We start from the raw sequence: 52,763 nt of genomic DNA, 5'->3' as shown, positions 1-52,763 counted from the left end.
GAAGTCATTCGAGGACTAACAGAGGTCATTCAGATGACTCAGAGTCCCTCAAGGGACCTCACAAAGTCATTCGAGGCTCCAACAAGTCTCCGATGTGCGCTGAGAGAGTCATTCAGGGTATTTTGGCCTGATCCCCCAAAGCAAAAATCGACACTGCCAATTCCCGACACATCTGCAGGTCGGTCGCCTTGCGGTTTGGTGTTGCTTCTGCTTTTGTCTACCTTTCCTTCTGAATGCCCCAATGTGCATTCGAAGACCATTTTTTTGGATTAAAGATCATTTCATGAGAAAGTTCCTCCTCCTCGCTTTCCTGCTCTCTTTTGCATCGTTATCGCTTCATGCCCAGTATCTCACCGGTCCGGCGGCGGCCAAGGTGGTGCAGGGTGCCGAGGCTGTGCGGTATTCCGAGCGAACCAAACAGCTTCAGTACATCCGATTCGGCGAAAATGGGCCTGCGAGCCTCGATCAATTGCTCGCTAAACGCAAGCCGTGGATGCCGGAATTCAGCGGCGTGACGACCTTCAAACAGGTTTCCTCCTACGAAGACAACTTGGGCATGATGCACCGTCGGATGCAAGTCGTCGTCGATGGCATTCCGGTTGAAGGGGCAATTCTCGTGCTTCACGAACAGGCAGGTCGCCTCATCGCGCTCAACGGGGACATTTATGGCGTCAAGGCCAAGTCGACTACGCCGGCTTTGACTGAAAACCAAGCACTCACAGCCGCCCTTGGGCATGTGAATGCAGAAAAATACCTCTGGGAAAGCGGCGGCATGCGGTCCCGATTCGAAGAAAACCGCCTCAGCAGTCTCCCAAAAGGCGAGTTGGTATTTGCACCGCGTAACGGCAAATACCGCACCGGCAATTTTACCCTGGCTTGGAAATTTGACGTGTATGCCACCAAGCCCCTCAGCCGCCAATGGCTGTTTGTCGATGCCACGAATGGGCAAGTGATCCATTCGCTCAACCGCATCCATACCGCCGATGTCGTGGGTTCGGCTCAAACCAAATACAGCGGAACCTTGCCTTTGACCGTGGACCAAGTTTCCGGCAACAACTTCCGCCTCCGCGAAACCGGCAGGGGAGGGGGCATCCAGACGCTGAATTGCCAAACGGGAACCGACTATAACCTCGCTGTGGACTTTACCGATGCCAACAACGTCTGGAACAATGTCAATCCCGCCCAAGACGAATGCGCGACGGATGCGCATATTGGAGCCGAGGCAACGTTTGATTATTATCATTTGTTGTATGGCTGGGACAGTTATGATGATTTGAACTCCCCGTTGTTGAGTTATATCCACTATGACGTTGCCTTTGGGAATGCATTTTGGGATGGTACACGGATGACCTACGGCGACGGTGACGGCAGCTTCTTTACGAGTGCTTTGACCACCTATGACGTTTGCGCGCATGAGATTACGCATGGTGTCACGGAGTTTTCATCCAGTTTGATTTATGCGGATGAATCGGGCGCCTTGAACGAAAGCTTCTCCGATATTTTTGGTAAAGCGGTCGAGCATTACGCCCGTCCAAGCAATACAAGTTGGCTGATCGGACCAGAATGTACCGGTGGTGCTGGCATTCGCAGTATGTCTGATCCGACCATTTTCCAGAATCCGGGTTGTTATGGGGATGCATTTTGGTTTCCCGGGGCGGATGTCCACACCAACAGCGGCGTTCAAAACCACTGGTTTTACATCCTCACTGCCGGGGACACCGCTGTCAATGCGCTGGGTGATGCCTATTCCGTCGCCGGACTTGGCTATACCAAGGCAGAGGCAATTGCTTTCCGCAACAATACCGTCTATTTGACGCCGAGTTCGGATTACAGCGACGCGCGGTTTTATGCCATACAATCCGCCACCGACCTTTACGGGGCTTGCACGCCGGAGATGATTCAAACTGCGAATGCTTGGTATGCTGTAGGGGTTGGACCTGAATTTACCAACTTGCCGGTTGCCAATTTTGGTGCGCAACCCCATAACTTCTGCAATGCTCCTGCAACGGTGAGCTTCAGCAACAGCAGCAACGGCAGCGTGAGCTACAAATGGTATTTTGGAGATGGCGGCACGAGCACATTGGCCAATCCGACCCATACCTATACCGCCTTGGGAAGCTATTCGCCAAAACTGGTTGTTACGGGTTGTACGGGCGTCAAAGACTCGATCACGATGCCCAACTACGTGAACCTGGACACCAATTTGGCCTGTTCGGTCACCTTGCCACAGACGGGTTCGACTACACTCAATTATTGCATCGGCAACGTGCTCGATCCAGGTGGATTTGGAAACTATATGGACAATGCGAATACCGAAATCGTGATCGCGCCACCCCTGGCTGACTATATTGTGCTCACGTTCAATTCCTTTGAATTGGAGGATTTTTATGACTATTTGACGATTTATGACGGTCCCAATACCTCAAGTCCGTTGATTGGTGCCTTCTCAGGACTTACTCCGCCCAACGGGGGCACAATCACAAGCACAGGCGGCAGCATTACGCTGGTATTTACTTCGGATGCGAGCGTGGTTTTGTCAGGTTTTGACGTTGACTTCGAATGTTTCCTTGCGACGACAGCCCCTACGGCCAACTTCAGCAACCCGTCGACAACTTGCGGCGGCAACGTGGCCTTTACGGATATGAGCACCAACCATCCGAGCACCTGGAGCTGGAACTTTGGCGATGGCGGCACATCCACCCAATCCAATCCCGTGCACAATTATACGACGCCCGGCACATACACCGTGACGCTGATCGCCTGTAATTCCATTGGCTGTGACACATTTGTCTGCAATAACTGTGTGACGTATGATCCGAATTCGCCGAACTGTCAGATTCAAACGGTTCCGGTGACGGGCGTAACCTTCATTTCCACTTGCGGCGGTGTGTTGATGGATGACGGCGGAACCGGCCCTTACACGGACAATGCCACGGGCTATTCAGTGCTTGCCCCTCCCGGCGCGACACAACTGTCGTTGAGCTTCACGGCCTTTGACTTGGAAACCGGATGGGACTACGTCAATGTCTATGACGGCAACAACAATTTGGCGCCATTGATGGGTACGTTTACCGGTAATGCCCTGCCCAACAACGGCTTGCCGTTTGTCGCGAGCGGCGGAGCCTTGACGATCGAATTGTTGTCAGACATGAGTGTTACATTGGCTGGCTTTGAAGCGACATGGACTTCTTCTGGTTCGATGACGGGTCCGAATGCACAATTTACCGCTCCGACTTCCGCCACAAGCGGCACGCCGGTGAGCTTCACCGACCAAAGCACCAATGCCACCGGATGGTCATGGGACTTTGGCGACGGCGGAACGTCGCTGTTGCAAAATCCGACACATACCTATGCCGCCTCGGGCGTGTACCTGGTCACGTTACGGGCGAGCAATGCGCAAGACTGCGACGATGTGTACACGCAAAACATCTACATCGATGTCGTCGGCAATACCCCTGCGACCGCAATGCTGATGCAATTGTGGCCGAATCCAGCGAGCGATCTCGTGCATCTGAGTTTGAAACTGCCTGCTGCAAGTGCCTTGAAGATGACGGTGTTGAATGCCGTCGGACAGAAGGTGTACAGCGAAAACATGGAAGCTACCGACCATTTGGAGCGTGTGCTGGACATGGCAGCATTTGCCAAGGGCATGTATTTCGTTCGCATCGAAACCGCCGGCGGTACGCTGGTGAAAAAGGTGGTGCTGGAATAGTGTTGATCTGCGTTTTTGCCACGAAAACGCAAATCGGCAAAGCTAGATTCGCCAATAGGTTATCCAAACACCAAGTGATGCTTGTCTCGCTTGGTGTTTTGGCGTTGTAAGGGCGTCTATTGGCGTCGACAGACCTGTGGAAAACAGCTTTGAAATGGCTACAGAAATCCGCATTTTTGTATCTGTAGGAGAGAGTCGTATTCAATCGGTAATGGTATGAAACACAAGATTTACCTCTTGGGATTGTTGTTGGCAATGGCCAACGGATTGGGATTTGCGCAGAAACCACAGGCGCCGCGTCCCTTCGAAATCAAATTGGAAGGCGAGGAGCCGTTTTACATGCGCGACGACATGCGCATGAGCCAATGGACCGGTAAGCCCTTGGCCCTCTACAACCTGCGCGAACGCGCCCGCAGCACCGACCCCGAGACCGCAGCACGGCTTTTCTTGAAAGACCGCCGGGAAATGCTCGGCTTCGCTGACGCCAACCTTTCCGATTTGGTACTCCGCAATTCCCGCACAAGCTTGGCTGGCACCACCTTGCGCTTCACCCAATGGTACCAAGGCGTGCAGATCTACAACACAGAAACGGTCCTCAACATTTCCCCGGACGGATACATCACGTTTGTGCTGATCGGCTACAAGCAGATTCCGCAGGGCTTCAGCGTGAGCACCGCGGTGAGCGGAGAATCCGCCAGAAACACCGTGCTTGGCCGCATTGGATTGCAGGGGAATCTGGATTTTGATCAGACACGGTTGGTGATCTATCAGTTTCACAACACCACGCGCTTGGCGTGGAACATTCGTTTGGCAGGGCAGGAGCCCTACGGCGATTGGGAATCCCTGGTCGATGCGCAGACGGGCGAAGTTTTCAAATGTCAGGATGTGAGTTGCTATCACCATGCACACCGTCGGTCGGTGAAAAATGATAGTGTGCAAGTAGCGTTGCCAAACCCAAACACCGCGTGCCGATAGGGTTGGCAACGCGGAAGATAACGACCCCTTGCCGTTGCTCGCGCCCTACCTGCCGCTTCCTGCTGTCGTCAATGGCAGTGGCAATACCTTTGACGCGGATCCGTTGAGTTCGGCGGGCGTGGCTTATGGTGGCGCTTATGTGGACGGCAGCGACGCGAATGCAGCCGTTTTGACGGCGCAATTGCAGAACAAGGTGTTGCCGGATATTACGTTCAATGCCGGCGTTCACAGCTTGGTCGGCCCTTATGCGCAGATTCTGGATTTCGAAGCACCCGCCAAGGGCCTGTTTACGCAGGCGAGTTCGGCATTTACCTTTGATCGCAACGCAGATGGATTCGAAGCCGTCAATACCTACTGGTTTCTGGATCAATCCCTGCGCTACATCAATACGACCCTTGGGATTTCGCTGATGCCTTTTCAATATGCGGGCGGCATTCGGTTTGATCCCTCCGGACTGAGCGGCGCCGACAATTCGCATTATATCGGTTCCACGGGCCGGATCGCGTTTGGTGAAGGCGGTGTCGACGATGCCGAAGACAGCGACGTGATCCTCCACGAATTGGGTCATGGTCTGCATGACTGGGCGACGTCCGGATCATTGTCGCAGGTGAATGGCCTGAGCGAAGGTTGCGGTGACTATTGGGCACAAAGCTACAGCCGCAGCAAAAATCAGTGGACGATCTTGCAACCGGCCTACCATTATGTCTTCAGCTGGGACGGACACAATCCATTCTGGGGCGGCAGAACGACCAATTATGGGGCTTTGTATCCGGGCGGATTGGTCGGACAGATCCATACCGACGGACAGATTTGGGCCACCTGTTTGATGAAGATTTACAATGCCATCGGCAGGACGAAAACCGACATGGCATTTTTGGAAGGACTGATGTTGACCAATTCGACGACCAATCAGCAGGATGCTGCGATCGCTTTCCGGCAGGCTGGCATCAATATGGGCTATACGATGGGCGAATTGACCCAAATCACCAACTTCCTCACGGGTTGCGGCTATATTTTGCCTCCGTTTCCGGTGTTGTACAACAGCTTTGCTGCCAATCGGTTGAACAGCCAATATGTGAACCTGAATTGGGAAACGGCTGCCGAATCCCAGAACACCGGCTTTGAAGTGCAGCGTCGGATCTCTTCGGAAACGGATTTTGCCACTGTCGGCTTTGTGCGCGGCAACGGTACGACCGACGAAGCCCATGCTTATGCCTTTCAGGACATCAACCCCAGCAATGAAATGAGCTTTTACCGTTTGCGCCAAGTCGACTCGGATGGTAACGGCCGCCTGTCGGAGGTGCTTGCCGTTGCGGGCAGCAACGTGCAAGGTCTTGGCTTTGGCATCAATCCCAATCCGGTTAAGGATCGACTCGAAGCAGTGATTGTGGGACTTTCAGGAAATACTTCGGCGGTCGACTTCCGAATTCTGGATTTGGCGGGCCGTTTGGTCGCTTCCGGTTCTGTGGATGCCGCGAATACCGTGGAGATTCCGCAAGTCAGCAGTCTCACTCCAGGCGTGTATATGCTCGAACTCACCGCTGGAGGACAGTCTGCAGTGCAGAAGTTCGTCAAGGAATAAGCAGTCGGGGCATTGCCCAATCCCGAAGTATTTTCACCGTTTGCCATGTCAATCCCGCAAAAAAGTGTAAATTTTTCGGGATGATTTAAACGTCGTGGCGATGAATCGGTCATTGGCGAAACGTCAATCGAATTGGGTATGAGAAATTTAGTCTGGATTTTACTGCTTTGCCTGCCATTTGCTGCAATGAGTCAGCGGCATTATTACCTTTCGGCAACCGGGAGCGACGCCGCTTTGGGTACGTCTCCGGCCACAGCCTGGAAGACGATCAGCTACCTGAACAGCCAATTGGCGAGCAATTATTTGCCGAATGACACCGTCTCCTTCAAGGCCGGCGATGTGTTTGAAGGTGGCATTCTCATCAATATCGGGGGCAGCCCTGCGGGGCGTGTGGTATTCAATGCCTACGGGAGCGGTAGCAAGCCGGTCATCACGGGCGCTTCGGATGTGCCCTTGTGGACGCAAGCAGGGGATACCTTCATTGCCACCGTCGCCGCCTCGGTCCGCAATTTTTTTGTGAACGATGCAGAGCAAATCATCGCCCGTTATCCCAATGAACATCAGTATTTGCGTTGTGATTCGGGGGAAACCCATTATTTGCTCGACAACAATCTGCCGACCGTGAATCCGAATTACCTCGATGCGGCTTCGGTCTGCGTGCATACCGCGCAATGGGCCTGGGAAAAATCCCCGATTGACTACGTCAGTGCCGATACGCTTTGGTATCAAGACACGGTCGAATTGGGTGCTTTGCGCAATTACGGTTACTTTCTTTACGGCGATTACCACCACCTCGACACGATTCGCGAATGGTATTACAACGGGGTGACGGACAAGCTGTATTATTTCCCGGGTAGCGGCATCGACCCGAATTCGGCGGAATGCGAGGTTACGGTCCGTGATTTTGGGATGCAATTCGGGAACGATGTCTGTTTTGTGACGGTGGATGGCTTAGCCTTTGACAAGCAGGGAAGCCATGGGATTTACATTCCCAATGCAAGCTGCAAGTTCAACCGGATAAACGGCTGCGATTTTACCCGTCAATACAAGCACGGCATTCAGGACCGGGGCGAATATGACGAGATCAGCAACAACTTTTTCGGGCAAATCGACGGTATCGCGGTGTTGATCGACGGGCAAGGAAGCAACGACACGATCCACCACAATACCTTTCGCAACATCGGGGAGTTCCGCAACAGCGGAATCGGTCAGGAGATCAACCTTTCTGCGATTTTGCTGGCCTTTGTCGACAGTTGCCACATCCACCACAACGACATCGACAGCACGGGTTATTGCGGCATTTCGGCGGATGGCGACCACAACGTCATCGAGCGCAATGTCGTGCGGAATGCCATGTTGCTCTGCAATGACGGCGCTGCGCTCAAGAGTTATGGGCAGGCAAGCCACCACAATATTTTCCGCAACAACATCGTGTACGCGCGCCCCGGCAACCGCGAGGGCACCGCGCAGGCTGATTTCAGGACCCCCGGCATTTACTTTGACTTCGCAGTCAACAATACGCAGGTGATCGACAATACCATCACCGGTTCGGCGGAAAGGGGCATATTCCAGAATTCTGGCAATCACCACAATACCTTGGAGGGCAACATCGTTTATGGGGCCGAGCGCTCCCTCGAGCTCAATGGAACGCGCGCCATTAATGACACCCTCAACAACATGACGATTCGCGGAAACACTTTCTTTGCCCGCGATCCGGATGCCGTTATTGTCTATCAAATCGACTGGACCAACCTCTATCAAACGGGAAATATCGATTCGAATGTCTATTTCCAGCCCTATAATGCCAACCATTACGGTTTGCGCAAGGTAAACGGCGGGGATGTTTATTATGATTTTCCGACTTGGCAATCGACCACAGGTTACGATGCCACCACGCGGAGCAGTTTTGTCAATTGGACCCTGCCGACGGATGATTCGCGACTCTTCATCAACGCGACCGATACCGTAGCCACGGTGGATTTGCTGGATTCGCTTCACTTCGATTTGGACAGCAATTTGGTCTGTGGGACGTTCACGTTGGAGCCCTTTACTTCGCGGCTATTGATCAATACGATGACTTTGTGCAATCCGACTGCGGCGCCGGATCCTGTTTCGGGGCGTTTCATTGCCTATCCCAATCCTACCTCTGGCGATGTTATCGTACGGGTTGAGTCCAACTGGCTCGGCGCGCACTACCGCTTGCTCAACATGGTCGGACAGGAGTTTGGAAGCGGGAAGATCATTGCAACGGAGCAGGTGATCAGCCTTTCGGATTTGCCAAATGGGATGTACTTGGTTGAATTGCAGGGGAAAACACGTCAAATTCTTCGGATTGTGCGGCAATAGGACTTTGGGTTAACTTTGCGGCATGGAGCTCAATTTCAAATCGTTTGGATCCGGTCCGGCATTGATCATTTTGCATGGTTTGTTTGGTTCGTTGGACAATTGGCAGGGCTTGGCCAAGTTGTATGCCGAACATTTCAGCGTGTTCATCGTCGATCAGCGCAACCACGGGAAATCGCCGCATTCGGAGGAGCCACATTCTTATGCAAACATGGCGGATGACTTGAAGGAGTTCATGGAGCAGCAAGGCATGTACACCGCCAACCTGATCGGGCATTCGATGGGAGGGAAGACGGTGATGCAATTTGCTGTAGACAACGAACACATGGTCGAGAAGATGGTGGTGGCCGACATGGGCATCGCTGCCAATGATTTCCGACATACTGAGATCATCGAGGCCTTGTGGGCCTTTCCGTTTGACGAGATCAAGGAGCGCAAAGTGGCCGACGAATGGTTGGCGGTCCGCATTCCCGATTTTGGCGTGCGGCAATTCCTGCTCAAGAACCTTGATCGCCGTGCCGATGGCGGATTCGAATGGAAATTTAACCTGAAGGTTTTGCACCGCGATTACACCAATATTTTGGAGGGGATCGTTTCCCCGCATCCGATCGATGTCCCAACCCTGTTTATCCGTGGTGGAAAGTCTGATTATGTTTTGGATGCCGATTTCCCTGCGATTCGGAAGGTTTTTCCACATGCTGAATTTGATACGATTCCCGGTGTGGGCCATTGGCTGCACGCCGAGGCACCGGATGCCTTTTTTGAGAAGACGATGCGGTTTCTGAAGTGAGATTTTGCCACGAAGACACAAAGACACGAAGGCACGAAGAAAAATAACTAACTTCTCTTCGTGCCTTTGTGTCTTCGTGGCGAGATTTAGCAATCAAATCGAGTCAAATTGCCGTTGGATTTCATCTTTGGGCGTTGGCTTGGGTTCCAATGCAACGACATTGTCCGATCCAACCGTAATTGTAGTGCGTGCAAATTCGTAATCCGTCGCATTTTTTCCTTGGGTCATGGCCATCACTTCAATTTGCTGCCCGACAGGAATGTTTTGGCTTTCCACGGCTTCCATTCCATCGTAATAGTTGAGTGACAAGATGGAATTGATATCGCTAAAGGCAATGTAAACAAGGGCGGAGGTGATGTTTTCGGGAAGTTGCACGATCACGGGAGCTACGTCGGGTGAATTGTAAAATCGATCGCAATTGATCCATCCAAAATTTTTGATGTCAACAGCGTTGTAGAGTTGCGCGAATCGTTCAGTTGTTTGACGGTCGCGTTCGTCCTCAATTCGCTCTAATTCGGCCAATGCTGCCTTTTCTTTTTCGGCTTTTTCACTTTCCGTCCGACGGTTTTTCATCGACAATACATTTTGGCGATTCCGTTCTGCAAGCGAATTGTCGGATTGTTCTTTTTTCGTTGTCCGACCCTTTTTTAGCGTTGATTTTGAAGAATTGACGGCAGGTTTTCCGCCATCCTCTGCTTCCATATAGGCCAAAATGTCATCAATATTGCTGCTGCGAATGGTGTCTTTGCCGGAAACATACCCGTAAATCGTATCGCTTTGCACCGAAAAGGTGGTTGTCGATGAATCGCTCATTGGAGTGCGATTGGGCTGAGATTTGGCATTCCTGAAATCCACATCCGCCGCATCCCAATTCATTTGACCCGTTTCGTCTTTCTGACCATAAAAAAGTTCCATGTTTTTGTCGGTGATTTTGGGGAATTCGACATTGACGGATTTGCCATCCTTGATGGCGAGTTTTTGCCCATTGGCCTCCATGTCAATGAAGTACGATCCGCCGGATTCGAGCAATTTGCCATCAGAAACCGTCTGCAATCCCGCCCCAAGGAGCTCGGATTTTTTGGTGCATTCGATAAGGTTGACTTGGATATCGCCTTGGATCGGGCTGCCATCGGGCATGGTCAGGTTGTTGGGTTCGACATGGATTTTGGTGCCTGCCTTGCCTGTGACGATGGAGGGCTTTTTGCCGGAAACCGTAAATGTTTGCGTTTTGGGCGTAAAGGGCGCCATCATCGCCGTAAGGTTGATCGGCGTGTCGGAGGATGCGGATGTTTCAGTGGAATTGGTAGGTGATTGGCAGGAGAAAGTAAGGACCGCGAGGAGGGCGAGGAGCAATGTGCTGCGTAAATTTTTGAGTGTTGTCTTTTTCATAATCTTTAGATTTTGGTGTTGATACCGCATTCACGGGAGAGGTAACCCAAGCCGAACGAAAATATTTTCCGAATTATTGCGCCTCGCATTAACTTGGGACAAAATACCTAGGTCGATGGCAGATTTTGAATTCCCACATATCCCTTACGATCCGCAGCAATATCCTGAAAATGAAATGGCTGCGCGGGCAGATTCTTTTTATGCCTTGCTGAATTCCCGACGGAGTTTACGCTTTTTTAACGATCGGGCGGTTCCAGAAGATTTGATGCAGACATTGATTCTGACGGCAGGCACTGCACCTTCAGGAGCCAACAAACAACCATGGACGTTTTGCCTTGTGGGGAATCCGGAGCTGAAACGACAGATTCGCATCGCAGCAGAAGAGGAGGAATTTGCAAGCTACAACGGGCGGATGACCGAAGAATGGCTGCGCGACTTGGCACCTTTGGGGACAGATTGGCGGAAGCCGTTTTTGGAGATCGCGCCTTGGCTGATCGTGGTTTTCAAGCGCAATTTCGAATTCGATGGGGCGCAAAAGCACAAGAACTACTACGTGCAAGAGTCGGTGGGCTTGGCTTGCGGGATGCTGCTTGCGGCGATTCACAACGCGGGATTGGTGGCGCTGACGCATACGCCGAGTCCGATGGACTTCCTGACCAAAATCCTGGGACGGCCCGACAATGAGCGGCCGTTTTTGTTGATTCCTGTCGGATATGCAGCGGAGGATGCGACCGTGCCCGACATTCAGCGGAAGGCGTTGGAGGAGATTTGTGTGACGTATCGCTGAATATTTTCGAGGAAGTCGCAACGGCCCCCGAATTTTCCCTAAATCGCAGCCATGAACAAGGGAGTGGCCTATATGGGCCTTGCAGTGGTCTTTTTTGCCGTCATGAATGTGGCGATCAAATACGTGGCCCATCTTCCGACTTTCGAATTGGTGTTTTTCAGGGCGCTGATTGCCGCCTCGATCGCATACACGACGCTGCGCGTCAAGGGCATTCCCGCTTGGGGCAACCGCAAAGGCTTGCTGATTTTGCGCGGCGTCTTCGGATTTGGTGCCCTGAGCATGTTTATCGCGACCTTGCAAAACATGCCGATGGCCACGGCCTTGGTCATTCAATACATGTCGCCCGTTTTTGTGGCGATTCTGGGGATTTTTTTGCTCAAGGAACCGATGCGTCCGCTGCAATGGGTCTGGTTGGCGATGGCCTTTGCCGGGGTCGTGATGATCAAAGGCTTTGATCCGCGGGTGTCGATTCTCTATTTGTCTATTGGCATTGCATCCTGCATTTTGTCGGCCTTCGCCTATACCACCGTGCGCTCCCTCAAGGACACCGATCATCCATTGGTGGTGGTGTTCTATTTTCCGCTCGTGACCCTGCCTGTCGCCGGATTGTTGATGTGGTATCAGTGGCGGCATATCGGCGTATCGGAGTTCATTTTTGAGCAACATACCTTGGAAGATTGGCTTTGGATCGTCGTGATGGGGGTATTTGCGCAGTTGGGGCAGATATTCATGACGCTGTCCTTGCACCTTGAAAAGGCGAATGTGGTGTCTTCCATGAGTTATTTAGGAATGATATTCGGGCTGATCTTCGGTTATTTTTTGTTCGGTGAAACCTATGGCATCTGGGCTGCGGCAGGGATTTTCTTGGTTTTGCTGGGGGTGTTATTGAATGTATTTGTCAGAGAATAGCCGAGATCAAAGCGTAAACTGAGAGATTCCGAGATTTGGCCACCAAGGCACCAAGACACCAAGCCCCGCCCCCCTGGATTTGGCCACCAAGACTCCAAGTTAGGCGCTGTATTTTAGGCCACAAAGACACAAAGGCACAAAGAAAAACACGCTGCTAATTTTTTAACTCTCCACTCTCATCTTTCAACTCTCCACTAAACAAATCCCACTTTTCACTTTTCACTTATCACTTTTCGCTTTCCTTGACCCAGGCTTTGGTTTTTCTTTGGTATGAATTGGGGTGGAATTCCTCCCAATTGCTGCCTGCAAGGTCAAAATAGCTTTGTTCCAATTCGCCATCGATGGGGAAGGGGCCGCTAAAACCGAGGGTCCAGTCCGTTTCTCCTTCGAAGGCAAACTTGTACACGTAAAGCCATTGTGCCTCTCCCAGGTAGATCACCCTGCGCTTTTCAACGAGCTCGACTTGGTCGGGATATTCTTCCAAAGCATAGTCCAATGCGACCTCGGCGATAAAATCATGCTTTCGGTATTTGGCGGGTAGTATGTCCAACCGTTCGTTTTCCAAAGCCCAAAAAACCGCCGATTCCCGGCTATAACGGGATTGCAAGACCAGTTTGCATTCCTTGCTTGTAGGCCGGATACCGTTGTCTGCCAAGATCACAAACACGGAGCCGGGAAGGTAATCGGCATCGAGTTGCAAGGCCCGATGTGCCAACGCCTCCCAACCTCCCACATCATTTGCTGCCAAAAAGCGGATCAGCGTGAGCATTTGGTATTCCACAGACCAGTTTTCTTCGTCTTTGGGGTCGAAACCGGTAATGGCGTCGCTCAAAATCTGGAGGAATTTGCCGGAATAGGCGGTATAGTCAATGTCATCTTGATCTGCCACTTCGACCATCCCAGCCGCGAGTTTCGTGGCAAATTCGGGTTGGTCGAGCAGAAATTCGACAGACTTCAACCGCACGTAATCTGAATCCTGCTCGAGGTAATCGCGCCATTGGAAGGTTTGTTGGCCGAAGGTAAGCGGATTGGGTGAATCGTGCAGGCGTGCGAGCGCCCAAGCACCTGCGCCCGGCCACGTGCGCTCGAGGAGGCTTCCGACAATTTGCATGCGATTCGGATTGTTTTCGGGAAGGAAGTAGTAAAGTTCCTGAATCGAGGAAAACAGCGTGGAATCGTCGGTTTTGAGGAGGAGCTGAATCAATTGATCGTCCAAGGAAAAGGGCAGGGTATCGATTCCGCTTCGGATGCTGTCCAAAATCAGCGGATACTCCTCGGGAAGCAGCTTGTAGTTGCCGAAGACCAAGAAACTGCCAAAATTAAACAGCGTCGTATCCTCATCGCCTTCGTCCATGAGCGCAAAAATCAAGGCCAACTTGGGCGTATGGTGCAAGTCTTTGGTTTTTCCTGTCGTTGCGAGCGGCACGCGCGGCTGAAAATGCTGGAAAAATTCCTTGGCGGAGGCTTTGCCGGCCTCATCGTTGCTCGTATGAATTCGGCCTTCAAGCAGGTAGTCACCGGCCACAATCCAGCGGCGGTGGTCGAGCATTGTGCTGTCATAGCTCATCAAAACCAGTTCCTTCGCATTCCAAAGCCCATTTTCGAAGGCTTCTTCACGTACCAATGTTCCATTTTCGATTTCCGTTGTGGTCATGGCTGCTTTCAGGAGCTGTTGGTCGGTTCCCGAATAAAATCGCCAGATTTTCGAGGCAGTCACCTGCGTATTCAAGGAGCTGACGGGATCATGGAAATGCTGCGAACTGATCGAATCCACCATTCCAATGAGTTCACTTGCAACGCCGTAACGCTCGATTTTGGTCGGCCTTCCCGGAAATTTCGCGACAAATTGGTCTGCCTGCAGAAATTCAGTTGTGAATTGCGGTTGGGGTGGCGTCAAAAAATGCAGAGAGTTAAAAACACGGTCCACCACGGCGCTGTCTGCATCCTCTTCGGGCATGGTCATTCCAAGGAGATACAGCCGATTGAGTCGCAAATAGCATCGAATGCGGTATTTCAGTCCGGATTTCCCCAAATAGGTGCCTTCGAGTCCGCGCACGCCGTCTGTGACAACCGGCAAAAAATCACCTTCCGGCTCCAATTCAGCGCCGGCATAGTACAAAATGCAATCCGGCATCCTGCTCTCCAAGGTTCCGACGGCATACCAATCCTCAAAATCTTCCGTGAGCATCACCATCCGCTGCCGGTTGGGATTGTCGATGACTTCGTAATAGTTGTAAGGCGTGTTTTCACCGCCGGTCGTGAAACTTTCGGAGTTCAAAGTCAGGTAGTCGGGTTCTCCTGGAAATTCCAATGCAAATCCATTGACCTTGTCGGTACGCAATTGCGGAGTTTGTTGCGAGAGTTTGATCGGGTCAAATATCTCCAACGAATTGAACCATTGTTCGGCAGCATCGGAAAAAATGACTTTTTCGCTGTTTCCGAGCAGGAGCATGTACATTTTCCCGTTTCCAAACAGCGTTTGGATGCGCAGGGATTCTCCGCTTTTTCTCACGACATATTCTTTGCCCTTGAGCGATTTGCGGGTGATGTCCTTGGTCGCGTCTTCGTCGATGCCGTGGCTGCCAAATCCTTTGATCATGGCTTTCCCGATCTCATCCATCTTGCTGTCGACCAAATCTCCCGGCAGGCTCATCGCATAGAAGCAGTAGACAATGCCGCCCGGGAAGTCCATTCCGAGGTACATTTTGAGCTTTCCGTCGAGGATGTCCATGCCAAAAGGCCTTGTCGGGACGGAGATTTGATAGCCGTCGCCTTCGCGTTTGAAGGTGGACCATCGGGGTTCATACGGTTGGTCCAAAAGCTTGCGGTTGAGTCCGGAATAGGTGGCCATCACGGGACGCAATTTGTAGCCTGCTTCCCGCAAGAGCGCGATTACCCCTTCCTTGCCCGGTAAATGCGCAGCACCCACACCAAAAAACGTCGGCCGAATGCGCATCAGGCTGTCTGCCCGCAAGGCCATCCCATGATTGCGTCGAATGATCACTTCCTCCTTGAAAAATTGGCTCGTCCCGCCTTTGTTCACCAATTCGTCGATGCGGTCGATGTCGCCCTTTTCATAGACGCTGATCATCTCGCTCAGGCGCAAGCGTTTGCTCGTGCGCGGTTGCCCGCTTTCGGTGGGCGCAGGCGTCATGTCTTGCCCGGTGAGCAGGGCGAGTTGATCCACGATGCCTTCCAGACCCGTGATGACTTTCCCGTTTTCCCGCGCAACGCGGTACAAAAAGGCATCGAGAAAGGTGGCTTCTGCGGTTTGGTCTCCTTCCCGGTCCAGTAGTTTAAAAAGTTCGGCGGGATCAGCCTTGGGAGCATCTCCGTCCCAGGCTTTGGCTTTGCTTGACCAATGGGATTCGTCAAAGATGTCGCTCCCATGCTGCGAATACATGTATTCCAACATCTGATAACCCGCAGCATCAAAATCAATTTCCAGGGCAAAACCGGGGCTGTTTTGGATCGCGATCAAGACGGAGTCCGGCATGCCAAATACCCTGCTGTCGGTGACGTGCATGGTCCCGAAAAGATAGGAGGGTTGGGCCGAATTGCCGCCTGTGATTTCCCAGAGCAGTTTGTAGTTTTCTGGCTGCGGAGGTTGCGCTTTTGCAAGCAAACCCACCATCAGCAGCGTGAGAAGCGTTATGGTTTTCATCCTTGTTCCCAAAGCAGCGTTTGAATTTGAAGATACAATTCAAATCTAACCCAATTCCATCGAATTTGGTTCAAACGGATTGTGAAGGAATTTCGGAGGGAAGCTAGCGCAAAACGGTCACCGGACCGGCATAGTTGATCACCTTTCCTTTGAGGAATTTCATTTCGATCACATAATAATAGACACCATCCGGAACCGGGCTGCCGCCTCCTCCAACCGTGCCGTCCCAGCGGTCCATCGGATTTTGCGTGGAAAACACTTGGTGTCCCCAACGGTCAAAAATTCCAAGGCTGAATCTTTCGGTGGGTGGTTCATGCTGATTAAAGATGTCGAAATAATCGTTGATGCCATCTCCATTCGGCGAAAAGACATTGGGAATGAGGGTATCGACGGGCGAAACGATCAACGGAATCACGGTGGTATCATTGCAGCCATTGGCCCCGTAAGCGATCAATTCGACTTGGTAGGTGCCCTCGGTATAAAATCGGTGCATTGGATCGGCTTCCACGGAGTAAAAGCTATCCCCAAAATGCCAATGGACAGGAAGGTTGATGGGCGTGGTGCCATTGGTAAACTGCACATAAGTGCCAGGATAAACCAATGCGGGCGTCCATCCAAAGTCGGCAATCACGGTATCCTCTGAATAATAGCTCAAGGGAAAAACCTCGGTTCCGCATTGGCCAAAGGCCGTTGCCGTCAGGTTAATCGTTCCGGATTGGCCACCATTGGGGTCATACACCGTCGGATTGCTGTTGAATGTGTTAAAAATTCCGGGACCTTGCCAATGCACAGAATCTGCATTGCCGACATAGCTGATTTGAATCTGCGTGTTGTAGCAAACAGAATCCGGCAGGAAAAACGTCATTGACAATCGCGGAATGATTTCCAAAGTCAAGGTATCGGAATAGGTCCCGCAACTGTCGGTAAGGGTGAGGATCAGTTGCACGGGTCCGCCTGCATTCGAATCGGCTTGATAGACAGGATTGAGGAGCGATGAATTGTCAAAGCTGCCGCTCGCGGAGGACCATTGCAATGTGCCCGCGGTGGCCACCGCTCCGGATAATGGTAGCGAAGCACCCGCGCACAGCGTGTCGTCGGGACCTGCATCAACTGAAGCCACAGGCAATACATTGATGGTGACGGCAGAAGAGTCTGTCCCGCAATCCGTGGTCACGACAGCCCAATAGGTTCCGGATGTACTCACGGCAATGGTTTGGGATGTGGCTCCGGTGCTCCACAAGTACGTCGTCGCTTGCGTTCCAGCATCCAAGGTGATGCTTTGACCCGGGCAAAGCTGCACGTTGGGACCGAGATTGACCTGAGGGACAACGCCATTCGCTACGACAATGGTATCGACTGCGCTGCAGTTGCCGGCATTGGTGACCGTTACCGAATACGTGCCGCCTGCGCTCAAACTGATCGTTTGGGAGGTTGCGCCGGTACTCCAAGCATAAGTATTCCCCGGGCCTGCGTCCAAGGTCAAGCCGAGATTCGAACAAAAGAGCGTATCATTTCCCAGATTCACCGTCGGATTGGGAACGACAACCAAGTTAATCGTATCTGCACCGGCGCAGTTCAAGCCAAAGGTCACCGTGACCGCATAACTGCCGGATGTATTGGCAGTGATGGTCTGCGAAGTAGCGCCTGTGGACCAAATATAGGATTGTCCTGAACCGCCGGCATCGAGCAGGAGGGAGGCTCCGGCACAAATGGTGGTATCGGGGCCGAGCGGAATGGCGATATTGGAATTGACATTCACCTGAATGGTATCGATGGCGACGCAGAATTCAGTACTTGTGACGGTCACGGCATAGGTGCCGGCCGTGGAGACCGTAATCGTTTGCGTCGTGGCCCCGGTCGACCAGTCAAACGAAGCGCCGGGTGAGTTCCCAAGCGGATCGGCATCCAAAACCAGCGCGTTGCCGGGGCAGAGCGTGGTATCATTGCCAAGATTCGCGATCACCGCGGGGTAATTGTACAATTGAAAGCTGTCAAATCCGACGCATCCCGTTGGACTGGTGAGGGTCAAGGAATAAATCCCGGGACTGCTGATGTTGATGGCATTCGAGGTCGCGCCGTTGCTCCAAACGTAGTTTGAACCTACAACGGAGGGGAAAAGGAAGAAGTTTCCCGTGGTACAAATGGTATCGTCGGCGGGCAATCCCAGACCGTTGATCGTGGAGACTCCGATGGTGACGGTATCCGAAACCACGCAGCCGGCAGGCGTCGTGAGCGTCAAGGCATAAGTGCCGGGTGTTGTCGTGGTGATGTTTTGTGTCGTAGCACCCGTGCTCCAGGCATAGGTTTGGCCGGCGATTCCGGGGCCGAGCGGGTAGCTGAAACTGCCACAAAACGCAGTGTCAGGCCCAAGGCTGTAGGTGGGCGGATTCGTGAAGGTGATGGCCACGCTGCTAAATGCGGTATCGCAGGACGTGAATTGGGAGAGGTTGAGCGTGACTGTTCCCGTCTCGCCAGGTCCCGGCGTATAGGTTGTCGTGGTTGAATTCGGGTTGCTGAACGTGCCGGTGCCACCGCTCCATTGCAGGCGGTGGTTACAGGAAGAGGCTGTGCCATTCAAGGCTACTGTCGAACCGGCGCAAACTGTTTGTGGCGCCCCGGCATTTGTTCCAATCACGACAAATGGTGCTGTGCAACCGTTGTTGACGTAGCTGGCGTTGCCGTTCCAGCAATAGTTGACGGTGGCACCATTGCCGCCCGGGAGCAAGGCGCGGTCGTAGGAAACTGCATCTGTGCAACCCAATGGAAGGGAGAAGTTCATGGTCAGGGTCCGGATTCCCGCACCGACGTTGGCAAAGTTGCCCGCTGTATTGTTGGCGCAATGGAAAATGGCAATCAAGGTATCGTTGAGGTTGACAAAGCTGTGCAAGGTTTGATCTACGCTGACGCTGGCAAGAAGCAAAACCCTTTTCCCGGCAGGCAAAACGCCGCCCGTGGGTTCGATCAGTCGTCCGCACCCCGTGATGGTATTGTTGATGGCAAGGACCTTGGCTGCAGTACCTGCATTCTGGCAAATGCCCGTCCAAGGATTGGTGCCATTGGGCCAAACAACGGATAAATTGGCGGTGTTGAGTGCCGTCGGCCCCACTTGAAAGATGACCATTTCGTTCAGTCCTTCTTGTGTTCCAACCCCGCAAGCGTCTACCAAAATGCTTTCGATCTCAAAACAATTGGTTGGAATCTGTCCAAACAGACCCCCGAACCCAGAGACCATCAGGACTCCAAATAGCCATAAAACTTTGCTACGAACCATATTACCTACATCAGAAACAAGGCAATTTAGCACTTAGTTTCCGTATTTTAAGGTGAATTCTTATTCACATTGACGGCAATGGGCGGGACTAAAAACATGACCTAACCGAATGTTAAGGCCGGTTACTGACTGTCTGTTTTTAGAATGCATCCGACCCCGATCCGCTTTTTTTCGTAACTTTCAGCTTCCAAATCCTCCATTGAATGAGAATTTTTGTTTCGCTGATTGGTTTCTTGCTGCTTTTTTCCGGGGTTCATGCACAGGCATTGACATTGCATCAGGTTGTGAATTTTCCTTTTGTCACCAATTCCCTGGGAGATGTCGGCACCTCCGATTGTTGGGGTTATACCGATTCATTGGGCGTTGACTACGCAGTGGTCGGGAATTCAGACCATGTGGCTTTTGTGCGTGCGAGTGACGGTTTGGTGCTGGATACCATTCAATTGGCAAGCATGGGCGATGGTTATTTTCACCGCGCCATTGTAACCAAGGGCCATCATTGTTATGTCGTGGGCGAAATGGTCGGCAAGCGAAATGGATTGGCAACCATTGACATGCAATTCCTGCCTGACAGTGTGCATTTTGTAGGGGCCGACGACATTGGGGGAACCATGCTGCGCTGCCACGAATTGGATGTCGATCCAGGCAGGGACTACCTTTATATGGAAGCAGATGAAATCCTCGGTCAGCAAGGGATTGAAATCTTTAACATCAGCGACCGGGATCATCCATTCAAAGAGGGCTTTATTTCGGTACCCAATACCCACGACATGACCGCGCGCAACGATACGGTTTGGGTTGCTGAGGGTTATACGCCAGCATTTTCCATTTGGAACTGTGCCGACAAAGGCAATCCGATTCGCATCGGCCGCATTACGGATCCAAGCTTTGGCTATTGTCACGGGATTTTCCCCAGCGACGATGGCAAGTTCTTTTTCACCACCGAAGAAACGCCCAACAAGACCGTCAAAGTCTGGGATGCCCATGACCTTAACAATATTTTCCTGCGTGGGCAGTACCTTGGCAACAACAACCTCGCACACAATGTATATGTGATGGGCAATTTGCTCGTTTTCTCCCATTATACCTCCGGCGTCACGATCGTCGATTGGAGCGATCCCGACAACCTTGTCGAGATTGCCGCCTACGATACCTATCCGCAGAATGAAGTTGCCAATTTCTATGGGACGTGGGCTGCATTTCCCTGGACAGCAAATGGTTATATCTACGCGAGCAACTTCGAAGGCAAGTTGTTCATCCTCAATTGGGATCCCAATGCCCCTGTGAATTTACAAGAATCCACCCCGACCCAAGGACAATGCTGGCCCAATCCAATGACTTCGGTGACCAATATTCCCTTGGAGCTCTCTTCAGGGGAGGACGTGTTGGTGCAGGTTTTCAGTTCTACCGGCGAATGCGTTGAAACGGTTTTTTCCGGCAAATTGAACCCTGGGAAATATACACTGCCTTGGCACCCGGGCAGCAATGTCGCCAATGGTATTTACATTTTGAAAGTGAAAGCCGGCGAGAATTTCCGCTCGGAAAAGATCATTTTGACACGATGAGACAGGCATTTCAGGTAGTGGCCACCGTATTTCTAGCCTCATTGGTCTTGGGAGCAATGTTGATGGCCAAGATCAATTTTGGTTGGGTCACCAAGATCGACGCCATGCGTGGCGACCTCGTTACACGTTTTTTCGTGGAAGGGGCACGGTCCGACATTCCGCCATCCGCCGAATTTGAACGTGCGGCTTGGATTTGGATTGTGTTGGGTATAGCAACATTGTTAGGCATCGTGGCGGTTTTCCTGAAGAAGCGCCTTTTCGCGATCGGTACCGCATTGGGATTGATCGTTTTTGCCTCTGTCACGGTGCTCATTCAACCATCGATGACCAATATCAACGGAAACAACCCGCAAACCACTGGCATGGGCATTGCCTTTTTCGGAATCTTAGGAATGTGTATTGTTATCCTGTTGCATACGACCATGCGACAAGATCAAGGCGAATCCCAAAGCAGGTCAAAGCTGTTTTGAGGATTCCCGGCGCAGGCCCCGATCCAACAAATCTCAATCACATCACCCACCTTTTTGCGAAAGGCTCCAGCCTCGTCGATCGCTTCGTGATTCTCCGTTGTTGCGCGCATAACGTGTAAGTCCTGCTTTATGCTCCTCGAATAGACGGGAGATTAAAATACGTAATGACATTCAACAGGATGTAAGTATTTAGGGTAAGGTGCATTTTTTTCGTTGTGCGACGACGAACGGATGACTGCGGAAAATCTGGCTTTTAGGGCTGTATTTCTATATTTTCCGAGGCTTGGAAGGGAAGCTGCCGAGCTTTTTTCATCTTTTTGCAGTGACAGTTCACGAAAATTTATTTGTGCATTAAAATTTTATTTCGTTGTTTGATGTAAGATTTTGACCAAAAGGCTTTGATTGAGGAGGTGATTTTGGCAAAAACGGTGAATTTTTAGGCAGGAGAATATAGGAGATCCATATCGTAGTCGTGATGAGATCAATCGACTGACATAAAACGAATTGGGATTTCAAAAAGATACCGCGGGTTCTGAGAACCGGCATGGCGTTCTTTTGGCTAGCCCCGACCCAAATGGGTATCGGGCATTTTGTTCATCAACTATTCAATATCAAGACTTTATGAAATTGAAATCAACAGCAAGATTGACAATTGGGTGCTTTGCGATCCTGATGTCATTCGGCATGATGAGGGCGCAAAACAGTGCGTCCAACCAACTGCCGTTTAAGGACGACAAGTCCAAAGCCGAATGGATCAAGTCGCATCCAGCGGAGTATGCGAAAATGACTGGCGAAGTGACCGCCAAAAAGGAGGCTCGCCCAGTGAACACGGTTTCGCAGGTAAATCCTCAGCGTCCTGCCAATGACCCCAACCGTGTGGAAAATATCAATCCGGTACGTCCGGCAAACGATCCTAATCGGGTTGAAAATTTGTCCAATCAACCGACCGAGTTGGATCGCGCAACGCTGACAAAGCAGCAGCAGGACGCTTTGAGTCCAGCCCGCAAAGCAGACATGCTCGCTCATCCTGATCGCTACCAGGCTGTCAAATCAACTTCCAATCAATAATCAGCACAGAATATCATGGAAAAAACACATACAATGCGTCAGTCATGGCTGTTGCGCGCTGGATTCATGCTGCTGATGGCTTGCATGATGAGTACAACAGTACTCGCGCAGTGCCTTTCTGCGCCAAATGGATTGTGGCCTTCTGGCACGTACTCCCCGACATGTAACGGCAGTTTCGGGTCTATTACGACAATTGGTTACGCCGGTGAATACTCCAACGTGAGTGTAATTGCGGGTAATACCTATACTTTCAGAAGCTCCATTACGACCGATTTTATCACGATTGGAAATTCCGCCGGAACCTCGGCATTCACTTCTGGCATCGGCGGTATTCTGGGCTTGACCTGGGTTTCGACCGTAACAGGGACTGTGCGTTTCTATACGCATACCAATTCAGGATGCGGATCCAACACAACGTCCCGCACGAGAAGCGTCTCTTGCGGCGTTGCTGCCCCCGCCTATGACCCTTGTGCTTCGCAGCCAACATTTACCTGCGGTATGACCGTTGTGGCAAATAACGGCAACGGCAACGGCGCATGGGACGGCTACGGCGGTCCTTTCGGTGTTCCTGGCCAAGAGGTCCTCTACAAGTTTACTCCTACCGTTTCCGGTAACCACGTGATCAACGTTGTTTCGATGTCGGGTGGCGGCTTTGTCGATTTCTTCTACAAGGCGCAGTCTGTAGGTTGCAACGCTACCGGCTGGACCTATATCGATGACTTTATAGGCGCGGGGCCTTCTGTCAATTTCAACTTGACTGCCGGCACCACCTATTACATCATGATCGATGACGAAAACACCACCGCTACGTCGGTGACCTTCAACATCACATGCCCTACGCTTCCATCGTATGATCCTTGTGCCAGCACGCCTACGATCAGTGCTTGCGGTGTTGCTACATCCAGCAGCAATGCGTCGGGTCAAGGTGCATGGGACACTTACGGCGGTCCTTTTGGGGTTCCCGGCCAAGAAAAAGTCTTCAAGTTTACGCCAGCCAACTCCGGCTTGTACACCATTGATGTATCTGCCATCTCCGGTAGCTACATTGACTTCTTCTTCAAGGCACAAAGCTCCGGCTGCAACTCGACAGGTTGGACCTACATCGATGATTTCATCGGTACCGGCTCTAGCGTGACCTTCTCTTTGACCGCAGGTACACCTTATTACATTATGTGGGATGATGAAGACCAGACCGCATCGTCTGTGACATTCTCCTTGAGCTGCCCTGCTCCCGATCCATGTACCAATATCTCTGCAGTCAGCTGCGGCTCTTCCACCACCACCACATTGAATGGCACGGTATCGGCCTTCAACCCTGGTGGCTGCTTCTCGACCCCAGGTCAAGAGCAGGTTTACAGCTTCACTGCACCAGCGACCGGTTCCTACACCATCAATGTTTTGGGCTCAACAGGATCCGACTACTTTGACTACTACTACAAATCAGCTGGTGCAGGTTGCGGCCCAACCGGTTGGACATGCATCGATGATATCACGGGTTCCGGTACTTCGGTCACCTTCACCCTTACCGGTGGTACGACCTACTACATCTTGGTAGACAAGGAAAACTTCATCGGCAACACCGCTACGATGAGCCAAACATGGTCCATCGGCTGCCCACCACCTCCTCCTGCCAACGATAATTGCGCGAATGCAACCGTTTTCACTGGCAACAGCCAGGCATTTACCACGGTTTCTGCCTCCGGTACTGACATCAGCTCATGTACTTTTGGTGACTTCAATGACGTCTGGTTCTCATGGACTGCCCCTTCTTGTGGTCAAGTCACATTCAACACTTGCGGTTCCGGCTTTGACACCCACTTGTCTCTCTGGAGCAGCTGCGGTGCTGGCGAAATTGCTTGTAACGATGACTTCTGCGGATTGCAGTCGTCGATCTCTGCCACGGTCGTGGCTGGTCAAACCTACTACCTGCGCGCAGCCGGCTACAACGGTGCCCAAGGAACCGGTACGATCAACATGAGCATGAGCGCACCCCTCTCGGGAAGTGCATCCTCGACCGATGTTTCCTGCTTCAGCGGCAACAATGGTAGTGCATCTGTCTCTGTTTCTGGCGGATCCGGTAGCTACAGCTACAACTGGAGCAACGGTGGCAACACCGCAACCATCTCCGGCTTGACGGCTGGCAACTACTCCGTGGTCGTTACCGACGGATTCGGCTGCACATATTCGGCTGCTGTCACTGTCAATGAGCCAACCGCATTGGGCGGCAGCCTTGCTGCTCAAACCTATGTCGGTGGTGTGAACGTGAGCTGCAACGGCGCTGCTGACGGTTCCATTTTTGCCAACATCAGCGGTGGAACAGCACCTTACAGCTACGCTTGGAGCAACGGCGGTTCATCGCAGATGATCACCGGTTTGACTGCCGGCAACTATTCTGTGGTCGTCACTGACGCCAATGGCTGTACCTTCGGCGCCTCGATCACCTTGACCGAGCCTGCTCCGATGGCCAATACCATCAGCGCAGCAACCTTCGCTTGCGGCACCAATGTGAGCTGCAACGGGGCTTCTGACGGTTCGATCAACCTCACCGTCACCGGCGGTTCCGGCAACTATGCATTCTCTTGGAGCAATGGTGCAACCACCGAAGACCTGAGCGGCTTGACCGCGGGAACCTACAGCGTCACCGCTGTCGATCAGAACGGTTGCAGCACATCTGCAACAATTACGTTGACCGAGCCTGCCTTGTTGACCGCCAGCCTGAACAGCAGCGTCTACGCTTGCGGATACGGCATCAGCTGCAACGGCGCATCTGACGGTAGCTTGAGCTCCGTAGTAAACGGTGGCTGTGCACCTTATTCTTATGCTTGGAGCACCGGCGGAATCGGCGGCACCATCAACGGCTTGTCGGCTGGCATGTACAGCGTTACCGTGACCGATGCCAATGGCTGCCAAGCCTTTGCAACCGGGCGAATTGACCCAGCCTGCCCCTGTTACTGTGAGCTGCTCCGGCAACACCACCGTGTATTATGGATGGTCTTCGAATGCCTGCGCAACGATTTCGGCTTCCGGTATCGGTGGCGGTTGTGGCCCTTATAGCATCCTCTGGAGCAATGGCGCAACAACTGCTTCGCAGACCGTTTGCCCAAGTGTCAGCACGGATTACACCGTGACTGTTACCGACGCAAACGGTTGTACTGCAAGCTGCGTGGTGCGTGTCTGCGTGATCGACGTGCGTTGCGGAAACAACTTGCAGAAAATCGAAATCTGCCACAATCCTCCTGGAAATGCCCAGACTTTGTGCGTCTCTCCAAATGCTGTCCTGAATCACTTGTCACATGGTGACCACCTGGGTGCCTGCGGAAGCAACGTACCTTGTGGACCTAACAATAAGTCCGCCGGTGCAGAACCTGCTGCTGCAGTCGATGCAATCGAAATGACTGCATTCCCCAACCCATTCCAGTCCAGCACAACTTTGCGTTTCACCGTTCCTGCGGATGACAACGTAACGTTGACTGTTTTTGCAATGGACGGCCGCAACATGGGATCGATCTTCGAAGGTGCTGTCAATGGCGGCAAAACCTACGAAGCCGATTTCAAAGCTGATGGCGCTGCCAACGGCATCTACTTCGCCAAACTCACCAGCGCCAACGGCACGGTGACGACGATGAAGCTTGTTTTGATGAACTAATCGGCTTGCCGATGATCTAAGAATGATTGCACGAGGGCTGATCGCAAGATTGGCCCTCGTGGTTTTTAGCGCAATTCGTCCGGCAAGGAGGAAAAAATCAACGGCATTGGATGACCTTTCCACGTTGTACGAAGGGAAAATCATCGGTCATCCGCAATTAGTTTTCAGAAAATCAGCCGGTTGACGGATGTTGGAGGAGAACCCAAAGGTTAATCCTTCGATTCGTCGGGTTCATTTTCTTTTTTCTCGCGCTGTTTGAACCAAGGGTGTTTTTGGTCCAAGACATCCTCCAAATCGGTCACGCCGCCGCTCAAAACATATTTCATCAATTCGGCAGCATCGACGTCGGGGAGGGGAGTGAGCAGGCGTGAGGGAACAATAAACAGTTGACCAGAAACGCTGTAGGAAAACGGAATATACACGGCAACCTTTCCTTCGAATCCCATTCCAAGTTTTTCCAGACCTTCATCCGTGACGAATCCAAACCTTTGCAATTCTGCGTCGCCGCTGATTTGTACCAACACAGGCTTGTTGAAGCGCTTTTTTTCGCCCATGAACGCTTCCATCAAATCCTTGATCGAGCTGTAAACAAACTTCAAACCTGGAGTGCGCGATAGGACTTCCTCAAAAATCATGAAGAGCGGTTTGAGCACGATCGTTTGTGCCATGACGCCCACCACAAACACAACCAACAGGATAAACAGCAGCGTCAGCCATTCATTCGGGAAAAAACTGTATTGCCTGAGAAGGTCGTACAGGTATTTGCCAGTGAGGACCACAGCCATCAATGGGACAACTGTAATGACTCCCTGCAAAAAATAGCTGAGTAATTTACTGATGACTTTTTTCACGGTTCAGAGAATCGGCATTCAAAAATGGGCGACCAAAGCGTCGAAGCTCAAAGTTAACGTAAGTCCGTGATCGAATAAAAATGTGATTTATGTAACATTCAATATGATTTGGCGCAGAAATTTGATCCGGGATTTGGATTCGAATATCGGAGAACGGAAGAAACGAATCTACCCAGCGGTTGGGGATACTATTTTGGACGTTGGAATCGTTGCGTTCATCGTGTGAGGCTCCAATTCAGTCGAAAGCACGAATCCTTTTGACTCAGCCACCCGTAAATTTGCCAAAGAGATTGAAAGAGATGGAAACCAAACCAGATAAAATGACCACAGAATCCAAGTCGAAATTTTCCTTGCCACCGGAATGGATCGGGGCCGTCATTGGCGGATTTGGCCATGCGATGCTCGTGACCGATGATGTGGGTCATATCATCATGATCAATGAGAAGGCTGCGCGCTTGTTAGGGGTCAATTCCAGCACCGTGATCGGTCAACCACTGACCGCCTTGATCTCCGTGGTTGATTCACGTACCAATCAGATGGTGGATTTGCCCATCGCGCAGGTTTTAAGCCTTGGGCTAAAAATATCTTCCGACGAAGGCTATTCCAAGGCTGTTTTGCCGAGTGGAGGGCATTTGGTATCCTTCACCGTGGGCCGCATCCGTGATGAAGTAGGTGCTGTGGTCGGAGCGGTGATGTCGATCAATTGTCCAGCAAATCCTGAAGGCAACCTGCCGGCGATCACGCCGGAACACATGGCAACCTCCGCCCAAATCGCGGAAGGACCCATTTGCAACAGTCAGACGCAATCCATCTACGTAAGAAGCAGCGGGCGCTATGTTAGGATTTTGATTGCCGACCTGCTGTGGGTGGAGGCAATGGAAAACTACGTGCAGCTCCAAACGATAAAGGAGAAATTTGTGGTGCATACCACTTTGAAGAGTATTGCTGAGGCGTTGACCTGCAAAGGCTATCAGCGCATTCATCGCTCATTCATCGTGAAAACCAATGCCATTGAGAGCATAGAAGAGAGTCATGTCGTTGTCAACGGCACACCGCTCCCCATTGGAAAATCGTACCGCAGCGAGCTTTTGGGTGTGCTGACCTTGCTTTGAGAAGGGAAGTTTGCCAGCTCAAAAGGTGTGTTGGCAACGATAAAAACTGACTTTCGTCAAATTTATCTTGATCCTAAAACTTGAAAGTTTGAAATTTCTAAAGGATTTTGAGAGAATTGAGGGTGTTGCACCCAAAGGTGAAATAGAATTGTGATTTAGATAGTTGGTGTTCGTTTTTGGAATAAGAGTTCTGATTTTAGTTGGTTAAGTTGGTTTTTGGGAGAGCGCCCCGCCCGGGGTGCTCTCCTGTTTATAGGTATCCCGTTTCAACTTCGCTTCTGGTTTGCATTGACGTTGCCGAATCAATTTTCAACGAAAAGGAGCGCGGATTCAGTTGATTCAATTCCCTTTCAAGCCTTTCGTCAATTCGCCAAACGGCAAATCCCCCGACGGCAACGGTGCAACCAATTGGATGCGTTCGCCCTTGCGTACAGGATGATCAAAGCTGATTTTCCAGGAAAAGAGGGCGATCGATTGATCTGCGAGAAAGGCCGTGCGATTGTAGCGCCCATCACCCATTACGCCACAACCGATTTTAGCCAATTGCACCCGAATCTGATGCTTACGGCCGGTTTCCAACTCCACTTCAAGCAAGGCACGACCTTGATGTTCAGCAAGTACCACGTATTTTAATGCAGCCGGTTTGCGCTCAGGCCCCGCCTCGTCATAGGCACGCATGATATGGGCCTGCCCAGGCACCGGGCCGACAAAACCCTCCAAACGCCCTTCGCGCGCTTTGGGCACGGCGATGGTCCCGACGAGATAACGTTTCTCTATTTGGCGCTTTTGAAACATTTCAGAAAGGCGTTCAGCAGCTTTCGACGTTTTTGCCATCAACATCAAACCTCCGGCAGGCCGGTCGAGGCGGTGCAGCAATCCGACATAGACATTTCCGGGCTTCTGATACTTTTCACGGATGTAAGCCATCACCCATTCATTTGCCGCAAGATCGCCACTGTCGTCGGACTGAGAAGGCATTCCAAATGGCTTGACGATGGCAATCAAGTGATTGTCTTCATAGACTACCGTAGGTGTGCTACGAGATTCTGTTTCCATCGTGCAAATTTGAGAAAATTTGCTAATTTGAGGCCGCGCTCAATTCAAAACTCTCAAAAGGTGGTGGAATGAGCCTGCCTTCGGCCGTTTCAAATATCGGTCGTGGGTATTGAAAAGATTCGCACCTAAACGATTGGAAAGACACGATGAGGTTTGAAAATGATGTCATGATCAGCTATGCTTGGCGTGACAATCAACCACCCCCTATGACCAAACAGGAAGGCTGGGTCTCCGCATTTCAAAGTGCCTTGGAATATTGGCTGAAACAATTGCTTGCAAGGCCGGTCAAAGTGTGGCGCGACAAAAACCAAATGCCTGGCAACAAGATCTTTGCCGAAGAACTGGATCAGGTGGTCGCAGACTGTGCCATCCTGCTCACCGTGATTTCGGAGCCCTACCTTTCCTCCGAATGGTGTGCCCGTGAACTGGACAATTTTGTCAAAGCGGCCGAAACCCAAGGCGGACTCCAAGTTGACAACAACTACCGCATCTTCAAAATCAACAAGTTTCCGGTCAATCGCAATTCGATTCCGCAAAGGTTGTCGGTCGTGACCGGCTTTGACTTTTTTGAGCAGGATCCTGATTCCCGCGTCACTGCGCCGATTGATCCGAGTTTTGGTGATGCCAAAAAGGAAATGTTCATCCGCAAGGTCTATGATGTTGCGGTCGCATTGGCACAATTGCTCAAGGATCTGGAATCCAAAGGCTTAAAGCCAGGTTCTAGCCTTCCTGAAAATGGGACAAATGCTGGCGAGCGCGTTCATCAACCCGTCACTTTGCCCGTCACCGAGGCGCCCCCAGCCGTTTCCACGACGGAATCCAATCTCGAACGCAAAATCTTCATTCTCCATACCGAGGAAGACAAAGATGCCGTCAGAGAGCTGCGCAAGGGCTTCAAAACGATGCCGTTGGCTGCTCAATCGGTGACATTGACATTGCCGGTTTTTGAAGGAGACGCAGCAACCGTTGCCGAAATCAACAAACAGCGCCTGCTGCAATGCGATGCGGTAATCGTCTTTTGGGGCAATGGAGGCGAAACTTGGCTGCAATCTACCCTCGATGAGCTAAGATCGGTGATCAGCAATGAAAGGAACGCTCCCTTCAAGGCCGATCATTTGGTCTATGTCGCGGGCAAAGGAACCAACACCAAGGCAGATTATCTGCTTGATTTTGAGGATGGTTTGATATCGGATGGCATTACCGTCGTTGAAGGCATTCATGAGGTGCCGCATTCGAAGCTCATTCAATTTGTTCAATCCATTCAGTAGGCAACAGGGAAGGTTGGAGAATATGGCTTTTGAGCACGATATCATGATCAGTTATACCTGGCGCGACAATCAGCCGCCTCCGATGTCAAAGTCGGAAGGTTGGGTGTCGGGATTTCAGGAAGGACTCGAGTTTTGGCTCAAACAGGTCATGCCGCGACAGCCCAAAGTTTGGCGTGACAAGAACCAAATGGCTGGAAACAAGGTCTTTTCTGACGAATTGCACCAAGTCGTTTCCAATTCGGCGATTTTGTTGGCGGTGCTTTCCGAGCCCTATCTTTCCTCCGAATGGTGTGCAAAGGAATTGCAAACATTCGTGACGGCTGCCGATGGACAAGGCGGCTTGGAAATCAACAATGACTACAGAATATTTAAAATCAATAAGTTGCCGGTCGACCGGAAGGCATTGCCGCCCACGTTGACGGTCGTCACGGGTTTCGATTTCTTCGAATTGGACGCTGAAACACGTGTGATCGCACCCATTGATCCAAGCTTTGGTGAGACCGAAAAGCAACGTTTTATCCGCAAGGTGTATGATGTGGCCGTCGCCATGGCACGTCTCCTCAAACAAATCGAATTGGAGGGTTTTGGCAAGGACGATGACGATGAAAATGCGGCCACGGAAGGAAATGGGGAGGAAGGAACGGGCAATTCGACAAATGCAAAACCTGCTGAGCCCATTGCGCCGGGTCTCACGGTTTTTTTACCCTTCACCACGCGCGATCAACGTGAAGTCAGAGAAGACCTTGTCGCCGAGTTGACCCGACGCAACTGCAAGATTCTTCCCGAAGAGCAAACTGCTTTGGAGGATGTCGAAGCCTTCAAGCAGGCAGTAAAGGCCGATTTGGAAAAGGCAGACCTTGCCATTCACCTCATCGGTGCGCGCTACGGGACTGTTTTGGAGGGCGAAACCCGTTCCGTCACAGAGCTTCAAAACCAATGGGCAGCCGAAGAAAGCCGCAAGCGCGGCCTCAAACGCCTGATTTGGCTCCCCAAAAACATCGGCGAACTCACAGGGCAGCAATTCACCTTTGTCGATTGCCTGCGCACAGATCGCACTGCCTTGGAAGGTGCTGATTTTCTTGAGGATACGGTGGAAAATATGAAAGGGATTGTCTTGGAAATGATCAAGCCAAAACCCAAACCGCAGGCGGAGGATCCATCGGCATCGCCGGATGAAAAGAAGCTCTATATCTGGCACGACGAATCAGACAAGGATGCCGTGCGTGAATTGCGCAAAGCGCTCCGTGACAAAATTGTCGGCGGGCAGCCGCTGAAGATTCTTTTGCCGGTGTTTGATGGCGACGCCGCTTCCTTGCGTGAAATTCAGCGGCAACGGTTGCAGGAATGTGATGCGGTCCTGATCTTTTGGGGCGGCAGCAGTCAGGCTTGGGTCGAATCTTGCCTCGGAGAAATTCGAAAAGCTCCCGGTTTTGGACGCACGCAAAAATTTGCCAGTAAACATCTCATCTACCTCGGCGGCACAAAAACAAGTGCCAAGGAAGATTGGTCACTTGATTTTCAAGATGGTTTACTGGAACCTGATGTCGCAACTGTCGAAGGTTTTGACAGTATTGCCACCGCAGCCTTGGATCAATTCATTCAAACGATCCAATAAGCCATGGCAGAACCACGCAGCCGCAGAAGAAAAACCGTTGACCATCCCTTTCCAGGGTTGCGGCCGTTTTTGCGCCGTGAAAACCTGATCTTTTTTGGCCGTGAAGGCCAAACGGATTCTCTGATCGAACGCCTGCGCCAAAACCATTTTCTGGCCGTTTTGGGTTCCTCAGGCAGCGGGAAAAGTTCGTTGGTACGCGCAGGTTTGTTGCCGGCATTGGAAAACGGATTGATGGCAGGTGCCCGTTCGCATTGGAAAATGGCCGTGATCAGGCCTGGAGAGCGTCCGATTGCCTACTTGGCCAACGCCTTGGCCGAGCTCGTCTCCAATCCGGAGGATCCTGGGTACCAGATGATTCCCGCAAGGATGATGCTGGAAACCATGCTGATATCCAGCAGTTTCGGCCTGAAAGAGGCGGCACTGGGACCTATTTTGTTGCCAAATGAAAACCTCCTTGTGGTCGTTGATCAGTTTGAGGAGATTTTCCGGTTCAACGAAGGCAGTCAGGATGTGGAGCGGCTCAATGAAGCCAAGGCTTTCATTCGCTTGTTATTGGAAGCGAGCAGCGATCCCAATTTGCCCGTGTACGTGGTCATCACGATGCGGAGCGACTTTTTGGGCGAATGTCCGCGCTTCAGGGATTTGCCGGAAGCCATCAACGCCGGCCAATATTTGGTTCCGCGCCTGACACGTGCGCAGATGCGCGAAGCCATCGCCGGACCTGCCGCAGTTTTTCAGGAGGAAATCGCACCTGATTTGGTGATCCGTTTGCTGAATGACATCGGCGACAACCCCGATCAATTGCCGATTTTGCAGCATGCGCTCATGCGCACCTGGAACCATCACAAGCCGGGCGAGGAAGTCTGTGTCGCCGATTATGAAGCGATTGGCGGCTTGCAAAATGCACTCAATCAGCATGCAGAGGAAATTTACGCCAATTTGGAGGCCCAAGGCCTAGGTTTGGTCGTGGAGGCTGTTTTCAAGCGGCTCACCGAAACTGAAACCGTAGGAAAGGGAATACGGCGTCCGACACGGCTATCAGAAGTTTTTGCGACCGCCGGTGTGACGCAGGAAAAAGTCATTCAAGTGGTCGAGGCGTTTCGCGCGCCGGGTTGCAGTTTTCTGATGCCTCCTGTGGACGTGCCTTTGGCCGCGGATTCGATTTTGGACATCTCGCATGAGAGCTTCATGCGCTTGTGGGCGCGCTTGGGCGACTGGGTGCGCGAAGAATTCCGCTCCGCAGAGGAATATCAGCGCCTTTCCAAAGCCGCCTCGGATTATCAAGCGGGCAAAGTCAATCTCTGGCGCCAACCCGAATTGGGCATCGCCCTCAAGTGGCGGGAATCGGCCAACCCGGGCGCTGCTTGGGCCTCGCGCTACGATGGCAACTTCACAGCCTCGATGAAATTCCTCGACGACAGCTTGGCCGCTTGGAAAAAAGAAGAGGAAGACAAGGCGGCGGTCATTTTGCTGGAACGTCAATCCGAAGAACGAAAGCATACGGTCAGACGGCAACGCCGCGCAATCTTGCTGATGAGTTTCTTGTTGGTGATCACGATTTTATCTTCGATATGGTCCTTGAAAAAGACCTGGGAGGCCGACAAAAACCTCCAAGATGCCAAGACAAACTTGAGCTATGCCGAGCAGAGTTGGGAGGCACTGAAGGAGAAGCAGGAACTGCTGAATCTCGCGATCAAGACGATTACCCAGCGCAATGATTCGCTACGAATGAATGCGGATTCGATTGAGGCACTGGATTCTATCCGAAATCTTTTGTTGTTGGATGCCCAGAAAAGCAGCCGGATTCTCAAGGATCGAAACTTCGCAATTGAACAAAATCGCAAGGAACTCGCGAAAATCAATCAGGCGCTTGAAAGCAAAAGGGATTCGCTCAACGGGAGCCTGAAAGAACAAAAACTGGCCACTGAAAAAGCCAATCTCCTGCGGGACAGTGCAAACACCCGCAGTGCACAACTTGAAGCCTTGCAGTGGGCGGCGCGATCCTTTGAAGCACCCCTGCGGGAAACGGCTGCGCGCTTGGCTACCAATGCCTACAAGCAGTTCACCAAAAATGAGGGCAACCCCAACGACCCGCAGATTTATGCCGCATTGCATGCCGCGTTTGAGCGTTACACGCCTCTGATTCGCAAGCAATTGAATACTGTAGTCGTAGCATTTGACTACGATTCGCAGCACGACAAGGCCAATGCCATCAACCTCGCTGGAAAAATGTATCAGTTTTTCGTTGAGGGCGGAGGTGCGCATTTTGAAGTCAAAGCGACTTCCACATTGCTGGATGGCCGGTTGATGAGCCACGGGGTCGATCGCAAAACCGTTTTTGCCTCCAACTTGTCGCATGACTTATTGGTTTTCAAGGGATTGGGAGGGTATCTTGCCCGAGAATTGAAAGGTCATTCAACCACCGTTACGGCTGCGATCGAGGTTCCGCAAACTGGTGAAATCTGGAGTACTGACGCGTACGGAGGGCTTTTGATCTGGGACAAAGACGAATCGCAATCCAAGCCGCGTAAATTCCCCACGGTATTCAAGGGTGGCGTCACGACGATGGCCATTGATGTCAAAGGCAACCACGTTGCCATCGCTTCGCCCAATGCGCTCACGCTGTTCAACGCTCCTGACGGCAAAATTTTTAAAACGATCAGCATTTCCGGCAATCCCACGGCATTGGCTTTCAGCAAGGATGGGAGCACCCTTGCTTTCGGATTGGAAAGTGGACGCGTAGGTTACTATGCATTGAAAAGCGGAATATTGGACACTTTGCGCGTGCATTCCGCACAGGTTTCCGGGATTTGCTTTTCGCCCGACGGGCGGTTTGTTGCGACTTGCAGCTATGATCAAACCATTCGGCTTTGGGAAGTGGAGCGACTATATGAACAACCGATTGTCCTCAAAGGCCATACAAGTTGGGTGATCGGCATCGGGTTCAGGAAGGATTCAAAATTCCTCTATTCCGTTTCACGCGACAAAACGATGCGTTATTGGTATACAGAGTCGGAAAGCATGGCAAATGATCTTGAGAAAATTGTGGATCGGCTGGAATTTGACGACCAAGAGATCAAGCAGTATCAACAAGACAAAGGCATCAACAGAAAATAAAAATGCGCAAAACACCTCGCATATTCCTTGTTGCAATGTCCCTTCTCTTGATGGTGGCAAGCACTCCCATTCGTGGGCTTGGCCAATGTCCGGAAACGAGTGAAAAGGTTTATCAATTGGTCCAATTGTATGAAAAGGGTCAATTTGATTCGATTGTAAGTCTCGGAGGATGCATTCAAACCCTGTTTGACAAAACGAGTCCCGATGTTTCGCCCAAACTCGAATTGCTCAGTGCGACGGAAAAATTCTTCAGGCTCTACATTCAGACCACGACGACGATTGGCCGTGACGATCTCGCTGAAAGTACAATGGAATTGCTATTGACGCGTTTTCCCGACTTTCATGCCGACCCCGACCAAGATCCTGCAGCCATGGTGCGCTACCTTGATTCACTGGTTGCCTATCCCAAAAACCATTTGGGTATTTACGCTGGACCGTCTTTTTGTTTTGTACAGCTCCGCGATCCCTCTCCTTTGTATTATGACCTGAATGGTGCATCCGAAAACGGAATTACCTCGGGCGTGCGACACCGTGCGGGCTATCAATTTGGTGCAGAATGGATTCACTATTTCCGCTATCGCCACAGTTTGATTCTAGGGTTGGGCGCAGTACATGCCACGCATGCCATGACCTACGAAATGATCCAGAATCCAGACGAAAACACTGCCGGGGATTGGAAAATCATCCAAAGGGAGCGCAACAACTTATTGCAGTTTCCATTGCAATATCAATACCGCATCCGCCTCGATCCCCATCACAAAGAACATACCTCGTGGCTTTCGTTTCGTTTCGGCGTTTTTGGAAGTCTGCGATTGCATTCTGAAACCGAATTGGAAACAACAAGTTGGGTCAAAGTGGCGTCAAGCATTCGGGAGCAAACGCAGGTGGCCAACATCGGAGGTATTGCAGAAAGGCGGGTGCGTTGGGCTACCGGACTGCAATTGGGCGCGAGTTATCAGATGAATTTTGCCAATGTTTCGTGGTATTTGCGGGGATTTTTCCAGTATGGCCTTACCCAAATGCGGAAGGAGGGAACTGAATATGCGACTGATTATCAGCAATATTTGTGGAATTACCATATCGGTGACAACAATTTTAATTTACATTCGGTGAATTTGGTGGCAGGCATTATGATCCCAAGTGGAAACGCTGTCAAAAACCTTCACAAATCCGCAAAATCTCCACGCCGATGAAACGATTCGCTGTCCCACCCATGCTCGTAATGCTGTTGCTCGGCTGTCTCGTCGGCTGCAAGAAGGCGGATGCGCCTGGGCAAAATGGCGTTTCCTTGCATATCTACGGGACTGAATCCTTGGATTTTGGTTCGGCCGTAGTGCAAATGGCCGATGGCGGATTTGCAATTGCCGGCGCTATGACCAATGTCGACGACGGTTTGGCAGGGGAGGATCTCCTGTTGTTGCGCACCAATGCCAATGGCGAATTGCTTTGGAAGCAGACTTACAGCAGCCCGGGACGTGACCGTTTGGAGGACATGCTGCTGATGGAGGATGGCGGATTTCTGATGGTCGGGCAGCAAGCGGCGGGGCTGAATGGGAATATCGACATGTTGGTGATGCGCACCGATGCCGGCGGCGCAGTACAATGGACCCGCAATTTTGGTGGGGCCGCCGACGATTTTGGAACAGCCTTGGTGGAAACCACAACCGGTGAATTTGTCGCAGTGGGCTATACTGCGAGCCTTGGCAACAATGCTTCAGCGATTTATCCCAATATCCTCGCGGTAAAGTTTGATGAAAATGGAAATGAAATTTGGGTCAGGGCTTTTGGCGGAGACAATGAGGAGAAGGCCTTTGCCGTAGCTGCAACTTCCGATGGCGGCGTGGCGATCGCTGGAAATGTCTATTTCGATTCGTTGGACTATGAAGCCGGACTTTGGCGCATCGCATCCAACGGCGATTCTTTGTGGAACTATCATGGGCTCAGCAATTTGCAAGACGAAGGACATGGCGTCGCGACACTTGCCAATGGCAACATTTGCCTCGTAGGTTATGCCTCGGAAGGCAATGATTTTGACATTTTCATTTTGGAAGTCACTGACAGCGGGATTCCGCTTTCCAATACACTGAGCCGTATCGGCGGAGACGACTATGACCGCACCATTTCCAGCCGTTTGGTCGAATTACCGGATGGATCCCTTGTGATCGCAGGCTACACGATGAGTTTTGGAAACGGAGCCAACGATTTTTACATCACAAAGGTGTCGCCCGAGGGTGTTTACGTGGCGCAATGGGCAAATACGTTTGGCGGCTCCAACGATGACATTGCCAAGGCAATTGTTCCCACAGCGGCCGGCGGCTTCGCCATCGTTGGCTATACGAAAAGCTTCAGTTTCAACGAGCAATACGATATTGCACTTGTTGTCACCAATGGAGCCGGCGAAATGGTGCCGGTGGATGGGGATTAAAATCGGATTCGAATGGTTATCGCCTGTCTTTTTCCCAGATGCGATGGTCTGAGCCTGTTTGCCGGCTGACCTTCCAGCCATACACTTCGGCTTTGTGGAGCAACCTCATGCGCAATGCCCGCGGACGGAAGGTATGCAAAACAGTTCCCCAAAAGGATCTTTGTTTGGTCAATCCGATGCTTGCAAGGATTTCGTCGGATGCAGATGCGCAACGCATTCCGAGAAAGGCATAGTCGTAGGGAGGATTTGAAAGATACCCGCTTCGAATGTCCATCAATTTGCCGAGCTGAGCTGAATCAACTGGAATTTGAATCGAAACGGTTTGCAAACTGCCCTCGCTTCTTGAAAGTGTTCCGAACGTTTCAGCGACGGTTCGTTCCGTAAATCGACTATGTCGCTTGCGGCGGTGCGAAAACCAATGAAATTTCCCCGATGGACCAAAATTGAGAACTTGGTCCGGCGCCAACTCGATGCCGACATGGCCGCCGCGTTTTCCTCCAAACCAGCGTTTTTCCGTGGCTTCAAATCCTTTTGCAGGTTTGGATCCGTAGAGAAAGTGAACGGTAATCGTAGGCTGTGCAGCGACTTCAGCGTTGACTTGGACGATGAGCCATCCCGCAATTCCGAGCAATAAGCCAAACCAACGCCGCTTATAATTCATGGAAAGCATACGCATCGCCTCTACGCAAGTTGCCCGAACCCGGAGCAAACCTCAATCCTCCGTCCGCAACTGCAAGGCAACCAACTTGCTGTAAAATCCATCCGGATTGGCCAGCAATTCCTCGTGTTTGCCGGATTCGACGATTTGACCGTGGTCGAGTACATAAATGCGGTCCACATTGCGAATCGTCCCCAGCCTGTGCGCGATGATCAGGGTCGTGCGGCCTTCCATTAATACATTGAGCGCCTGCTGCACGAGATTCTCCGAACTCGCATCCAAGCTGCTCGTGGCTTCGTCGAGGATCAAAATCGCGGGATTTTTCAGAATTGCCCTTGCAATCGCAATCCGTTGACGCTGCCCGCCAGACAGCTTCACGCCACGGTCGCCGACCAAGGTCTCGAATCCATCGGGAAACTCCTCAATGAATTCCAGTGCATTGGCCTGTTTGGCAGCGGCTTTGATCTCCTCCAAGGTGGCGTTTTCCTTGCCGTAGCCGATATTTTCACGAATCGAGCCGCCAAAGAGGATCACTTCCTGTGGCACAATGCCGATGTGGCGGCGCAAATGGTGCAAGTCATAGTTACGAATCGGTTTGCCGTCGATGAGAATTTCGCCGCTTGAGATGTCATAAAAGCGCATCAGAAGCTGCGCGATCGTCGATTTGCCGGCGCCGCTGCTGCCCGCCAAGGCGACTTTTTCGCCGGCTGCGAGGTGCAAATTGATGCCTTGTAAGACCTCCGTCTCGGGACGGGTTTCGTACGTGAATCGCACGTCTTTGTAGGCAATTTCGCCTTTGATTTCGGCGCCAAGGCCTACAGCGCCTTTGGGGAGCGCTGCCTCCGGCTGTTCATCCAAAATCTCGCGCATGCGCTCGGTCGCGCCGACCGCCTTGGCGATCGCGGTGTACACATCCGGCAAACCCGCCAACGATCCACCGATGAAGGCCATGAACATGATAAATGAAAGCAAGTCCCCCACGCCCATTTCGCCGCGGGAAACCATCGTTCCGCCGCGCCAAAGCACCAACACAAACGAGCCAAACAGACCAAAAATCACGAATGAAATCAGAAATCCACGGTAGGTATCCGTCCGAACGGCTGTTTTGACCAAGTTTTGAAGCTTGGTGCGGTAGCGGCTCGTTTCCGTCCATTCGTTGGTAAATGCCTTGACAATGCTGATGTTGTGCAGGCTCTCATCGAGAACTACATTCGTTTCAGCGAGTCCGTCTTGGGTCAGTTTGGAGTTTTTGCGAATGAATTTTCCAAAAATCACCGCCACTAGAATGACAGGGGGAAAGATCATCAACATGAACAGGGCCAAACTTGGGGTTTTGACCAAAATAAAGGTGATTCCACCCACCAAGGTCAAAATTTGCCGGATGAATTCGGCAATGCTGATCGAGAGAACCTCCTGAATCTGTTGCACATCCGCAGTGAGCCTGCTGGTCAATTCGCCGACGCGTCGTTTTTCAAAAAACGAAATGGGCAACGACATCATTTTCCCGAACAAGTCAAACCGGATGTCGGCCATCGTGCGCTGCGTGACCTGCGAAAACGTGAAAATTCGGAAGAAAGAAAAGACCATTTGCCCGACGACGACGAGTCCGAGCAAGAGGGTGATTTCGTTCAAATCAGTGAGGTACCAGTCCTTTTTGCCTGTTGCTGTATTGAGCAATGGGCTCAGAATGTACACGAATCCCAACGATGTCAAGGTCGACAACAGTAGGAAAACCATTCCCAAGGCGTAAATCCAGCGGTAGGGCCGCATGTAACCCAACATTTGGCGGGCAGTTCGAAGGCCCTGTTTGGTCAGTTTGGGACGTTCCTTCTTTTCGGAACGGTCTCTTGACTTGAAAAACGATGGTCCAGCCATTTTCTATCGTATCTGCGGTCTGACATAGTTGAGGTCAGAATGCCGCCGCGAATATGCAACCCAAAATCGAGCGTTGGGTTCAAATTTACCTGAATTTTCCGGATTCGGCCGCAGAAGACGGGATTCTGCCAATGATCACTGAAATTATTGCAGGATTTAACGTCCTGCATTCTTAGGAAGATAAATTTGAAAATACGCTTTGATTTGAGCCTTGGACGGCTATATTTGTAGGATTAGGTGATTGGAAATGATGAAAAGTATCGCAATGGTGATCCTCCTCCTTTTGTTGGGGAGCGGGGTGATGGCGCAAGCTGATGGTGGAATCGAAGACGTCGAGGCAGGGATGACCTTGCAAATGACGGCACCGATTTTGCCCGGTGGGGCACGCAAATTTATGCTCAGAATCCAAACCAATGATGTCTACGAATGCAGCAACTATGCCGTCGATCAGGAGACTGCGCTGCAGGGAGACCGTGTGGTGATTAAAGTGAATGGCATTCGTCGAACGAAACCCTGTCAAACAGGTGTTGGACCTGCAACGTCGATCATCGACCTTTCCCAACTCACCTTGGGGGAATACAAGGTGCAAATCACCATCAATCGGCAGGTCTTTAAGGCAGATTTGCAGGTAGATTCTACATTTTTCCATTTTTCCATTCCAAAAACAGTCGATCCGACCCTTTTGCGCATCTTTAATGGTCGCCTCAATCATATTCCTGCGGGTACCGTTTGGGGAAAATGTGAATACGTCGAACCATCCAAAAAAGCCGTTGCACTGAAGTTCATGACCGAATTGGAAAAAGCAGGGGCTTTAAAATCGCAGCTCCCTGTTGGGAATTACGACGAATTTTACCTTCACACGGTCGGCACAACCACGGAAAAATCCATCAAAGGCGAACGCTTTGAATTCCCTTTTGTGTACAGTTACAACGGAAGTTTGATGCCCTTGCAGGAGATCGCCAACGGATTCCGCAAAGACTTGAAAATCACCTTGAAAAATGATAAAGGTGAAGTATTAGGCAATTGACCAACAATGCATTGGCATGAGATCCGTATTTTGGGTCGTATGCGTGCAGGAAGGCAGTTCCGTAGGAAATTGCATTAAAGCGCTTTGGCAATTGCCACGAAGTCGCTGACTTTCAGGCTCGCCCCACCTACAAGGCCGCCGTCGATATCCGGACAAGCGAAGAGTTCGGCAGCATTGTCGGGCTTGACCGAGCCGCCGTAGAGGATGGTGACCGCATTTGCGGCTGCATCGCCAAAATGGCCCCGCAGTTTGTTACGCACGAATGCGTGTACCTCTTGCGCCTGGGTAGGCGTGGCGACTTTGCCGGTTCCGATCGCCCAAACAGGCTCGTAGGCTAAAATACAATGCGAGAATTCGGTGACGTCAAGGGCGTAGATGCCTTCGATCAGCTGTTGCGCGATCACGGCAAAAGTGCGGCCTGATTCACGCTCGGCAAGGGTTTCGCCAAAGCAATAGATCGGGGAGAGGCCGTTCTTGAGCGCCTGCTTCACTTTCTTGAGCAAAAGCGCATTGGTTTCATGGAAATATTCACGGCGCTCGCTGTGGCCAACCAACACGTATTTGCAACCCGCTTCTTTAAGCATTGCTCCTGAAATTTCGCCGGTATAAGCGCCACTGTCTTCCTGATGCAGGTTTTGTGCTGCCAAACCAATCGAAGGAACTGTTTTGATCAGCGATGCAACACCCACAAGATCCACAAATGGAACCGCCAATATCATTTGCGGTTGCGCAGGACAGTGGATTAAATAATTCGCAATCAATTCAGATACAAATGCTTGTGCCCCGACAGGGCCCAAATTCATCTTCCAATTCCCAGCTGCAATTTTTTTACGCATATTTTTTTAATTAGCAATTAGAAAGTAGCAGTTAGCAGTTCTTGGAACGTTGAAAACCCGCAAAGGGCCGAAAAGACTGAACAACGTACTAGCCTCCAATTTTCCTCTCTATTTTCCATTCTCCATTTTTCACTTTTCACTTTTCACTTTTCACTTTTCACTTCCCTCTCCCAGTTGCGGTATTTCTCCGTTCGGCGGAAGACTTCGGTCAAAATGGCCTTTTCGCCTTCCTCCAATTGCAGTTTCCTGCGTCCCATGACGGCCTCGGCGACTTCAAACGCCTTTGGAAGTGTGAATGTTGTCAACCCGGCCGCGCCGCCCCAACTGAAGGAAGGAATGAAATTTCGAGGATACCCATCTCCGAAAATGTTGGCGGATACCCCGACCACCGTGCCAGTGTTGAACATCGTGTTGATGCCGCATTTGCTGTGATCGCCCATGATCAGCCCACAAAATATCGTACCCGTTCGTGCAAATCGCTCTTGCGGATAGTTCCAGACGCGCACCTCGGTATAATTGTTTTTCAAGTTGCTCGTATTCGTATCCGCTCCCAGGTTGCACCAATAGCCCAGCACCGAATTGCCCATGTAGCCGTCGTGACCTTTGTTGCTGTAACCTTGAATCACCGAATTGGCGATTTCGCCGCCAACCTTGCTCCAAGGACCGACAGTGGTATCGCCGCGCAACTTCACACCCATGTTCAGCGTTGCATGATCACAAAAGGCATGGGTGCCATGAATCAGTGAACCTTCCTGAATATCAACACCTTCGCCGATATAAACCGGGCCATCTTCGGCATTGATCACGGCTGCACGCATCTTCACGCCAGCGGCCAAAAACAGGTTGTCGCGGCCATAGACAATCGAATGTTTGTCTTCGGGCTGATAGGACGACTGATTGGCGATGACCGCTTCAAAGTCTTCGCGGATACATTGACCATTGAGCCGGAAAATGTCCCAAGGAAAACGAATGGCAGGCCTTTCATTCACGGTTGCCGTGATGGATTTCAGGCCGGCATTCGTCAGAATCGCTTCATTGACAATCCCATCAAAGTTCCCGATTTGGGCCGGTTTGCAGCGAAAAACAAGGATTTCCTTTTTCTCATTCGCCAAGTAGGTACCTGGAGCGCAGGCTTCAGCCAAATCCCTGATCCAGTTCGCATCCGGGATGAATTTGCCATTGAAGCAAATACTTTCGAGCGTAGGGATCAAATCGGGAAAACTGGTTTCCAAGGTAGGCATAGGCGATGCAGCCAACCGGTTGTTTGCAAAACCGCGTCCACTTTTCCTGCAGCTTGTCGATTCCAACCCGCAAATCGCAGGTCGGCCGCGTAAAAGTCAGCGGCCATAGGTCGAAAAAGCTCTGATCTTCGAATAGAAGGTATTGCATGACAATTCCCAGTTTAGAGCTGGCAATTTAGGAATGATGCAATTGAAATGGCATTCCGGGAGCAAATAAAAAAGAGCAGACCGAAGCCTACTCTTTTTCATTTGTCGACGGGGTCGAACCTTATTCTTGTGGTTTTTTGCCACCGTAGCGGCTGTAGAACCTGTCAACACGACCGGCGGTGTCGATGAGCTTTTGCTTACCCGTGAAAAACGGGTGAGAATCGCTGGAAATCTCCAACTTCACAAGTGGATATTCATTGCCATCTTCCCATTTGATGGTGTCAGGGGTGTTGATTGCCGAACGTGTCAAGAACGCGTAATCGGTCGAGATATCTTTGAAAACTACAAATCTGTAGTTTGGATGGATGTCGCTTTTCATATCCTTTTGAGCTTTTTACAAACGAGAGGGCAAAGATAGAAAGGAGTATTGACAATTGAAAATGGAGAATGGAAAAATTTTAAAACTTTCGCGTTGGCAGCATTGTCAAAGGTTGGTGTATGCGCCGCCAACACTACTTTAGTACCATTTTACATCAAACCCGGATGCAGCATTCAACGAATTCCAATTTTCCGAGACACCACATTGACTGCGTAAGAAATTCAACATGTGGACACTCCAAGATTTGCATACGAATTGAAAACTGTTAATTTTGCAATCATGGGTATGAGAAATGCAACTGTTTTGCTCTTGGTAGCGGTTGCGCTGGTATGCTTCTCGACCACCTTGAAAGGCCAAAACCTGACGCTCAATTACTTTCATGCGTCTCCTGATGGTGCTGATGTGGTGGTTGCTTGGGAAGTCCCCAGCGAGGCTGGCATCACTGATTTTCGCATTTGGCGCAAAGTCAATGATGAGACCCTGTATGCCTACCTCGACCATGTCTCGCCCAATGGAAGCCTGAATTACACGTATCAAGACTATACCGTCTTCAAGGACGAAGCCAAAACCATCAGCTATAAACTTCAAGTTTGCCAAAATGGGGCAGTTTTTACTTACTACACCGATATCACCCACAATCCTACCTCTGTGCAGCGTACTTGGGGAAGTATCAAGGCGATGTTCCGATAAGCGGAATTCACAGAATTTGCAGAATCAGGTTTGGTGGTGAATTTTTTGGCTTCTTGGCATTTTGAGATGCTGAGGCTTTACAGCAAGATTTTTCTTGGCTTTTGGTAATTGATGGGCAAATCTGCTTTCGATTTTCATTCGTAGGACTTCTTAAAAAGTGAATTTCTGCAGTTTAGATTCCGCGATTTCTCGCCAACTTTGCATTCCTTTATCTACATACATCTATTCTAATTCCAGCTCAAATGGGCAATTACGATTTTCAGGCCATCGAGGCCAAGTGGCAAAAATTTTGGAAGGAAAGCCGCACCTTCGCCATCGAGCACAACACGACCAAGCCTAAATTCTACGTGCTCGACATGTTTCCGTACCCATCCGGCGCAGGATTGCACGTTGGTCACCCACTTGGCTACATTGCTACGGACATCGTCGCCCGCTACCGTAAATTGGCCGGATTCAACGTGTTGCATCCGATGGGCTTTGATGCATTCGGTTTGCCTGCCGAGCAATATGCGATGGAAACGGGACAGCATCCTGCGGTCACCACTGAGGCGAATATCAAAACCTACAAAGATCAATTTGAGCGACTCGGTCTGGCACACGAGCCCGATTCGACAAATATGGAAACCTGCGATCCCAACTATTACAAGTGGACGCAGTGGATCTTCTTGCAAATTTTCCACAGTTGGTACAACGTCGCCGCTGACAAGGCGGAGCATATCGACACCTTGACCGCGCATTTTGCAAATCGGGGAACCGAGGGGCTGAAGGCTGTCAATGACTTCGAAGGCAGTTTCACAGCAGCGGAATGGAATTCTTATTCGGCAGCGAAACAATATGAGGTTACGCTGCATTACCGCATGGCCTACATTGCCTTTACCGAAGTGAATTGGTGCCCTGCTTTGGGAACGGTTTTGGCCAATGACGAGGTGATCAACGGCGTTTCAGAGCGAGGCGGGCATCCTGTAGTGCGCAAACCGATGCGCCAATGGGCGTTCCGCATGCGCGCATACGCAGACCGTTTGCTCGCGGGTCTGAACGACCTGCAATGGTCCGATTCGATCAAGGAGCAACAACGCAACTGGATCGGCAGGAGCGAAGGGGCCAATTTTTACTTCGAAATCGAAGGGCACTCCGAACGGCTTGAGGTGTTTTCGACCAGGCCGGATACGATTTTTGGTGCGAGCTTCATGGTTTTGGCACCGGAGCATCCACTTGTCGAGCAATTGGTGACCGCCGACCGCCGCGAAGACGTTTTGGAATATGCCACTTGGGCCAAAAACCGCAGCGAAGTCGAGCGGCAACAAGAGAAAAAGATTACTGGTAAGTTCACTGGAGCTTATGCCAAACACCCCTTCGTAGAAGGTCGCCTGATCCCGATTTGGACAGCCGACTACGTGCTATGGGGCTACGGAACAGGCGCGATCATGGCCGTGCCTGCTGGCGACAGCCGCGACTACGCCTTTGCAAAGCAATTTGACCTTCCGATTTTGCCGATTATCGACGGCGTGGATATTTCCGAGGAAGCCTACGAAGCCAAGGAAGGCAAGTTTATCAACTCCGATTTCTTGAATGGCCTGGAAATCAAGGAGGCCCTGCGCAAGGCAATCGATGCCATCGAAGCAAAAGGAATCGGCAAAGCGCGGATCAACTTCCGCCTTCGCGACCCGAATTTTTCCCGTCAGCGTTATTGGGGAGAGCCTTTCCCGATCGTTTTCCGGGATGGATTGCCTTATGCCTTGCCTGAATCTGAATTGCCGGTGACCTTGCCCAAGGTCGATCGTTACGAGCCGGGGGAAGAAGGGGAGGGGCCGCTGGCGAATGTCAAGGATTGGATGCAGCACCCCGATGGTGGCTTGCGTGAATCGAATACGATGCCGGGTTATGCGGGTTCGAGCTGGTACTTCCTGCGGTATTTCGATGTGAACAACGACGGGACCTTCAGTGCCAAGGACAAGGAAGCCTACTGGATGAACGTCGATCTTTATATTGGAGGATCGGAGCATGCTGTCGGGCATTTGTTGTATTCGAGGTACTGGACCAAGGTTCTGTTTGATTTGGGCCACATTTCGCATGATGAGCCGTTCCAAAAGCTGGTGAATATCGGCATGATCCAAGGGCGGAGCAGTTTGATGTACAGGTTGCGTGGGACAGAATCCTATATCAGTGCAGGCCTGATCGAAGGCAAGGAGGTCGATCCGATCCACGTGGACGTGAACATTGTGGAAAACGATATTCTGGACCTTGAGCGCGTAAGAACCAGCCGTGGAACCGAATACGCAAATGCGGAATTCATCACCGAGGCCGATGGAACCTTCAAATGTGGTTCGCAAGTCGAGAAGATGAGCAAGCGCTACTACAACGTGGTGAATCCCAACGATGTCTGTGCCCGGTACGGAGCTGATACACTGCGTCTTTACGAAATGTTTTTGGGTCCGCTTGAAGACGCAAAACCTTGGAATACCCATGGCATCGAAGGCAGCTTCCGCTTCTTGAGGAAAGTATGGAATCTCTTCACCAACGACGAAAATCAATTGATCGTCACGGATGCGGCTCCCAATGCGGATGAACTGCGGGTTTTGCATCAGACGATTCTGAAGGTGCAGGAGGACATCCAAAACCTGAGCTTCAACACGACCGTGGCTCAGTACATGAAGTTCGTGAATGAGGCGCAGCGCCTAAAAACGAGCAGCCGAACGGTTTTGGAGCAGTTTTTGGTCGTGCTTTCCCCGTTTGCACCGCACATTTGTGAGGAACTCTGGCAAATGCTTGGACATGCCGATTCGATTGCGACCGCGCCTTGGCCGGTCTACGATGAGAAACATGTCGCTGTGAGCAGCATCGAGTATCCGATCCAAGTGAATGGCAAGCTCCGCGGCAAAATCAGCGTCGGCGCCGAATTGAGCAAGGAGGAAGTGGAAAAGGAGGTCATGGCTTCGGAAGAAGTAGCGACGATTCTGGCAGGTGTCGTGCCCAAAAAGGTGATCGTGGTACCCGGGAGGATTGTGAACTTGGTGATCTGATAGATCTATGAGGCGTTGGCGAAAACTAAGGCTTTGGCCTCAGGTCTCAGGCCGATCGATCGCGAGAATCGGGACCTCCGGTGGAGGATCAGGAAAAAGTAGTTGGTGATATGAACTACCAGTCATGAGGTGGCATCAAACGCAGGTCATTGATTGGACCAGACCCGCTTATTTGAGCGGTTTTGATGCAATTTCCCAACGTCCATTTTTATCGGAGTCAGTGAACCGGATCACTTCATTGTTGTCCAGATAGGTTTCACTGTAATCAAAGTCACCATCTCCATCCAGATCGATTACCATATTCGATCGTTTTCCGTCCTTGGCGTAAGCCTCACTCAGTTCAAAGTACCCATTTTCATCCTTGTCAGTAGCTACGTTGGAAATGGAACCATCTGTCCAATAGCTAGTTATGGATTCGAAATTGTTGTTCCAATTCGCGTCGGAGAAGGTGGTGATTATTGCGTCAGTTTTTTTGTCGACCTGATGATACCGAGTATTGTCCAAGCTCCATTCGTATCGGAAATTAGGATTGATTCGCAATTGGGCTTGCCTCCAGTATTTGACCGCGAGGACGGAGGTGACCAAAGTGGTTGCAGTCATTGCCCAAGCCATGAACTTGGTAAAATTTACTTTCTGAGGTTTTTGGGAACGCCATTGCTCAGGACTTTGCTCAATGAAGATCGAAAATGATTCGAATCCAATCTCCTGCAAAAGCGTCTGAACTTGGTCTTTGTATGCTCCGGGAATGGTTATTTCTCCGAAATAACGGCCCTCATTCCCGACAGGGAAAACCTTCGAATCCAATTCTTGCCCTCGATATGGAATTTGCTCGGTTTCGAAGAAGGCGATCAGTCGTTGATAGTCAATCTCAGTTTGGCACCGTACGTGGATGAGGTTCATGGGCATTCTAATTCGTTGATCCAATCGGAAGGTACCAAAGTTCTTCTGGTAAACCAATCAAAAACCCATTCGACCCAAATGCAAATCGGTCATGAGAGAATCGCTCTGAGCCCCGTTATCTTCGAATCAAGGCTCCAAAATGCGAGTCTGAATTCATCTTTTACCTCACCCGCATTCTATGAAAATCAAAAATTACCCCATTTTCCTCCTTTTCACCCTGGTCATGGCCGCAAGCACCCTGCAGGCCCAACTCGGAACAACCATTTCTGTCAATGGCAATCTGATCCTCGGACCCTGCGGCGACACGCTGCTGCTGCGTGGCGTCAATTACGCGCCTTTCAACTGGGGATGGTCGCCCAATCAGCTGTTCATGGACGAAATCGCCCAATCCGGATCGAATTGTGTGCGCTTGCCCTGGTACCGCACACCTGCGCAAGGCACCCCGCAGACGACATACTCCGATTTGGCGAATTTGGACAGCGCCTTGAGTAAATGTATTCAATATCAGTTGATTCCGATTTTGGAATTACACGACTTGACCTGCCAAAATGATACGACAGCATTGGTCGCGACTTCGAATTGGTATCTGGAACCTGCCTTGCTTGCCCTGATAGACAAATACAAGCACAGCATCATCCTCAACGTAGCGAATGAAGCGCTCTACGTCAACTGGACCGGAAATCCGGCTGCATCACAAGCGACCTTCGTCCGCACCTATTCCGAAATCGTTACGAATTTCAGAAATGCCGGCATCACCGTTCCCATCATGATCGATGGCCCTGATTGCGGCAGCAACCTCGATGTGCTCGCCGCCGTCGGTCCGACGATGCAATTGAATGACCCAGCGCAAAATTTGATATTCAGCGCGCATGCCTATTGGTACGCCTTCGCCAACAACGATTCGACGCAGATGGAAGCCAAGATTGACAATGCCATCGCAAGCGGGATTCCATTTGTGATGGGCGAAGTTGCCAATTTGCAAGACGATCAAGTTCTGTGTCAATACACCCTCAATTATTCCGCGCTGCTTCACATTTTGCAGGCCCGCAACATCGGTTGGCTCGCTTGGAGCTGGGACAACGACGGATGCGCCGATCGCCAAATTACGACCAACGGCAGCTTTTCCAGCCTCACGGCCTACGGCAATGACATCCTCTACAACATTGACTACGGCATCTACAACTTCGCCCCGGCGCGCAGCGCCTACCTTTTCAACGGTGGCTTCTGCAATCCCGTGATTGCACGTGACGAGGCGCAGGCAGCGGCGACACTGAAATTGGTACCCAATCCTTCCAATGGCAAATTTGACATCCTGTTCAACCATTCGTTTCTGCTTGTCAAGGTGGAGGTTTTTAATGCTGCAGGACAATTGGTTCACCTGAGTTCCGAGGCGCAGGCTACCCGGATCCATCTTGATTTCGAGGGTCCTGCCGGGATTTACAACGTGAAGATTTCGACGGATGCGGGAGATGTACGGGTTTTGAAGTTGGTCAAGATCTAAGCTTGCCGCATCGTTAAGATTTTCAAAAACAGAAAGCCGCAGCGGTCGCAAGGAATTTAGGAATTCCAGGCGACCGCTGCGGCTTCACAATTCATCCGATTCGTTCCGGGCTCAGTCTCGAACAAATTTTCCGACAAAGGATTGCCTTGCGCATTCCAATTGAAAGAAATAGACTCCCGGGCTGAAATCTCGGACATCAATGACAAATTGGTTCGTATTCGTGGCGGATGGATTCGCGACGACACGGCCTGTGATATCCACGATCCTCAAATTGGCAGATTGCCCGGTCGGATTTTCAAACCGCAGTGTCACGAGGTCATGAGCAGGGTTGGGAAAAATGCTGGCTTCCAAAACTTCGGCATTTGGCTGATCCACGCCCGTGAGCGTGGCACCGCAGGGTAGCCGGTCGGTTTCCCACCAAAGACGCAGCGAATCCGTCATATCCAAAAGTTCGCAAACGGATCCCAAGTTGTCATTGTAATATCCGCGTGCCATCAACATCGCAAACGTGTAGGATTTGGTTTCACCTGCCGCAAAAGTGCTTTCGCCAACAGAGAGCAAGCTCCTGCGGTCAAATGGCGAATTTCCAGCGCCCATTTCGGTCCATCCAGTGCCGGGGCCTCCACACCAGCCCCCGTTGCCGGAGTATGGAAACTGTGCAGCTGCGCCCGGCGAAGTGGTTTGCCATCCATCAAGACCATTGTCGACCAGCACTGAACCGTCTTTCCAGAGATTTTTGAGGTAGCCGTAATAATGATTGGCGGTTTCCGGATTACCCTTGATGCTGAAGTCATTGTTGTAATACATGCCCCCGCTTGCATCAGCACTGAGGCAAGTCCAACCCATTGCGGGCGGATTCATTCCATAGCCAAATTGGGTTTCGTCATTGGCATCGCCGTTGAATCCGACAAAGAGGTCGCGTGAAGGATCGGAGGCGAGGTAGTCATCGCCGTAGTTTCCGATATCAAAGTCATTCCACAAGCCAAGTTGAAAGTCGGTATAGGCGATTCCCGATTGGTTGGTAAGATCATATTGCAGAAATAGAACGTCTTGAAGTTCCTGACAATTAAAGACATAGGCAAATGCCCTCACCTCAATCCCGGTCGGATTCAGGTAGGCTGACGGCGTGGCCGGGAAGTCTGCAAACTGAAAATAGATTGCCTGATCGCCAGGAAATTCGGGATAATCTCCAGCTGTGGGGGTATAGTGCTGTGGATCATTGTCCATGTCCACAAACGGCGCACAGGCTCGCGTATTGCCATTCAAATCGGTTCCGAAGGCTGGCCAATCCTGAATCACTTGATAGTTTGCAAAATTGAGGGTGCCATTGGCAAAGTCCGAACGGAATTGATCCACCTCTGAACGGTTGATCTTCCATACCTTATCCCAAAGCGAGCCGTCAAAATTGTAAAGACCAGGATGAAAAGTCTGTCCATTTTGGCCGTAGGTTTCTGCCGCAACGACGACGTTTCCATTGGGCCCCAGCCCCCCATACCAGAGATGGGCAGCGAAGCTCATCGTGCGTTTATCGTTGACCACGGTGGTTTTGGGCCATTCCAAACCTTTCAGGCTCAGAGGGGTATTTTGAAACAATTGCCCATCGGAGCGGATTGGGGCAATGAAATTTCCCAAATCCAGCAGGTCGTAGGCAGCATTTTGCCCTTGCATTTGCAGGGCCAAGCCAAGCAGGCAGAAAAGGATGAATTTTTTCATGACAATTTCGTTTTTGATTCCACCAAACAACGCTGTGCGCAAGCGGCATCAAAGCAGAAAAATGTATTCCTGTTACACAGTTTTGGGGTGGCTAGGTGCCCCAACATGCGCCGAAATTTGTGCAAAAATGAAACCTAAGGCCATTTTTTACTTTCCATCCATTACCCCAAGACGAATTTTACTGCTGCTTCGGCATGGATTTTTGTTGTGTCAAATACGGGGATCGAAACATCATTTTCTTGAATGAGCAGCGGAATCTCGGTGCAGCCCAAAATTACAGCCTCCGCGCCCATTCGAGCCATATTTTCAATGATTGTCTGATATTTCTTCTTGGTTTCGGGCAGCAATACCCCAAAAGAAAGCTCGTTGTAAATCGTGGAATGAATGAATTCGCGGTCTTCCTCTGAGGGGATGAATACGCTAATTCCCAGTGCTTTGAGCTTGTTTTGGTAAAAATCCATTTCCATCGTGTAGCGTGTTCCAAGAAGTGCAACGGTTTTGATGCCTTGTGACACAATTGAAGCACCAGTCACTTCGGCGATATGGATAAGCGGCACCGGCAAATGTGCGCGGATTTTGTCCGCGGCGAAATGCATTGTATTTGCGCAAATCAAAACCGCATCCGCCCCTGCCTTTACCAGATTCTGACAGGCTGCAAGCAGAAGTTCGTAGGTTGCATCCCAGTCTTCGGATGCATTGTTGTCTTGAATCTCTTGAAAATTAAGCGAATAGACAATGCATTTGCAAAAGTTATGCTTCCCCAACGCCGCATTAACTCCCGAATTGAGGAGCTTGTAATATTCGATGGTGCTAGGCCAAACGATGCCGCCTACCAGTCCAATCGTTTTCATTTCTCTCGTTTTCATCAAAATTAATGTGGGGACCACCCATTTACCAGGTTTTGAACTTTCGAATTGCTGAAAGTGCTGCAAATTGGGTTGCTGATCAAGGAATATGGGGGAAATTCCTGCGAATCCTCATCAATGCCTTTCAAAATGTACGAAAGATGGATGTGAGGCTGTAACGCTGACTTTTCAGTCTTGTGAAGTTCAGCGGGACATTCGACGCGAATGGACGACGAAGGCAAAGCATGACAACCTTGTAAATCTGTGGGAATCGGACAAAAAGTAAAATTGGTCCGCAACCGATTACAAATGAGTT

Annotated in this window: 35 protein-coding genes; 21 read left to right on the top strand and 14 right to left on the bottom strand. The window is 51.1% G+C overall.

The genetic code is table 11. From position 1 onward, the window contains the following. Window positions 1-283 precede the first annotated feature (283 nt). From IPN95_13970 to IPN95_13950, 5 genes are all read left to right on the top strand, one after another. A complete protein-coding gene (locus IPN95_13970) occupies window positions 284-3,712 on the top strand; it encodes a M4 family metallopeptidase (protein ID MBK9450481.1) in 3,429 nt (1,142 codons plus the stop codon). A 216-nt stretch (window positions 3,713-3,928) separates the two neighbouring features. Further along, window positions 3,929-4,687 (top strand): hypothetical protein, encoded by a 759-nt coding sequence (locus IPN95_13965; protein MBK9450480.1) that lies wholly within the window; start codon window positions 3,929-3,931, stop codon window positions 4,685-4,687. 28 nt (window positions 4,688-4,715) lie between these two features. Beyond that, entirely contained in the window at window positions 4,716-6,269 is a 1,554-nt protein-coding gene (locus tag IPN95_13960; protein MBK9450479.1) for a T9SS type A sorting domain-containing protein, read from the top strand. Between the two features lie 138 nt (window positions 6,270-6,407). Next, window positions 6,408-8,615, top strand: coding sequence for a right-handed parallel beta-helix repeat-containing protein (locus tag IPN95_13955; GenBank protein MBK9450478.1), 2,208 nt, complete (start codon window positions 6,408-6,410; stop codon window positions 8,613-8,615). A 22-nt stretch (window positions 8,616-8,637) separates the two neighbouring features. Continuing rightward, the gene (locus tag IPN95_13950) at window positions 8,638-9,402 is read left to right on the top strand and encodes an alpha/beta fold hydrolase (GenBank protein MBK9450477.1); all 765 of its coding nucleotides are present in this window, start codon (window positions 8,638-8,640) and stop codon (window positions 9,400-9,402) included. 93 nt (window positions 9,403-9,495) lie between these two features. On the opposite strand, the gene IPN95_13945 is transcribed toward IPN95_13950, so the two are convergent. Then, window positions 9,496-10,791, bottom strand: coding sequence for a hypothetical protein (locus IPN95_13945; protein MBK9450476.1), 1,296 nt, complete (start codon window positions 10,789-10,791; stop codon window positions 9,496-9,498). 115 nt (window positions 10,792-10,906) lie between these two features. Between IPN95_13945 and IPN95_13940 the strand changes: the two genes are divergently transcribed. Further along, window positions 10,907-11,578, top strand: coding sequence for a nitroreductase family protein (locus IPN95_13940; protein ID MBK9450475.1), 672 nt, complete (start codon window positions 10,907-10,909; stop codon window positions 11,576-11,578). A 51-nt stretch (window positions 11,579-11,629) separates the two neighbouring features. After that, a complete protein-coding gene (locus IPN95_13935) occupies window positions 11,630-12,487 on the top strand; it encodes a DMT family transporter (protein MBK9450474.1) in 858 nt (285 codons plus the stop codon). Between the two features lie 226 nt (window positions 12,488-12,713). Here IPN95_13935 and IPN95_13930 read toward each other — a convergent pair whose 3' ends face one another. Together IPN95_13930 and IPN95_13925 are read right to left on the bottom strand one after the other, a co-directional pair. After that, the gene (locus IPN95_13930; protein MBK9450473.1) at window positions 12,714-16,151 is read right to left on the bottom strand and encodes a TraB/GumN family protein; all 3,438 of its coding nucleotides are present in this window, start codon (window positions 16,149-16,151) and stop codon (window positions 12,714-12,716) included. A gap of 103 nt (window positions 16,152-16,254) precedes the next feature. Continuing rightward, window positions 16,255-19,383 (bottom strand): gliding motility-associated C-terminal domain-containing protein, encoded by a 3,129-nt coding sequence (locus IPN95_13925; GenBank protein MBK9450472.1) that lies wholly within the window; start codon window positions 19,381-19,383, stop codon window positions 16,255-16,257. A gap of 242 nt (window positions 19,384-19,625) precedes the next feature. Here IPN95_13925 and IPN95_13920 point away from each other — a divergent pair, with 242 nt between their 5' ends. The 4 genes from IPN95_13920 to IPN95_13905 all read left to right on the top strand — a co-directional run bounded on the left by IPN95_13920 (window position 19,626) and on the right by IPN95_13905 (window position 25,579). Next, window positions 19,626-20,987, top strand: coding sequence for a choice-of-anchor B family protein (locus IPN95_13920; protein ID MBK9450471.1), 1,362 nt, complete (start codon window positions 19,626-19,628; stop codon window positions 20,985-20,987). Beyond that, complete coding sequence (locus IPN95_13915) at window positions 20,984-21,457, top strand: hypothetical protein (protein MBK9450470.1); 474 nt, start codon at window positions 20,984-20,986, stop codon at window positions 21,455-21,457. Before IPN95_13920 ends, IPN95_13915 begins: the two co-directional genes overlap by 4 nt. Before the next feature lie 504 nt (window positions 21,458-21,961). Next, window positions 21,962-22,525 carry a hypothetical protein gene (locus IPN95_13910; GenBank protein ID MBK9450469.1) on the top strand — a complete coding sequence of 188 codons (564 nt, stop codon included), beginning with the start codon at window positions 21,962-21,964 and terminating at the stop codon, window positions 22,523-22,525. 15 nt (window positions 22,526-22,540) lie between these two features. Then, window positions 22,541-25,579, top strand: a complete 3,039-nt coding sequence (locus IPN95_13905) for a hypothetical protein (protein ID MBK9450468.1) — start codon at window positions 22,541-22,543, stop codon at window positions 25,577-25,579. An 801-nt stretch (window positions 25,580-26,380) separates the two neighbouring features. Here IPN95_13905 and IPN95_13900 read toward each other — a convergent pair. Next, window positions 26,381-27,022 (bottom strand): DUF502 domain-containing protein, encoded by a 642-nt coding sequence (locus IPN95_13900; GenBank protein ID MBK9450467.1) that lies wholly within the window; start codon window positions 27,020-27,022, stop codon window positions 26,381-26,383. A gap of 320 nt (window positions 27,023-27,342) precedes the next feature. On the opposite strand from IPN95_13900, the gene IPN95_13895 reads away from it, so the two are divergent. Beyond that, window positions 27,343-28,134, top strand: a complete 792-nt coding sequence (locus IPN95_13895; protein ID MBK9450466.1) for a LytTR family transcriptional regulator DNA-binding domain-containing protein — start codon at window positions 27,343-27,345, stop codon at window positions 28,132-28,134. 339 nt (window positions 28,135-28,473) lie between these two features. Here the strand turns inward: IPN95_13895 and IPN95_13890 are convergent, their stop codons facing one another. Then, on the bottom strand, window positions 28,474-29,190 hold the full coding sequence (locus IPN95_13890) for an RluA family pseudouridine synthase (GenBank protein ID MBK9450465.1): 717 nt from the start codon (window positions 29,188-29,190) through the stop codon (window positions 28,474-28,476). A gap of 146 nt (window positions 29,191-29,336) precedes the next feature. On the opposite strand from IPN95_13890, the gene IPN95_13885 reads away from it, so the two are divergent. Genes IPN95_13885 through IPN95_13865 form a run of 5 tightly spaced genes read left to right on the top strand, consistent with a single transcriptional unit; the run spans window position 29,337 to window position 37,615 of the window. Continuing rightward, entirely contained in the window at window positions 29,337-30,458 is a 1,122-nt protein-coding gene (locus tag IPN95_13885) for a toll/interleukin-1 receptor domain-containing protein (GenBank protein MBK9450464.1), read from the top strand. Window positions 30,459-30,501: 43 nt separating this feature from the next. Beyond that, on the top strand, window positions 30,502-32,073 hold the full coding sequence (locus IPN95_13880; GenBank protein MBK9450463.1) for a TIR domain-containing protein: 1,572 nt from the start codon (window positions 30,502-30,504) through the stop codon (window positions 32,071-32,073). Between the two features lie 3 nt (window positions 32,074-32,076). Next, window positions 32,077-35,190, top strand: coding sequence for a hypothetical protein (locus IPN95_13875; protein ID MBK9450462.1), 3,114 nt, complete (start codon window positions 32,077-32,079; stop codon window positions 35,188-35,190). Window positions 35,191-35,225: 35 nt separating this feature from the next. Then, window positions 35,226-36,383, top strand: coding sequence for a hypothetical protein (locus IPN95_13870; protein ID MBK9450461.1), 1,158 nt, complete (start codon window positions 35,226-35,228; stop codon window positions 36,381-36,383). Next, window positions 36,380-37,615, top strand: a complete 1,236-nt coding sequence (locus IPN95_13865) for a hypothetical protein (GenBank protein ID MBK9450460.1) — start codon at window positions 36,380-36,382, stop codon at window positions 37,613-37,615. The genes IPN95_13870 and IPN95_13865 overlap by 4 nt, the downstream gene beginning before the upstream one ends. Window positions 37,616-37,631: 16 nt before the next feature. On the opposite strand, the gene IPN95_13860 is transcribed toward IPN95_13865, so the two are convergent. Next, window positions 37,632-38,276: a hypothetical protein gene (locus IPN95_13860; protein ID MBK9450459.1), complete on the bottom strand. Its 645-nt coding sequence runs from the start codon at window positions 38,274-38,276 to the stop codon at window positions 37,632-37,634. Between the two features lie 51 nt (window positions 38,277-38,327). Continuing rightward, window positions 38,328-40,148 carry an ATP-binding cassette domain-containing protein gene (locus tag IPN95_13855; protein MBK9450458.1) on the bottom strand — a complete coding sequence of 607 codons (1,821 nt, stop codon included), beginning with the start codon at window positions 40,146-40,148 and terminating at the stop codon, window positions 38,328-38,330. Window positions 40,149-40,398: 250 nt separating this feature from the next. Between IPN95_13855 and IPN95_13850 the strand changes: the two genes are divergently transcribed. Beyond that, window positions 40,399-41,175, top strand: coding sequence for a hypothetical protein (locus IPN95_13850; protein MBK9450457.1), 777 nt, complete (start codon window positions 40,399-40,401; stop codon window positions 41,173-41,175). A gap of 74 nt (window positions 41,176-41,249) precedes the next feature. Here the strand turns inward: IPN95_13850 and IPN95_13845 are convergent, their stop codons facing one another. The 4 genes from IPN95_13845 to IPN95_13830 form a co-directional block, all read right to left on the bottom strand. Next, window positions 41,250-42,011, bottom strand: a complete 762-nt coding sequence (locus tag IPN95_13845; protein MBK9450456.1) for a triose-phosphate isomerase — start codon at window positions 42,009-42,011, stop codon at window positions 41,250-41,252. 143 nt (window positions 42,012-42,154) lie between these two features. After that, window positions 42,155-43,252: a glucose-1-phosphate thymidylyltransferase gene (locus IPN95_13840; GenBank protein ID MBK9450455.1), complete on the bottom strand. Its 1,098-nt coding sequence runs from the start codon at window positions 43,250-43,252 to the stop codon at window positions 42,155-42,157. Then, the gene (locus tag IPN95_13835; protein MBK9450454.1) at window positions 43,146-43,400 is read right to left on the bottom strand and encodes a hypothetical protein; all 255 of its coding nucleotides are present in this window, start codon (window positions 43,398-43,400) and stop codon (window positions 43,146-43,148) included. The genes IPN95_13840 and IPN95_13835 overlap by 107 nt, the downstream gene beginning before the upstream one ends. Window positions 43,401-43,520: 120 nt before the next feature. Next, entirely contained in the window at window positions 43,521-43,778 is a 258-nt protein-coding gene (locus IPN95_13830; protein ID MBK9450453.1) for a type B 50S ribosomal protein L31, read from the bottom strand. 285 nt (window positions 43,779-44,063) lie between these two features. Between IPN95_13830 and IPN95_13825 the strand changes: the two genes are divergently transcribed. Both IPN95_13825 and IPN95_13820 read left to right on the top strand, forming a co-directional pair. After that, on the top strand, window positions 44,064-44,468 hold the full coding sequence (locus IPN95_13825; protein ID MBK9450452.1) for a hypothetical protein: 405 nt from the start codon (window positions 44,064-44,066) through the stop codon (window positions 44,466-44,468). A 242-nt stretch (window positions 44,469-44,710) separates the two neighbouring features. Beyond that, a complete protein-coding gene (locus IPN95_13820; GenBank protein MBK9450451.1) occupies window positions 44,711-47,488 on the top strand; it encodes a leucine--tRNA ligase in 2,778 nt (925 codons plus the stop codon). A gap of 168 nt (window positions 47,489-47,656) precedes the next feature. On the opposite strand, the gene IPN95_13815 is transcribed toward IPN95_13820, so the two are convergent. After that, entirely contained in the window at window positions 47,657-48,388 is a 732-nt protein-coding gene (locus tag IPN95_13815) for a hypothetical protein (GenBank protein ID MBK9450450.1), read from the bottom strand. Window positions 48,389-48,566: 178 nt separating this feature from the next. Here IPN95_13815 and IPN95_13810 point away from each other — a divergent pair, with 178 nt between their 5' ends. Then, window positions 48,567-49,889 (top strand): cellulase family glycosylhydrolase, encoded by a 1,323-nt coding sequence (locus IPN95_13810; GenBank protein MBK9450449.1) that lies wholly within the window; start codon window positions 48,567-48,569, stop codon window positions 49,887-49,889. Between the two features lie 111 nt (window positions 49,890-50,000). Here the strand turns inward: IPN95_13810 and IPN95_13805 are convergent, their stop codons facing one another. Continuing rightward, window positions 50,001-51,602: a T9SS type A sorting domain-containing protein gene (locus tag IPN95_13805; GenBank protein ID MBK9450448.1), complete on the bottom strand. Its 1,602-nt coding sequence runs from the start codon at window positions 51,600-51,602 to the stop codon at window positions 50,001-50,003. A gap of 161 nt (window positions 51,603-51,763) precedes the next feature. Continuing rightward, on the bottom strand, window positions 51,764-52,453 hold the full coding sequence (locus IPN95_13800; protein MBK9450447.1) for an aspartate/glutamate racemase family protein: 690 nt from the start codon (window positions 52,451-52,453) through the stop codon (window positions 51,764-51,766). Between the last annotated feature and the right edge of the window lie 310 nt (window positions 52,454-52,763).

Source organism: Bacteroidota bacterium (assembly GCA_016718825.1).
GTDB lineage: Bacteria > Bacteroidota > Bacteroidia > J057 > JADKCL01 > JADKCL01.
Note: the sequence above shows the minus strand (reverse complement) of the source record. Positions and strands in the feature narration are given on the sequence as shown.

What these genes read in the sequence shown, in the direction of transcription:
- IPN95_13865 (MBK9450460.1), top strand. Translation starts at nt 36,380, where the DNA reads ATGAAACGATTCGCTGTCCCACCCATGCTCGTAATGCTGTTGCTCGGC.
- IPN95_13855 (MBK9450458.1), bottom strand. Translation starts at nt 40,148, where the DNA reads ATGGCTGGACCATCGTTTTTCAAGTCAAGAGACCGTTCCGAAAAGAAG.
- IPN95_13875 (MBK9450462.1), top strand. Translation starts at nt 32,077, where the DNA reads ATGGCAGAACCACGCAGCCGCAGAAGAAAAACCGTTGACCATCCCTTT.
- IPN95_13805 (MBK9450448.1), bottom strand. Translation starts at nt 51,602, where the DNA reads ATGAAAAAATTCATCCTTTTCTGCCTGCTTGGCTTGGCCCTGCAAATG.
- IPN95_13800 (MBK9450447.1), bottom strand. Translation starts at nt 52,453, where the DNA reads ATGAAAACGATTGGACTGGTAGGCGGCATCGTTTGGCCTAGCACCATC.
- IPN95_13815 (MBK9450450.1), bottom strand. Translation starts at nt 48,388, where the DNA reads ATGAACCTCATCCACGTACGGTGCCAAACTGAGATTGACTATCAACGA.
- IPN95_13905 (MBK9450468.1), top strand. Translation starts at nt 22,541, where the DNA reads ATGGAAAAAACACATACAATGCGTCAGTCATGGCTGTTGCGCGCTGGA.
- IPN95_13885 (MBK9450464.1), top strand. Translation starts at nt 29,337, where the DNA reads ATGAGGTTTGAAAATGATGTCATGATCAGCTATGCTTGGCGTGACAAT.
- IPN95_13825 (MBK9450452.1), top strand. Translation starts at nt 44,064, where the DNA reads ATGAGAAATGCAACTGTTTTGCTCTTGGTAGCGGTTGCGCTGGTATGC.
- IPN95_13830 (MBK9450453.1), bottom strand. Translation starts at nt 43,778, where the DNA reads ATGAAAAGCGACATCCATCCAAACTACAGATTTGTAGTTTTCAAAGAT.
- IPN95_13930 (MBK9450473.1), bottom strand. Translation starts at nt 16,151, where the DNA reads ATGAAAACCATAACGCTTCTCACGCTGCTGATGGTGGGTTTGCTTGCA.
- IPN95_13920 (MBK9450471.1), top strand. Translation starts at nt 19,626, where the DNA reads ATGAGAATTTTTGTTTCGCTGATTGGTTTCTTGCTGCTTTTTTCCGGG.
- IPN95_13915 (MBK9450470.1), top strand. Translation starts at nt 20,984, where the DNA reads ATGAGACAGGCATTTCAGGTAGTGGCCACCGTATTTCTAGCCTCATTG.
- IPN95_13860 (MBK9450459.1), bottom strand. Translation starts at nt 38,276, where the DNA reads ATGAATTATAAGCGGCGTTGGTTTGGCTTATTGCTCGGAATTGCGGGA.
- IPN95_13850 (MBK9450457.1), top strand. Translation starts at nt 40,399, where the DNA reads ATGAAAAGTATCGCAATGGTGATCCTCCTCCTTTTGTTGGGGAGCGGG.
- IPN95_13955 (MBK9450478.1), top strand. Translation starts at nt 6,408, where the DNA reads ATGAGAAATTTAGTCTGGATTTTACTGCTTTGCCTGCCATTTGCTGCA.
- IPN95_13925 (MBK9450472.1), bottom strand. Translation starts at nt 19,383, where the DNA reads ATGGTCTCTGGGTTCGGGGGTCTGTTTGGACAGATTCCAACCAATTGT.
- IPN95_13820 (MBK9450451.1), top strand. Translation starts at nt 44,711, where the DNA reads ATGGGCAATTACGATTTTCAGGCCATCGAGGCCAAGTGGCAAAAATTT.
- IPN95_13940 (MBK9450475.1), top strand. Translation starts at nt 10,907, where the DNA reads ATGGCAGATTTTGAATTCCCACATATCCCTTACGATCCGCAGCAATAT.
- IPN95_13840 (MBK9450455.1), bottom strand. Translation starts at nt 43,252, where the DNA reads ATGCCTACCTTGGAAACCAGTTTTCCCGATTTGATCCCTACGCTCGAA.
- IPN95_13890 (MBK9450465.1), bottom strand. Translation starts at nt 29,190, where the DNA reads ATGGAAACAGAATCTCGTAGCACACCTACGGTAGTCTATGAAGACAAT.
- IPN95_13965 (MBK9450480.1), top strand. Translation starts at nt 3,929, where the DNA reads ATGAAACACAAGATTTACCTCTTGGGATTGTTGTTGGCAATGGCCAAC.
- IPN95_13845 (MBK9450456.1), bottom strand. Translation starts at nt 42,011, where the DNA reads ATGCGTAAAAAAATTGCAGCTGGGAATTGGAAGATGAATTTGGGCCCT.
- IPN95_13895 (MBK9450466.1), top strand. Translation starts at nt 27,343, where the DNA reads ATGACCACAGAATCCAAGTCGAAATTTTCCTTGCCACCGGAATGGATC.
- IPN95_13835 (MBK9450454.1), bottom strand. Translation starts at nt 43,400, where the DNA reads ATGCAATACCTTCTATTCGAAGATCAGAGCTTTTTCGACCTATGGCCG.
- IPN95_13950 (MBK9450477.1), top strand. Translation starts at nt 8,638, where the DNA reads ATGGAGCTCAATTTCAAATCGTTTGGATCCGGTCCGGCATTGATCATT.
- IPN95_13870 (MBK9450461.1), top strand. Translation starts at nt 35,226, where the DNA reads ATGTCCCTTCTCTTGATGGTGGCAAGCACTCCCATTCGTGGGCTTGGC.
- IPN95_13935 (MBK9450474.1), top strand. Translation starts at nt 11,630, where the DNA reads ATGAACAAGGGAGTGGCCTATATGGGCCTTGCAGTGGTCTTTTTTGCC.
- IPN95_13880 (MBK9450463.1), top strand. Translation starts at nt 30,502, where the DNA reads ATGATCAGTTATACCTGGCGCGACAATCAGCCGCCTCCGATGTCAAAG.
- IPN95_13945 (MBK9450476.1), bottom strand. Translation starts at nt 10,791, where the DNA reads ATGAAAAAGACAACACTCAAAAATTTACGCAGCACATTGCTCCTCGCC.
- IPN95_13810 (MBK9450449.1), top strand. Translation starts at nt 48,567, where the DNA reads ATGAAAATCAAAAATTACCCCATTTTCCTCCTTTTCACCCTGGTCATG.
- IPN95_13970 (MBK9450481.1), top strand. Translation starts at nt 284, where the DNA reads ATGAGAAAGTTCCTCCTCCTCGCTTTCCTGCTCTCTTTTGCATCGTTA.